The 56,335-nt window shown below is 39.1% G+C and carries 61 protein-coding genes and 10 pseudogenes (2 of these 71 cut by a window edge); 27 read left to right on the forward strand and 44 right to left on the reverse strand.

Annotated elements, in window-relative coordinates; translation table 11 throughout:
* Positions 1–1,078 carry the 5' portion of a GPR endopeptidase gene (gene gpr / locus MHH79_RS13140; protein ID WP_014480309.1) on the reverse strand. Its footprint begins 29 nt before the window's first position, so only the first 1,078 of its 1,107 coding nucleotides appear in the window; it begins with the start codon at positions 1,076–1,078; its stop codon lies off the left edge, out of view.
* 203 nt (positions 1,079–1,281) lie between these two features.
* Between gpr and rpsT the strand changes: the two genes are divergently transcribed.
* A complete protein-coding gene (gene rpsT / locus MHH79_RS13145; protein WP_003229989.1) occupies positions 1,282–1,548 on the forward strand; it encodes a 30S ribosomal protein S20 in 267 nt (88 codons plus the stop codon).
* A gap of 14 nt (positions 1,549–1,562) precedes the next feature.
* Here the strand turns inward: rpsT and holA are convergent, their stop codons facing one another.
* Entirely contained in the window at positions 1,563–2,606 is a 1,044-nt protein-coding gene (gene holA / locus MHH79_RS13150) for a DNA polymerase III subunit delta (protein WP_029317888.1), read from the reverse strand.
* Positions 2,607–2,645: 39 nt separating this feature from the next.
* Positions 2,646–2,759, reverse strand: a complete 114-nt coding sequence (locus MHH79_RS13155) for a hypothetical protein (protein WP_134975484.1) — start codon at positions 2,757–2,759, stop codon at positions 2,646–2,648.
* A 76-nt stretch (positions 2,760–2,835) separates the two neighbouring features.
* Between MHH79_RS13155 and MHH79_RS13160 the strand changes: the two genes are divergently transcribed.
* Positions 2,836–2,970, forward strand: a complete 135-nt coding sequence (locus MHH79_RS13160) for a YqzM family protein (protein ID WP_003229983.1) — start codon at positions 2,836–2,838, stop codon at positions 2,968–2,970.
* A gap of 39 nt (positions 2,971–3,009) precedes the next feature.
* On the opposite strand, the gene MHH79_RS13165 is transcribed toward MHH79_RS13160, so the two are convergent.
* From MHH79_RS13165 to comEA, 3 genes are all read right to left on the reverse strand, one after another.
* Positions 3,010–5,340, reverse strand: coding sequence for a DNA internalization-related competence protein ComEC/Rec2 (locus tag MHH79_RS13165; RefSeq protein ID WP_063335453.1), 2,331 nt, complete (start codon positions 5,338–5,340; stop codon positions 3,010–3,012).
* Positions 5,341–5,343: 3 nt separating this feature from the next.
* The gene (locus MHH79_RS13170; RefSeq protein WP_003229978.1) at positions 5,344–5,913 is read right to left on the reverse strand and encodes a ComE operon protein 2; all 570 of its coding nucleotides are present in this window, start codon (positions 5,911–5,913) and stop codon (positions 5,344–5,346) included.
* Positions 5,914–5,979: 66 nt separating this feature from the next.
* Positions 5,980–6,597, reverse strand: coding sequence for a competence protein ComEA (gene comEA, locus MHH79_RS13175; protein ID WP_340034614.1), 618 nt, complete (start codon positions 6,595–6,597; stop codon positions 5,980–5,982).
* An 83-nt stretch (positions 6,598–6,680) separates the two neighbouring features.
* Between comEA and comER the strand changes: the two genes are divergently transcribed.
* Complete coding sequence (gene comER, locus MHH79_RS13180) at positions 6,681–7,502, forward strand: late competence protein ComER (RefSeq protein ID WP_063335455.1); 822 nt, start codon at positions 6,681–6,683, stop codon at positions 7,500–7,502.
* Positions 7,503–7,567: 65 nt separating this feature from the next.
* Here comER and MHH79_RS13185 read toward each other — a convergent pair whose 3' ends face one another.
* From MHH79_RS13185 to MHH79_RS13220, 8 genes are read right to left on the reverse strand one after another with little or no spacing between them, the layout of a single operon-like run.
* On the reverse strand, positions 7,568–8,311 hold the full coding sequence (locus MHH79_RS13185; protein WP_015384134.1) for a class I SAM-dependent methyltransferase: 744 nt from the start codon (positions 8,309–8,311) through the stop codon (positions 7,568–7,570).
* Positions 8,308–8,664: a ribosome silencing factor gene (gene rsfS / locus MHH79_RS13190; RefSeq protein WP_041333759.1), complete on the reverse strand. Its 357-nt coding sequence runs from the start codon at positions 8,662–8,664 to the stop codon at positions 8,308–8,310. The genes MHH79_RS13185 and rsfS overlap by 4 nt, the downstream gene beginning before the upstream one ends.
* A gap of 17 nt (positions 8,665–8,681) precedes the next feature.
* Entirely contained in the window at positions 8,682–9,242 is a 561-nt protein-coding gene (gene yqeK, locus MHH79_RS13195; protein ID WP_015483448.1) for a bis(5'-nucleosyl)-tetraphosphatase (symmetrical) YqeK, read from the reverse strand.
* Positions 9,232–9,801: a nicotinate-nucleotide adenylyltransferase gene (locus MHH79_RS13200; RefSeq protein WP_004398676.1), complete on the reverse strand. Its 570-nt coding sequence runs from the start codon at positions 9,799–9,801 to the stop codon at positions 9,232–9,234. The genes yqeK and MHH79_RS13200 overlap by 11 nt, the downstream gene beginning before the upstream one ends.
* Before the next feature lie 11 nt (positions 9,802–9,812).
* Entirely contained in the window at positions 9,813–10,103 is a 291-nt protein-coding gene (gene yhbY / locus MHH79_RS13205; RefSeq protein ID WP_003226133.1) for a ribosome assembly RNA-binding protein YhbY, read from the reverse strand.
* Positions 10,097–10,939 (reverse strand): shikimate dehydrogenase, encoded by an 843-nt coding sequence (gene aroE / locus MHH79_RS13210; protein WP_309530224.1) that lies wholly within the window; start codon positions 10,937–10,939, stop codon positions 10,097–10,099. Before aroE ends, yhbY begins: the two co-directional genes overlap by 7 nt.
* A gap of 17 nt (positions 10,940–10,956) precedes the next feature.
* Positions 10,957–12,057, reverse strand: a complete 1,101-nt coding sequence (gene yqeH, locus MHH79_RS13215) for a ribosome biogenesis GTPase YqeH (protein WP_003229966.1) — start codon at positions 12,055–12,057, stop codon at positions 10,957–10,959.
* 3 nt (positions 12,058–12,060) lie between these two features.
* The gene (locus MHH79_RS13220) at positions 12,061–12,579 is read right to left on the reverse strand and encodes a YqeG family HAD IIIA-type phosphatase (protein ID WP_003226126.1); all 519 of its coding nucleotides are present in this window, start codon (positions 12,577–12,579) and stop codon (positions 12,061–12,063) included.
* A 361-nt stretch (positions 12,580–12,940) separates the two neighbouring features.
* On the opposite strand from MHH79_RS13220, the gene MHH79_RS13225 reads away from it, so the two are divergent.
* Positions 12,941–13,081 carry a sporulation histidine kinase inhibitor Sda gene (locus MHH79_RS13225; protein WP_003226124.1) on the forward strand — a complete coding sequence of 47 codons (141 nt, stop codon included), beginning with the start codon at positions 12,941–12,943 and terminating at the stop codon, positions 13,079–13,081.
* A 305-nt stretch (positions 13,082–13,386) separates the two neighbouring features.
* Here MHH79_RS13225 and MHH79_RS13230 read toward each other — a convergent pair whose 3' ends face one another.
* Complete coding sequence (locus MHH79_RS13230) at positions 13,387–14,118, reverse strand: SGNH/GDSL hydrolase family protein (RefSeq protein ID WP_047182903.1); 732 nt, start codon at positions 14,116–14,118, stop codon at positions 13,387–13,389.
* 251 nt (positions 14,119–14,369) lie between these two features.
* Complete coding sequence (cwlH, locus tag MHH79_RS13235; RefSeq protein WP_340034618.1) at positions 14,370–15,122, reverse strand: N-acetylmuramoyl-L-alanine amidase CwlH; 753 nt, start codon at positions 15,120–15,122, stop codon at positions 14,370–14,372.
* 186 nt (positions 15,123–15,308) lie between these two features.
* Here cwlH and MHH79_RS13240 point away from each other — a divergent pair, with 186 nt between their 5' ends.
* Complete coding sequence (locus MHH79_RS13240) at positions 15,309–15,935, forward strand: TVP38/TMEM64 family protein (RefSeq protein WP_340034620.1); 627 nt, start codon at positions 15,309–15,311, stop codon at positions 15,933–15,935.
* 18 nt (positions 15,936–15,953) lie between these two features.
* Here MHH79_RS13240 and gnd read toward each other — a convergent pair whose 3' ends face one another.
* Positions 15,954–16,847 carry a phosphogluconate dehydrogenase (NAD(+)-dependent, decarboxylating) gene (gnd, locus tag MHH79_RS13245; RefSeq protein ID WP_015384138.1) on the reverse strand — a complete coding sequence of 298 codons (894 nt, stop codon included), beginning with the start codon at positions 16,845–16,847 and terminating at the stop codon, positions 15,954–15,956.
* A gap of 251 nt (positions 16,848–17,098) precedes the next feature.
* Between gnd and MHH79_RS13250 the strand changes: the two genes are divergently transcribed.
* Complete coding sequence (locus MHH79_RS13250; protein ID WP_015384139.1) at positions 17,099–17,821, forward strand: hypothetical protein; 723 nt, start codon at positions 17,099–17,101, stop codon at positions 17,819–17,821.
* Between the two features lie 32 nt (positions 17,822–17,853).
* Here the strand turns inward: MHH79_RS13250 and nucB are convergent, their stop codons facing one another.
* Positions 17,854–18,264, reverse strand: a complete 411-nt coding sequence (nucB, locus tag MHH79_RS13255; protein WP_009967785.1) for a sporulation-specific Dnase NucB — start codon at positions 18,262–18,264, stop codon at positions 17,854–17,856.
* A gap of 195 nt (positions 18,265–18,459) precedes the next feature.
* Here nucB and sigK point away from each other — a divergent pair, with 195 nt between their 5' ends.
* Positions 18,460–19,188, forward strand: a complete 729-nt coding sequence (gene sigK, locus MHH79_RS13260) for an RNA polymerase sporulation sigma factor SigK (protein ID WP_013308023.1) — start codon at positions 18,460–18,462, stop codon at positions 19,186–19,188.
* Between the two features lie 81 nt (positions 19,189–19,269).
* Here sigK and MHH79_RS13265 read toward each other — a convergent pair.
* From MHH79_RS13265 to yrkP, 5 genes and pseudogenes are all read right to left on the reverse strand, one after another.
* Positions 19,270–19,461, reverse strand: a pseudogene (locus MHH79_RS13265) (recombinase family protein); the annotation flags it as partial.
* Complete coding sequence (locus tag MHH79_RS13270) at positions 19,419–19,583, reverse strand: hypothetical protein (RefSeq protein ID WP_015483452.1); 165 nt, start codon at positions 19,581–19,583, stop codon at positions 19,419–19,421. The gene MHH79_RS13270 and the pseudogene MHH79_RS13265, both read right to left, overlap by 43 nt.
* Before the next feature lie 455 nt (positions 19,584–20,038).
* Positions 20,039–20,134: pseudogene (locus tag MHH79_RS13275) on the reverse strand (phosphate-starvation-inducible protein PsiE); the annotation flags it as partial.
* Between the two features lie 44 nt (positions 20,135–20,178).
* On the reverse strand, positions 20,179–21,477 hold the full coding sequence (gene yrkQ, locus MHH79_RS13280) for a two-component system sensor histidine kinase YrkQ (RefSeq protein WP_063335458.1): 1,299 nt from the start codon (positions 21,475–21,477) through the stop codon (positions 20,179–20,181).
* The gene (yrkP, locus tag MHH79_RS13285) at positions 21,464–22,159 is read right to left on the reverse strand and encodes a two-component response regulator YrkP (protein ID WP_340034622.1); all 696 of its coding nucleotides are present in this window, start codon (positions 22,157–22,159) and stop codon (positions 21,464–21,466) included. The genes yrkQ and yrkP overlap by 14 nt, the downstream gene beginning before the upstream one ends.
* 267 nt (positions 22,160–22,426) lie before the next feature.
* Between yrkP and MHH79_RS13290 the strand changes: the two genes are divergently transcribed.
* From MHH79_RS13290 to MHH79_RS13300, 3 genes are all read left to right on the forward strand, one after another.
* Entirely contained in the window at positions 22,427–23,644 is a 1,218-nt protein-coding gene (locus tag MHH79_RS13290) for a DUF418 domain-containing protein (RefSeq protein ID WP_015384144.1), read from the forward strand.
* Positions 23,563–23,808 carry a hypothetical protein gene (locus tag MHH79_RS13295; RefSeq protein ID WP_340034626.1) on the forward strand — a complete coding sequence of 82 codons (246 nt, stop codon included), beginning with the start codon at positions 23,563–23,565 and terminating at the stop codon, positions 23,806–23,808. The genes MHH79_RS13290 and MHH79_RS13295 overlap by 82 nt, the downstream gene beginning before the upstream one ends.
* Positions 23,809–24,152: 344 nt before the next feature.
* Positions 24,153–24,710, forward strand: coding sequence for a GNAT family N-acetyltransferase (locus MHH79_RS13300; protein ID WP_063335460.1), 558 nt, complete (start codon positions 24,153–24,155; stop codon positions 24,708–24,710).
* Between the two features lie 514 nt (positions 24,711–25,224).
* Here MHH79_RS13300 and MHH79_RS13305 read toward each other — a convergent pair.
* The 5 genes and pseudogenes from MHH79_RS13305 to MHH79_RS13325 all read right to left on the reverse strand — a co-directional run.
* A pseudogene (locus MHH79_RS13305) lies at positions 25,225–25,934 on the reverse strand (alpha/beta hydrolase); the annotation flags it as partial.
* Positions 25,935–26,093: pseudogene (locus MHH79_RS13310) on the reverse strand (IS1595 family transposase); the annotation flags it as partial.
* 65 nt (positions 26,094–26,158) lie between these two features.
* Positions 26,159–26,278: a phosphatase RapI inhibitor PhrI gene (gene phrI, locus MHH79_RS13315; RefSeq protein WP_080467345.1), complete on the reverse strand. Its 120-nt coding sequence runs from the start codon at positions 26,276–26,278 to the stop codon at positions 26,159–26,161.
* Between the two features lie 238 nt (positions 26,279–26,516).
* Positions 26,517–27,077, reverse strand: coding sequence for a YiiX/YebB-like N1pC/P60 family cysteine hydrolase (locus MHH79_RS13320; RefSeq protein WP_063335461.1), 561 nt, complete (start codon positions 27,075–27,077; stop codon positions 26,517–26,519).
* A gap of 22 nt (positions 27,078–27,099) precedes the next feature.
* A complete protein-coding gene (locus MHH79_RS13325) occupies positions 27,100–27,435 on the reverse strand; it encodes a DUF3139 domain-containing protein (protein ID WP_340034628.1) in 336 nt (111 codons plus the stop codon).
* A gap of 395 nt (positions 27,436–27,830) precedes the next feature.
* On the opposite strand from MHH79_RS13325, the gene MHH79_RS13330 reads away from it, so the two are divergent.
* Positions 27,831–28,070, forward strand: a complete 240-nt coding sequence (locus MHH79_RS13330) for a YesK family protein (RefSeq protein WP_196210915.1) — start codon at positions 27,831–27,833, stop codon at positions 28,068–28,070.
* 623 nt (positions 28,071–28,693) lie between these two features.
* On the opposite strand, the gene MHH79_RS13335 is transcribed toward MHH79_RS13330, so the two are convergent.
* Both MHH79_RS13335 and MHH79_RS13340 read right to left on the reverse strand, forming a co-directional pair.
* Positions 28,694–29,218 carry an NAD(P)H-dependent oxidoreductase gene (locus MHH79_RS13335; protein ID WP_340034630.1) on the reverse strand — a complete coding sequence of 175 codons (525 nt, stop codon included), beginning with the start codon at positions 29,216–29,218 and terminating at the stop codon, positions 28,694–28,696.
* 246 nt (positions 29,219–29,464) lie between these two features.
* Entirely contained in the window at positions 29,465–29,941 is a 477-nt protein-coding gene (locus tag MHH79_RS13340) for an HXXEE domain-containing protein (RefSeq protein WP_015483463.1), read from the reverse strand.
* Between the two features lie 322 nt (positions 29,942–30,263).
* On the opposite strand from MHH79_RS13340, the gene MHH79_RS13345 reads away from it, so the two are divergent.
* Genes MHH79_RS13345 through MHH79_RS13355 form a run of 3 tightly spaced genes read left to right on the forward strand, consistent with a single transcriptional unit; the run spans position 30,264 to position 31,526 of the window.
* Positions 30,264–30,683, forward strand: a complete 420-nt coding sequence (locus tag MHH79_RS13345; protein ID WP_015483464.1) for a MarR family transcriptional regulator — start codon at positions 30,264–30,266, stop codon at positions 30,681–30,683.
* Between the two features lie 20 nt (positions 30,684–30,703).
* Positions 30,704–31,096: a rhodanese-like domain-containing protein gene (locus tag MHH79_RS13350; RefSeq protein ID WP_046340253.1), complete on the forward strand. Its 393-nt coding sequence runs from the start codon at positions 30,704–30,706 to the stop codon at positions 31,094–31,096.
* A 4-nt stretch (positions 31,097–31,100) separates the two neighbouring features.
* Positions 31,101–31,526, forward strand: coding sequence for an EVE domain-containing protein (locus MHH79_RS13355; RefSeq protein WP_080467336.1), 426 nt, complete (start codon positions 31,101–31,103; stop codon positions 31,524–31,526).
* A gap of 545 nt (positions 31,527–32,071) precedes the next feature.
* On the opposite strand, the gene MHH79_RS13360 is transcribed toward MHH79_RS13355, so the two are convergent.
* The gene (locus tag MHH79_RS13360; RefSeq protein ID WP_038429342.1) at positions 32,072–33,199 is read right to left on the reverse strand and encodes a Rap family tetratricopeptide repeat protein; all 1,128 of its coding nucleotides are present in this window, start codon (positions 33,197–33,199) and stop codon (positions 32,072–32,074) included.
* Between the two features lie 185 nt (positions 33,200–33,384).
* Here MHH79_RS13360 and MHH79_RS13365 point away from each other — a divergent pair, with 185 nt between their 5' ends.
* The 3 genes from MHH79_RS13365 to MHH79_RS13375 are packed head-to-tail and all read left to right on the forward strand — an operon-like array spanning position 33,385 to position 35,887.
* Positions 33,385–35,265 carry a T7SS effector LXG polymorphic toxin gene (locus tag MHH79_RS13365; RefSeq protein WP_063335463.1) on the forward strand — a complete coding sequence of 627 codons (1,881 nt, stop codon included), beginning with the start codon at positions 33,385–33,387 and terminating at the stop codon, positions 35,263–35,265.
* A gap of 18 nt (positions 35,266–35,283) precedes the next feature.
* The gene (locus MHH79_RS13370) at positions 35,284–35,574 is read left to right on the forward strand and encodes a contact-dependent growth inhibition system immunity protein (RefSeq protein WP_061047063.1); all 291 of its coding nucleotides are present in this window, start codon (positions 35,284–35,286) and stop codon (positions 35,572–35,574) included.
* Between the two features lie 10 nt (positions 35,575–35,584).
* The gene (locus MHH79_RS13375; RefSeq protein WP_063335464.1) at positions 35,585–35,887 is read left to right on the forward strand and encodes a contact-dependent growth inhibition system immunity protein; all 303 of its coding nucleotides are present in this window, start codon (positions 35,585–35,587) and stop codon (positions 35,885–35,887) included.
* 36 nt (positions 35,888–35,923) lie between these two features.
* On the opposite strand, the pseudogene MHH79_RS13380 reads toward MHH79_RS13375, so the two are convergent.
* From MHH79_RS13380 to MHH79_RS13390, 3 genes and pseudogenes are all read right to left on the reverse strand, one after another.
* A pseudogene (locus tag MHH79_RS13380) lies at positions 35,924–36,745 on the reverse strand (N-acetylmuramoyl-L-alanine amidase).
* 44 nt (positions 36,746–36,789) lie between these two features.
* Positions 36,790–37,212, reverse strand: coding sequence for a holin family protein (locus MHH79_RS13385; protein ID WP_063335466.1), 423 nt, complete (start codon positions 37,210–37,212; stop codon positions 36,790–36,792).
* A 45-nt stretch (positions 37,213–37,257) separates the two neighbouring features.
* Positions 37,258–37,512 (reverse strand): annotated as a pseudogene (locus MHH79_RS13390) (phage portal protein); the annotation flags it as partial.
* A 179-nt stretch (positions 37,513–37,691) separates the two neighbouring features.
* Between MHH79_RS13390 and MHH79_RS13395 the strand changes: the two are divergent.
* Together MHH79_RS13395 and MHH79_RS13400 are read left to right on the forward strand one after the other, a co-directional pair.
* A complete protein-coding gene (locus MHH79_RS13395; protein WP_063335467.1) occupies positions 37,692–38,534 on the forward strand; it encodes a sialate O-acetylesterase in 843 nt (280 codons plus the stop codon).
* The gene (locus tag MHH79_RS13400; protein WP_063335468.1) at positions 38,531–39,073 is read left to right on the forward strand and encodes a PadR family transcriptional regulator; all 543 of its coding nucleotides are present in this window, start codon (positions 38,531–38,533) and stop codon (positions 39,071–39,073) included. Before MHH79_RS13395 ends, MHH79_RS13400 begins: the two co-directional genes overlap by 4 nt.
* A 195-nt stretch (positions 39,074–39,268) precedes the next feature.
* On the opposite strand, the gene MHH79_RS13405 is transcribed toward MHH79_RS13400, so the two are convergent.
* Positions 39,269–39,805 (reverse strand): AAA family ATPase, encoded by a 537-nt coding sequence (locus MHH79_RS13405; protein WP_251247789.1) that lies wholly within the window; start codon positions 39,803–39,805, stop codon positions 39,269–39,271.
* Positions 39,806–40,073: 268 nt separating this feature from the next.
* Between MHH79_RS13405 and MHH79_RS13410 the strand changes: the two are divergent.
* The 5 genes and pseudogenes from MHH79_RS13410 (at position 40,074) to MHH79_RS13430 (ending at position 42,681) form a co-directional block, all read left to right on the forward strand.
* Positions 40,074–40,598: pseudogene (locus tag MHH79_RS13410) on the forward strand (ImmA/IrrE family metallo-endopeptidase).
* A pseudogene (locus tag MHH79_RS13415) lies at positions 40,597–40,988 on the forward strand (sigma-70 family RNA polymerase sigma factor); the annotation flags it as partial. The pseudogenes MHH79_RS13410 and MHH79_RS13415, both read left to right, overlap by 2 nt.
* A 135-nt stretch (positions 40,989–41,123) precedes the next feature.
* Positions 41,124–41,346, forward strand: a pseudogene (locus MHH79_RS13420) (hypothetical protein); the annotation flags it as partial.
* A gap of 505 nt (positions 41,347–41,851) precedes the next feature.
* A pseudogene (locus tag MHH79_RS13425) lies at positions 41,852–42,156 on the forward strand (tRNA-Val4).
* A gap of 90 nt (positions 42,157–42,246) precedes the next feature.
* On the forward strand, positions 42,247–42,681 hold the full coding sequence (locus MHH79_RS13430; protein WP_047182918.1) for an SMI1/KNR4 family protein: 435 nt from the start codon (positions 42,247–42,249) through the stop codon (positions 42,679–42,681).
* Positions 42,682–42,926: 245 nt separating this feature from the next.
* Here the strand turns inward: MHH79_RS13430 and MHH79_RS13435 are convergent, their stop codons facing one another.
* Positions 42,927–43,649, reverse strand: coding sequence for an NPP1 family protein (locus MHH79_RS13435; RefSeq protein ID WP_015384163.1), 723 nt, complete (start codon positions 43,647–43,649; stop codon positions 42,927–42,929).
* A gap of 579 nt (positions 43,650–44,228) precedes the next feature.
* Entirely contained in the window at positions 44,229–45,050 is an 822-nt protein-coding gene (gene bltR, locus MHH79_RS13440) for a multidrug efflux transcriptional regulator BltR (RefSeq protein ID WP_063335472.1), read from the reverse strand.
* A 116-nt stretch (positions 45,051–45,166) separates the two neighbouring features.
* Here bltR and blt point away from each other — a divergent pair, with 116 nt between their 5' ends.
* Entirely contained in the window at positions 45,167–46,369 is a 1,203-nt protein-coding gene (gene blt / locus MHH79_RS13445) for a multidrug efflux MFS transporter Blt (protein WP_340034645.1), read from the forward strand.
* A gap of 157 nt (positions 46,370–46,526) precedes the next feature.
* Positions 46,527–46,985, forward strand: a complete 459-nt coding sequence (bltD, locus tag MHH79_RS13450; RefSeq protein ID WP_015384167.1) for a spermine/spermidine acetyltransferase — start codon at positions 46,527–46,529, stop codon at positions 46,983–46,985.
* A 156-nt stretch (positions 46,986–47,141) separates the two neighbouring features.
* On the opposite strand, the gene MHH79_RS13455 is transcribed toward bltD, so the two are convergent.
* From MHH79_RS13455 to MHH79_RS13465, 3 genes are all read right to left on the reverse strand, one after another.
* Positions 47,142–48,446 (reverse strand): hemolysin family protein, encoded by a 1,305-nt coding sequence (locus MHH79_RS13455; RefSeq protein WP_046340255.1) that lies wholly within the window; start codon positions 48,444–48,446, stop codon positions 47,142–47,144.
* Positions 48,447–48,734: 288 nt separating this feature from the next.
* Positions 48,735–48,878, reverse strand: coding sequence for a YrzO family protein (locus tag MHH79_RS13460; protein ID WP_014477437.1), 144 nt, complete (start codon positions 48,876–48,878; stop codon positions 48,735–48,737).
* A gap of 17 nt (positions 48,879–48,895) precedes the next feature.
* Positions 48,896–49,861, reverse strand: a complete 966-nt coding sequence (locus MHH79_RS13465; protein ID WP_063335473.1) for a DMT family transporter — start codon at positions 49,859–49,861, stop codon at positions 48,896–48,898.
* Between the two features lie 126 nt (positions 49,862–49,987).
* Here MHH79_RS13465 and czcR point away from each other — a divergent pair, with 126 nt between their 5' ends.
* Entirely contained in the window at positions 49,988–50,854 is an 867-nt protein-coding gene (gene czcR / locus MHH79_RS13470; protein ID WP_015384170.1) for a LysR family transcriptional regulator CzcR, read from the forward strand.
* Positions 50,855–51,436: 582 nt separating this feature from the next.
* Here czcR and MHH79_RS13475 read toward each other — a convergent pair.
* From MHH79_RS13475 to MHH79_RS13490, 4 genes are all read right to left on the reverse strand, one after another.
* A complete protein-coding gene (locus tag MHH79_RS13475) occupies positions 51,437–52,504 on the reverse strand; it encodes an isocitrate/isopropylmalate dehydrogenase family protein (protein ID WP_100506535.1) in 1,068 nt (355 codons plus the stop codon).
* A 244-nt stretch (positions 52,505–52,748) separates the two neighbouring features.
* Positions 52,749–53,213 carry a (2Fe-2S)-binding protein gene (locus MHH79_RS13480; RefSeq protein WP_063335475.1) on the reverse strand — a complete coding sequence of 155 codons (465 nt, stop codon included), beginning with the start codon at positions 53,211–53,213 and terminating at the stop codon, positions 52,749–52,751.
* Positions 53,206–54,048: an FAD binding domain-containing protein gene (locus MHH79_RS13485; protein WP_063335476.1), complete on the reverse strand. Its 843-nt coding sequence runs from the start codon at positions 54,046–54,048 to the stop codon at positions 53,206–53,208. Before MHH79_RS13485 ends, MHH79_RS13480 begins: the two co-directional genes overlap by 8 nt.
* Positions 54,035–56,335, reverse strand: the 3' portion of a protein-coding gene (locus tag MHH79_RS13490) for a xanthine dehydrogenase family protein molybdopterin-binding subunit (RefSeq protein WP_340034648.1). Its footprint extends 30 nt past the window's final position; the window shows 2,301 of its 2,331 coding nt (coding positions 31–2,331); its start codon lies off the right edge, out of view; the stop codon is at positions 54,035–54,037. The genes MHH79_RS13485 and MHH79_RS13490 overlap by 14 nt, the downstream gene beginning before the upstream one ends.

Consider the following 56,335-nt stretch of genomic DNA (forward strand, 5'->3'; position numbering starts at 1 on the left):
GTGACACTTTTTCATGAAGCGCTGTGTTTAATCCATTCGCTAAAACATTTGCCATATCGTCGATAAATGAATCGACTTCCTTCGGCGTAACCATTAAGTTGTGCCCTAAAGGCGAAAGCACCTCGTGAATGAGCTGCCGTTTTTCATCTTCTTGAAGGGTTCCGACAATACCTAGGAACGATTGGCGCTGCTTTTGATCGGGAAGATCTTCTTCAGTGAGCACTTTCTTCTTCCCAAACGTCATGCCTGCCGGAACAAGCGATCTTGACGGCCTGTTATCCTTCATTTCTCTGCCAAAATGTTTTAATATGTAGTCCACCGTGTCGCTGGCAATTGTCACGGCATCAACTACTGTCGGAACACCGATAGCAATCACCGGAACACCAAGCGTGTCTTTGCTTAAATCTTTTCGTTTATTCCCCACTCCAGATCCCGGATGAATGCCTGTATCCGATATTTGAATGGTTGTGTTTACCCTTTCCACTGCCCGCGCCGCCAACGCATCAATGGCGATGACAAAATCAGGCTTCGATTGCTCAATCACACCTTTAATAATGTCACTTGTTTCGATTCCTGTTATCCCCATTACACCCGGTGCAAATGCACTGACAGGCCTGTACCCCTCCTGTACGTTTTCCGGCTGAAGCTTAAACAAGTGCCTTGTTACCAACAAATTTTCTACTGCCATCGGTCCAAGCGCGTCAGGTGTCACGTTCCAGTTCCCGAGCCCAACGATCAAACAGCTCGCATCTTTTGAGATATTAAGGTTTTCAAGAAAAGCTGAGAATTCCTCCGCAAAGACAGCAGAGACCTTCTCCTGCATTTCTGAATCATTCTCCCTGATTCCCTGTGCTTCAAGCGTTAAATAGCGCCCTTCTTTTTTTCCCGAAAGCTCCGCGCCTTCCTTTGTAACATCAACTGTGCGGATTTTAATGCCGCCGTGATCACGCTCTTTTTCAATAAAGCCTTTAATTTCTTTTGTCGGCACAGCCTGCTGATTGGCCATTGCTTCCTTCGTTTCCACTGCCAAATCGGTACGTATCAAATACTGATTCACATCCAGCTCACTCTTTTTCATACAGTGGCCTCCTTCACATTAAGTACCTATATTGTTGCCATTTGCTGAATGAATCATGCTAAAAAGAGAGCCTTCAATGAAAAATACTTTACATTTATATTGCAATCTAAAGATGTGTTTGATAGAATACAATTTGTTCTATTGTGAAGAAGATTTAACCTTAAGACACTGTGCTACAGGTTGTATCTTAGGAGGTGAAACACATGCCAAACATTAAATCAGCGATTAAACGTACAAAAACAAACAACGAACGCCGCGTTCATAACGCGACAATCAAATCTGCTATGCGTACTGCAATCAAACAAGTTGAAGCTTCTGTTGCTAACAACGAAGCTGACAAAGCGAAAACTGCTCTTACTGAAGCAGCTAAACGTATTGATAAAGCAGTGAAAACAGGTCTTGTACACAAAAATACCGCAGCTCGATACAAATCAAGACTAGCGAAAAAAGTGAACGGACTTTCTGCATAATATAAAAACGATCCTCAATAATGGGGATCGTTTTTTTCATTTCTTTTTAACAGCTGTAAAAGGAACAGTTCGAGCAGGAGCTGCTTGTCCTTTTTCCCGGTTTTCATCTCATAGTCCATGACGGCAAGCTGTTCAATAATTGAACGGAGCTCCTCCTCTGAAAAAAGCCTTGCTTGATCCATCGCCAGCTTTACCCGAAATGGGTGAACTTTTAGATTAGAAGCGATTTGTTTTTGTCCGTATCCCTGTTCCGCGAAGTACTTCGTCTGCAGAATCAGCCGGAACTGATTCGAAATAAGCGCCATAATTTTGATCGGTTCTTCATTTTGTTTAAGCAAATCATAAAAAATTTGCAGACTCTCAGTTCGTTTTCGGTTGACGATTTTATTGATCAGCTCAAAAATATTTTGTTCAAGGCTTCTAGCAACAAGCATTTTCACATCATCCAGCGTAATTTCTTCACGATCTCCAATAAACGTGCAGAGCTTTTGAATCTCCTGAAAAATCGATGACAGATGCCCGTTCACAAGCAGAACCAAATGCTCCGCCGCTTCCGTGCCGATTGTTTTCTGCTCTGTTTTTGCAAGGTTGACAGTAAAGTCCGTCGTTTCCTTTGCGTTTAATTCCTTCGCCTCCATCATAAACGCGTGCTTCTTTAACGCTTTCGTCAGCTTTTTCCGCTCATCAAGCTTTTCATACGGAGCAAGCAGGACAAAGACTGTGTAAGGCGCAGGTGATTGTATATATGATTCAAGCGCACTGACGTTGTGCTCAATTTTTTCTTTTTTCTTTTCACCTGTTAAAAAATATGGATTTTTCACAATGACAAGACGCCGCTCCCCCATAAACGGAAACGTTTCAGCATCTGCAATCGCTTGATCCAACGGGTCCTCTTCCAGATCAAAAACGGATAGATTGAAATCCTTTGTCTCCTGATCAACGACCGTCTGTCTGATCCTGCTGACGGTTTCTTGCAGCAGATATGTCTCTTTTCCGTATAAACAATAAACCGGATGGACATCTCCTTTTTTCAGGCTTTTCCACACATCAAATACCATTGTTGTACGACTTCCTCTCTTTCATCATCCCCCTCTATCCTAAATTGAGTTTACAAAATAGTAAAGAGGAAGCCTGACTGCTGCTTCCCCATTTATATTAAACGCCTGTTCGCAAGCCCCCGGGACAGCTTGTAAAAAGGCGATAATCACCAGAACAGAAAACGTTACCTAAGCTTCTAGATTTTTCAAAACGATTCGATTATACTTAAATCAGTCAGGAGGGATAAAGTTGAATGATTTTGAAAAAAACGTTCAAAGCAAACGAAATGATGCTGTAGATTCAGCTGTTGGTTTTGTTGTGTCCTTCGGATTTTTCGCCTTCTTGTTTGTCATGGCAACGGTTATTCACCTAGTTGGTTCATAACAGCGACTGCCCGGGCTGCTGATTTCTCGGCAGTCTTTTTTAGTTCGTCTCTGTTATATCTGATGTATCATATGGAGGATAGACAGAAAAGGTTCCAACTCTGTTTTTGTATCTATATTGGATCGTTCCGTTTTGATCTGTTCGCAGCACGCGGATAGAATGTCTCTGTAATAGTTGCAGAACTTCTTGATGAGGATGATGGTACCGATTGTTTTTCCCAGCTGAGATAATGGCCGTTTCCGGCTGAAGCTGTTGGATGAATTCTTCACCGGTAGAGCCTTTGCTCCCATGGTGCCCCACCTTTAAGACATCTGCTTTAATATTTGGAAACACGTTCATCACCTCCTGTTCCCCTTCTTTCTCCAGATCACCCGTCAAGATCCAGCTCATACCGCCCGTCTCCATCCACAGAACGAGAGAGGAATTATTTTTGCTTGCCGGATCAGGTGCTCCAGGTGACAGTACATGGAACTGCAAATCCTTTATTTGCAATACATCGCCTCGCTTCACCTCTTCAATTGTCACTCCCTCTTCTCTGGCTGTCTGCAGCACTTTCTCATCTTTAGGTTCAGAAACGAACCCTTTCGGAATCACGAGGCGCTTTATTTTATGATGCTTCAGCAGAGTCTCCGCCTCTCCGATATGATCTTGGTCAGCGTGCGTCAGAATTAAAGCGTCAAGCTGTTTGATTCCCTTAGCAGTTAAAAACGGAATCAGCACCTTTTCCCCCAGTGAAAACGGATGCTGTTTTTCGCGCCAAGGCTCTGACGAGTAAGACAAAGTGCCGCCGGTATCAATTAAGACACGACCCCGCTGATGTGGAGCACCTACAAACATGCTGTCACCCTGTCCAATATCTATCATATCCACTTCTCCTTCGGAACTAAGACACGGATATATAAAGAGCAGAAACAGCACCGTGCAGCAAATGCCTACGGTTACCATCAACTGCGACAAGGAGCGTTTTTCAATCGCCATAAGCAATAGGATGATCGTGACCGTGAATAAAAAAAGCAAAACAGGTGCAGGATGTGCGATCATAATCGTGAATACATCAACATCTGCAATGTTTGTGATTAGCCTATTGGTCCAGCTTATCAATAAATCAAACCAGCTGAAAAACAATCTCCCAAACGAAGCGGAAAGACTTAATAGAAGAACACCTGCTACAGCTCCCGGCAAAATACAGAAGGTATAAAATGGTACCATCAACATATTCATCGGTACGCTGATGATAGAAAACTGATGAAAATGATATAGGAGAATCGGAAGCGAGCCCAGCTGAGCGATGAGTGATACAATTGTCAGCTGCCCCAAGGAGGTTTTAACCTGCTGAAAAATAGAAGAGGATAGAATTAAAGAAAAACTGACGGCGAACGATAGCTGAAAACCGGCTTCAAAGAGATGATAAGGATTGAAGAGCAGAAGGACGATGTATGAAAGGCAAATTGCAGTTGCAGAGTGGACACGCCATTTGACAAGGCTTCCAGCTAAGTAAACACCCGACATGAGAGCGGCGCGTAGCACTGAAGGAGCAGCGCCGGTCAACATCACATAGAGCGGCAGAAATAACAGCAACAGAATTGACGCCTTTTCTCTTGTTATACCAAGGCGTATCATGATATAAAACAAACCTGCTGTCAAAATCCCCACGTGGAGCCCTGATATTGCCAAGAGATGGACAACACCAAGCTTTTGATACGCAGTAAGCACTTCATCTTCCACATAAAATCTGTCACCAACTGTAAGTGCCTGTACAATCCCTGCCGAATCAGGAGGCAGAAGGCTGTTTGTGAATGATATGATATGTTTTCTCAAGCTGAGCACCTTGTACTTGAAATTTTCAGGTTCGCTGCAGTTTTGGATAGACGTGACAGAGTAGTTCCAATGAATATGCTGCCGATAAAGATACTCGTTATAATCAAATGCACCCGGCACAGTTGCGTGATTCGGTTCTTCCAATGTACCAGTCAACTCACATGACATTCCTGGTTCTATGTATAACAGCTGTTCTTTTTCACCAGCAGACTGAATGCGATACGCAGCAGCCCATTTTTCCTTATCAGGTGTCTCAACCATCATAGACATACGGTCGCCGTCAATTTTAGGAATATTGTCAATCACTGCCTTGAATTGATAAGTTCCCTGCCGATAGGAAGAGACATTCTGAGAATCTGTGACTGCATACAGTACAAAAAACAATATAAAAGAGAAGAAACAAACAATAATAAGAAAAGCGTGCCTCGTTTTGATTAAAATGATGAGGAGAAAGAGGATGAAAAGAAAAATAGCGGGGAAATAAGCGGCGGCAGTAATTCCAGCCGTTGCCGAAGCTGCCGCCATAGGCAATAACAAACGCGAATTACGCATTCATCACACGTAGCTCGTGAAAAGTGTATTCGCCTGTTCATGTATCTTTTTCAATTCTTCCTCCGCTAAACCGGCATCGGCCAATTTCCCTATAAGACCCGCTACAAATGAAAGCTTTTCTCTGTTTTTCAGATCAACGATCATTTCATCGAGTTCAACCTGTTCAACAGTTACACCCGCCTGTTCAAATAATTCCTGCGCATACGGATGTGTTTTGTAATCCTCAGCATAATAAACCGTTTTGATACCAGCTTGAATAATAGATTTGCAGCATTGAATGCACGGATAATGCGTCACATAAATCTCCGCTCCATCAGTCGGCACCCCAAACTTAGAGCATTGAAGAATCGCATTCATTTCAGCGTGAATGGTTCTTGCGCAATGATCATCTATCATTAAGCATCCTTCATCTGCACAATGTACGCCGCCCGCGATTGACCCGTTGTAGCCTCCTGCTATCATGCGTTTGTCTCTGACTATAGTAGCGCCGACAGATAATCTCGGACATGTGCTGCGCAGCGCCAATAAATGGCTTTGAGCCATAAAGTATTGATTCCATGAAATTCGTTCCACGTTGTTCCCTCCAAATGTTGTGTTGCCTGACCTTTAGTTTACCTATCATAATGCATGACCGTCAAATCACTTTACTGTAATGGAAGACTTTATTTTCTCAAATGACTTTTCACCTATTCCTGAAACCTTAGTAATATCTTCAATTGTTTGGAAACGACCGTTCTCTTCCCGGTATGCAATAATAGCTTTAGCTTTGGATGGCCCCACCCCTGAGATGCCTTGTAACTCCTCTAAGGTTGCTGTATTGATATTCACCAGCGCTCCCTTCCCTCCATCGCTTTGGACAGACACTCCGCCACCTTGCTGCACTGCTGTTTCCTCTCCCTTTTTCGGGATGTACACCACTGTCCCGTCCTGCAGAATCTCCGCCAAATTTACTTGCGCTTCGTCTGCTTGTTCACTGGTCCCGCCCGCTTTCTCAATTGCCTGAGATACTCTGTCCCCTGTTCGCATTTCATAAACGCCAGGATGCTGAACAGCACCTTTGATGTCTATCACAATTGTTTCGTTTGACTTGTCGTTGTTTGCTTCCTGCTTTACCACTGTATTTTCTGTCTCTGTTGGTACAGCTTGCTTCACCGGCTCTTTATTTTTCCCTGTGGCCAGAACGATCATAATCGCTGTGAAAACAGCCGCAGAAGCCGCTAAAATAATTGCTTTCTTATGCTGATTCAACCAATTCATCGTGCATGTTCCCCGCTTTCGTCATATTTTATTTTCATAACACATATGGTTTAGAGGATAATAGCTCAAAGGAGGGGAAACCATTGAAGATAGGCTTTATCGGCACAGGAAATATGGGTACGATCCTTATCGAATCATTTATTGAATCAAAAGCGGCCGATCCCTCAAACATAACAATCACAAACCGCACAATTGAAAAAGCGTTGCACATAAAAAACCGCTACAACAGCATAAACGTTACCGAAAGTCTCGAAAAGCTCGTTTCTGAGAACGAGATGATTTTTATTTGTGTTAAGCCGCTTGATATATATCCTTTACTGGCAAGAGCGTTACCTTATTTAAGAAAAGATCATATTCTCATTTCAATTACAAGCCCCGTTCAAACCGAACAGCTCGAACAATATGTGCCGTGTCAAGTGGCACGAGTAATCCCAAGTATTACGAACAGAGCGCTGGCAGGTGTTTCTCTCGTCACTTTCGGCACAAGCTGCGGCGAATCTGCAAAAACGAAAATCAATGAGCTGATGCAGCATATCTCTCATCCGCTGCAAATTGAAAGTGACATCACGAGGGTTGCATCAGACATCGTAAGCTGCGGTCCCGCTTTTATGAGCTATCTGATTCAGCGGTTTATAGATGCAGCTGTTTCGGAAACATCAGTGTCTAAACAGGACGCGATTTTGATGTGTAAGGAAATGCTTGTCGGAATGGGAAAACTGTTAGAAACCGAATTGTATACCCTGCCTGCATTACAGGAAAAGGTTTGCGTTAAAGGCGGTGTAACAGGAGAAGGCATTAAAGCGCTGGAAAGCGGTGTGCAGGATATGTTTCACCGGGTATTTCAAAATACTCATATGAAGTACGAGGAGGATATTTCCGCAGTGAAAAAGCAGTTTCATGTGTAGACGAGTATGTCATACTTTCGTCTGTACTGCAAAAGCATAAAAAAGCATTTTAAAAAACCATCGTTTTAGGAAACGATGGTTTTTGATTTCTGTGCCTTGAAAAAGAGGCGTTCTGATTGTGCTGATGGCTCGGTATCCGTAAAATCAGCTGTCACGCGATGGAGCTGAAAGCCGCAGTTCTTAAGCATTTCTTCGTACTCTTCCACCGGGAACGTTCTTTGCTCGTGTGTCTCATCAAAACGATCATACGCTTCTCCGTTCCACACAAAAAACGACATATCATGAATGACAGAAAGCTCGTCACTTCCGGCAAAGCTCTGCCAAATATAGCTGATATCTTCGTCCTGGTCAGCAAATGTGCTATCCGGAAAGACTTCCGCAATTTTATAAGATGAATGAACATCAAACAGCAAAATGCCTTCAGGCTTTAATACCCGAAATACACTTTTAAAGGTTTCGATCACATCATTTTTTGTTTTTAAATAATTTAATGAGTCACAGCATATCACAACAGCGTCAAACTGACCGTCAAAGCCGGTAATCTCTCTCATATCCTGCTGAAGAAATAAAATAGGCTGGCTACTCGATACCTTTTGCTGGGCGAAAGAAAGCATCTCTTCGCTGAGATCGATGCCTGTAACCTCGAAGCCTTTTTCGGCAAGCCGGATGGAGATTTCCCCCGTGCCGCATGCCAGATCGAGAATACGGCCTTTTTCCGGGAGAGATGCTTCAATCCATTTTGTCCATTGATCGTAAGGCGCGTGTGACATTAACTCGTCATACACGCTTGCAAAGCCTTGATAAATCATTGATTCATTCCAAGATCAAGATCTGCGAGCGGAGCGTCTCCCCACAGCTTTTCAAGGTTGTAGTAGCTTCTTTCGTCCTTATGGAAGACATGGACAATCACATCGCCTAGATCAACGAGAACCCATCTTGCTTCATCAAAGCCTTCCATCTTTTTGACTTGAATGCCGTTTTCATCAGCCTGATCCTTGATTTCACGGGCAATCGCCTGTACCTGTTTATCTGAATTTCCGTGGCAGATCAGAAAATAATCAGCAACCAGAGAAATACCTTCCATATCCAGTGCTAAAATATCCTCTGCCCGTTTATCGTCGCAAGCCGCAGCTGCGATCTTTAAAATGGACTTATGGTTCATTCACAAATTCCTCCTGTTCAGCTGCCAGACACAAGCCAGTTATACGTTAAAAATGTGTCTGGAAAAACCGGTTGATTTTTTTTCATAAGAAAAACCATTGTATTTTTAATGGACTGAATCAGCGCTTGATTCAAATCTGTCTCAGCAAGCTTACGCACCTCATCGACACCGGGAAATGCCCTGTTTGGCTCAATGTAATCGGCAACGTAAATGACTTTTTCTAAAAGTGACATGCCGGGACGCCCTGAGGTATGATACCTAATGGCGTCAAGAATGTCTTCATCTTGAACCCCTGCCTCTCTTTGGACCAAATAAGCGCCGACCGGAGCGTGCCAGAGCTCCGGATTATGATCCAATAAATGCGCAGGCATTTTTTCGCGCGCAATAATTTGTTTCATTTCTTCTTTAGGGCGGAATTTGGCGTAATCATGAAAGATTGCCGCTGTTTCCGCTTTTTTAGAATCGGCTCCAAAACGCTCCGCAAGTTCGATCGCCGTGTTCATCACGCCAACCGTATGGATATATCGGTGTTCGGTCAATTGCTGCTTCACGCATGCAAGTGCCTCCTCACGATTCATATAAACCATTCTCCTCTACATACTTCTTCACTTTATCAGGGATTAAGTAGTCAGTGGGCTTCTTGCTTTTAAACCGTTCCCTTATCATAGTTGATGATACCTCAAATTCCGGAACGTCTGCAAAGAGAAGCGGATAAGGGGTTTCAACATGAAAACCGGGGCGCTTTACTCCAATAAATTGAATGAGGTTCAGCAGCTCGTCCAACTTATACCATTTCGGCAAATATTCAATCATATCAGCACCGATAATAAAGAACAGCTGATCATTTGGATAACGCTGCTTCAGTAAAGAAACGGTATCAAAGGTATATGATGGCCCTTCTCTTTCCATTTCAACAAGCTCCAGCTTAAAGGACGGATTAGATTGAATTGCAAGCTTTAGCATTTCCACGCGATGAAAGCTGTCGGTATAGTCTTCGTTCTGTTTATGCGGCGGAATTTGATTAGGCATAAACCAAATTTCATCAAGCCCCGCCTGGTACAGCACCTCATTCGCCATTAAGAGGTGACCATTATGTGGAGGGTCAAACGTGCCTCCGAAAATTCCGATTTTCTTCATTTCAACCACCTTTAAGGAAGCTCGATTTGTTTATTTTCCTTTGATTCCTTATATAACACAATCGTATTGCCGATTGTCTGCACCAATTGAGAGCGGCTTCCTTTTACAAGAGCTTCCGCTACATCGTTTTTATCCTCTTCGCAATTCTGAAGCACGCTGACTTTAATCAGCTCTCTCGCTTCAAGCGCCTCAGCAATTTGTTTAATCATGTTGTCGTTTACTCCGCCTTTACCTACTTGAAAAATCGGCGTTAAATGATGCGCTTTTGAACGCAAAAAACGTTTTTGTTTACCTGTTAACATTCTGTTCCTCCTAATTTTCCTATTACAATGGATCTCATTTTTTCAATATCAGGCTCTTGTCCAGTCCACAATTGGAAAGATAATGCTGCCTGTTCAACAAACATGCCCACACCGTCAAGTGTTTTCAAGCCTTTTTGGCTTGCTTCTTTTAAAAGGACCGTCTGTATTGGATTATACACGATATCACATACGACGGCACTGCTCGCGGCACGCTGTAATGAAAGCGGCACATCGTCCACGTTCGGATACATGCCCACAGACGTTGTATGGATGATAACATCATACTGCTCAAGACGTTCTTCTGCTTCTTTTATGCTTAATACTTCTTTATTGTGAAACGAGGGAGTAGCTTCTGTAAGCCGCTTTGCTTTTTCTAACGTCCGGTTGCAAATGTCAAATTTTTTCGGGGTATTTCGGACAATTGTTGTAAAAATGGCTCTCGCCGCTCCGCCAGCGCCGATCATTAAGAATGACAGTTCAGAGATGGGCTTGTCTAATACCTTCATTAATGACTTCACGAAGCCTTCCCCATCGGTATTGTATCCGACAAGCTTATCTCCCTCTCTTCTGACCGTGTTTACGGCACCGAGCACTTTTGCACTCTCATCAATATGATCCAGATAATCCATAATGGAAACCTTGTGCGGAACAGTCACATTGATTCCTTGTACGCCTAGAGCTCTTATTCCTTTTACCGCATTCTCCAGATCATTCTCTTCTACCTTGAAGGCATGATAATGTCCGTCAAGCCCGAGGTCTTTCAATGATGCGTTATGAATATCAGGTGACATAGAATGGCCAATCGGATTTCCGATAACCCCGTACAGCTTTTTCATACTCCTCTCCCCTTTTCTTAAATTAATGAACGCCGAACAAATACATGAACGCCTTTTGGCGCGTATGCAGTTACCTTTTTATCGGCGTCATGGACAGTAACCCAGCCTAACCCAGAGAAAACAATATCTGTCTTTTTGTCTTTTATCGTAAACGTATGGGCGACCAATTCCGGAAACTCATCCATTTCATCTTTACCCGGAGGTGTGAGCAATTCCCCTGCATGCTTTTCATAAAGCGCGTCTGCATTTTCAAGTTTTGTTCTATGAATCATCAGCTCATTCGGCATATAGCAAATAAAAGGAGATCTTTCCCCAGACACATAATCAAACCTTGCAAGTCCGCCAAAATACAGTGTTTGCTGATCATTAAGCTGGAATGTGCGAGGCTTCAGCTCCTTTTTAGGAGATAATATTTTCAGATCCTTTTTATTGACATAATGCGCCATTTGATGGTTGTTGATAATTCCCGGTGTATCATAAAGCGATGAACCGTCATCCAGCGGGATTTCAATCGCATCAAGGGTTGTGCCAGGAAATTGGGATGTTGTAATAATATCTTCTTCACCTGACACTTCTTTAATAATCCGGTTAATAAAGGTTGACTTTCCTACATTTGTACATCCGACAACATAGACGTCTTTTCCGTTGCGGTAATGCTCAATCGCGTCAATTACTTCTCTGATTCCCTGGCCGCGTCCCGCACTGACCAAAAATACGTCAACCGGTTTTAAGCCAAGCTCTTTCGCTTCACGCTTCATCCATTGGATCAGACGCTCTCTTTTCAGTGACTTAGGCAAAATATCCGCTTTATTGCCAACTAATAAAATAGGGTTTCCCCCCACCAAGCGCTGCAGCCCATTAATCCAGCTGCCGTTAAAATCAAAAATATCAACAATTTTTACGACAAGAGAGTCCGTTTCTCCAATACCGTGAAGAATGTTTAAAAAATCATCATCAGTTAAGGAGACATCTTGTATTTCATTATAGTTTTTCAGTCTGAAGCAACGCTGGCAAATCACATTTTCTTTCGTAAGCGATGCAGGCGGCGCGTACCCCAAACCTGTTTTGTCCTCGGTTTGGATCGTAACTCCGCACCCGATACAAACAACCTTTTCCATTTCTTACTCCTCCCACTGAATGTGCCCTTTTCGTTTGAGAGCACTCAGTATTCTGCGTTCGACCTGGCGGTTAAAGCGCGTAATGAATCCGTCAGAGGAAGCGACTGGCACGACCAAAATCGTATGGTAGCCGTTTCGGTTTCCCCCGAGTACATCGGTCAGCAGCTGGTCTCCGATGACAACGCAGTCCTCTTTTTTTAGCTCCATATTGCGCACCGCTCTATTAAAGGCTTTACCCATCGGTTTTCTTGCTTTATAGATGAATGGGATTCCAAGCGGTTCTGAGAAAAGTTTCACTCTTCTTTCATTATTATTAGAGACAATTGTCACTTTAATGCCGTGTTCCTTCATTTCTTCAAACCACTCGATCAATCGCGGCGTCGCGTTCGGTCTGTCCCATTCAACAAGCGTATTATCCAGGTCAGTAATAATTCCTTTTACATTTCGTTCCTTTAATTTCTCAGGTGTAATATGAAAAATATTTTTTACAAACTCGTCAGGTAAAAAAAACTTTTTTAACAAAACCCGCACCCTTCCCTTTTTCTTTCTCTCAAAATGATTGTCGAAAAAAATCGAACTTGCGCCTAAAGAAAAACTGAGCAAAAAAATTTCGACAAAAATTGGGTTTCTTCACCAGGTGTGGATAAATTTACACACACTATCCACTCTTATTACATCACTCTTTAGACAAATTATAAACACGATACTCACAAGTTATCCACTTTTTGGTGTGGATAACAGAACGATTGTTCTTATATGCATTTCATGGTAGATTAAAGATAACTTCAACCTCAGATGAACGCAACTTATCATTGTATGCGTTAAAATCATGAATGATTCCAACTTTTAAGGAGGTGCCTCTCCCATTAATTGGGTTCCTAGCATGAGAAAACTGTCTGATGAATTACTAATAGAATCTTATTTCAAAGCCACCGAAATGAATTTAAACCGTGACTTTATCGAGTTAATTGAAAACGAAATAAAAAGAAGATCGCTCGGACATATTATTTCCGTATCTTCTTAATAGGAATTTGTCTATTTTTTCCGGGCGTATTTCCTTTTTTTACTCAGATGACTGATATTATATCACTTTGGCTGCGCGCTTTACTACTATTTTCAGCAAAAAACACCCCTAAAAAGAGGTGTTTTAAAGGGCCGGTTATTATGCTAACCAGTATATGCCGCCCACAACCAGGAGAACAACAACTAAAACAACAATAAAAGCGTATCCATATGCTCTGCCTGCGCCATACATGTGAAGCGCCTCCTTAATAAGGTTTTATAACAGCCTATGTAGGAGAAATAAATCGGACTAGGCGGTTGTCCGGCTCAACGCTGCAGAATCTGCCCATCTTGTATTCCTTCATATACAATCCTTGCCCCTTTAGGTGTCATATGATTTCCAGAAGGATCTATAAGACCAGATTGGATAAGCGCTTCATCAGTTGCTTTTCCGCCGTCTGCTTCTATAAAATGCTTCCAGTTATCTACAAGAGGGACATCCAGGCGCTTCGACACATCTCTTGTAATATCGTTATATGAGTTGTGCCATTTCCTTGCTCCGCCTTTTGGTTCAAAAGCAGCTGCTTGATATCTGGAATAGTAAAACAGATGATGCTTCCCATTACCTTCTATAATTGGGATACACGTCATTAAGATTGGCTTGATCCCGTGTTTTCTGCTTTCTTCAATAAAATAAATTAGATTTTCTCTAAAACGCTGCTTCGACACTCTCGGTTTCCCCTCAGTCAGTATGGCAGCGTCATTGGTGCCGAACATAATAAACAAATACTTCGGTTTTTGATCCAGCACATCTGTCTGAAATCGGAGACGGGCATCCTCTGTCGTCTGTCCGCCGATTCCCGCATTGAGTATATCAAGGTTACCGCGCTCAGCTGTTTTTAATATATTGACCCACTGCTGTGCTTTTGGATAATCGCGATAATCCCAGTTAGAACCACGCGTATTGCTGTCACCAAATGCTACAACGTCTTCGTATCCCCTTCCCTCGCATCCTGCTGTAACGAACAGCAGAAGGAAAAGGATGATAAAATGTTTCATCTTTACACCCCCAAAAGCCTCACCTTAATGTTATACCTCTGTTTCTCTTCGTTCAATGAAGAGTTTTTCGCTATCACTGTTTTTTCCTATAGTTAACGTGTCCCTCTCAGTGAATATCATTCTGCTTTCATTGCGGCGCAGCTGATGATTTTTTAAAATTCCCTTCTTTCCAATCTGAAAAACACACAAACCAAAGAAAAGAAAATAACCTGAATCCGCACCGGAAACAGGTTATCCTTTAAATCCTGCATTTACTTTAACTTCGATTTAAGCCTGGCCTTTGTTTTTGACCCATAAATCCCGTCTGCATTTAATCCGTTCATGAGCTGAAAACGCTTGACGGCATTCGCTGTTTTCGGTCCGTAAACTCCATCTATGCCATTGTTTTTGGCTCCCTTATCAGGGTAAAAGTGAAGTGCAGCTAAAGCCTTTTGCAGCTGGAGAATGTTTGTGCCCTTTCGATAAGGCGAAGTGAGCTTTATAACCCCAGACGGCAGGGGATATGATGGTGAAGATTCTTTTGGAGGTGTATCCGAGGAAGAAATTCCGTTTATAAAAGAGTTCCAGTGGTTCAAGAGTTTCCGCGGACATTCTTTCCCAGACCATTTTTTGTGGGGAACAACACGATTTAACGGAATATTGTTTTCCTTCATCAGCTTTCTGATCAGCCACTGGGCATTTGATGTTGCTTTTTCAAAATCGCCATCAGCATTTTCGCAGATTTCAATCCCGATCGATTTGCGATTTCCTGTCCCGTTTGTACCGTCTCCCGCATGCCAGCCGTTTTCATCTATCGGGAGATGCTGATAAATGACTGAATCGTCAACTGTAAAATGCCAGCTTTCGGATGTGCTCGGGTTTTTCACAAAATTGGCGTGCATTTTCGCATCAGCGCCTTTTGCTGTATTCGCTGTATTATGCACCGTAATATAAGCAGGCGTCATCGAATAGCCAGGACGATTATCATTTGATAGCGGTATAAAATCCTTTTTTATGGTTACCATTTCTATCCCTCCCTATTATTAAGAATGCAGAAAACAGAGAGATGGACAGCCTTTTTTATGAGGTAAAAAAGAATTGTGTTCTTAACCTGGTTTTCAGTTGAACCGCTGAAATGGCAACAGTTATACTAATTTAGATGACGGAGGTTTTGGCTCCTGACATCACCTAAGTTGGGAGTGACCATAGACATGTTAAAAAAAGGAATAGGTATACTTGTGATTATTGCTATCATTGCAGTCGGTTTTTTTCAGAAAGAAGCTTGGCTTGATGCAATCAAAGCAGGAGGGATGTTTTCCGTTTTATTTAGTATGCTGCTGATTGCTGCCGATGTTTTTTTCCCAATAGTGCCGTTTGCTTTGGTTGCTGCTTTAAACGGCGCAGTGTTCGGGACTGCAAATGGAATTTGGATTACACTGACCGGCTCAATGCTTGGTACAATATTGCTGTTTTTTCTCGCCAGGTACAGTTTTAGAGATTGGGCCAGAAAAAAAGTTCAGGCCTATCCTGCCATACAAAGCTACGAGGCTTCCTTCAACAAAAACGCTTTTACCGCTGTTTTATTAGGAAGGCTGATACCTGTCATACCTTCACTTGTAATGAACGTGATCTGCGGGCTGAGCCAGGTTCGCTGGCATGTTTTTTTCTTTGCGTCTTTAATAGGGAAAATCCCCAATATTGTTGTTGTCACTATTGCAGGTGCCAATTTCACCAGCAATAAATTATTTTCTATCAGCATTTACGGTGCATATATTCTGATCATCATGGTGGTCATTTATAAAAAGTTCCCTCATCTTCTGAAGGTGCCAAAAAAGTAAGGAGGCTTGTTGGCCCCTTTACTTTTTTTCTGTCGCATGGCCTCCAAATTCATTTCGAAGCGCAGCGACCACCTTTCCTGTAAACGTATCGTCTGTTAAAGAACGGTATCTCATCATCAGTGACATGGCGATGACCGGAGTTGCCGTCTGCAGATCAAGCGCGGTTTCCACCGTCCATTTTCCTTCACCTGAGGAATGCATAATGCCCTTGATCTGATCCAGTTTCGCATCCTTAGAGAAAGCTCGCTCAGTCAGTCCCATAAGCCAAGAACGAATGACAGAACCATGATTCCACACTCTGGCAACCTTCTCATAGTCAAAATCAAATTGGCTGTTTTCAAGCACTTCAAATCCTTCACCAATCGCGGCCATCATTCCATACTCAATTCCATTATGGATCATTTTTAAAAAATGTCCGCTTCCCGCTTCACCAGCGTATAGATAACCATTTTCGACGGCGGTATCACGAAAAAGCGGTTCCACAATCTCCCATGCTTCATGATCGCCCCCCACCATAAAACAGGCTCCATGCCGTGCGCCTTCCATTCCGCCCGACGTTCCGGCATCGAGATAATGGATACCCGCTTCTTTCATTTGATTGTAGCGGCGAATTGATTCTTTATAATGAGAGTTTCCAGCTTCGATAATCATATCGCCTTTACTTAATAAAGGTGATACATCACGCAAAACAGCATCGACAATACCATGCGGTATCATAACCCATAGGATACGCGGCGGGTCTAATAAAGAAATTAACTCTTTAAGATTCGTTGTCCCCTCAGCCCCGTATGCTTTCAGTTCATCAACAGCCGCTTGATTTACATCATATCCAACCGCTTGATGATTGCGGTCAATGAATTGCTTTCCTATGTTTATGCCCATTTTCCCTAAGCCGATTAATCCGATTTTCATATCTGTTCCTCCTGATTGTCTAAAAAGCCTTCACTCTTTATGTTCCCTTTGGATTGTATTGTGATACGCTGAAAACAAATGGGGCTTACATCGTCTACGCATGTAAATTTTATTTTTCATGACCGACTGCGCCTGCCAGTTCTATTACTGAATCTCTTTATATCCATAATTATCACTTTATCCTTGATTTACCATCAGTTTAAGTTAAAATATGGGAAGGAATTCGATTTTTTCAGTAAAAAGAAGGTGACATGTTGCAGAATCAATCTCATACTCTTATTGGAGTTACGAAAACCGCTGTATCCTTTTTATACGCTGCACTTGCAATCATCGGTTTTGCAATCGGGTATTTTATCCCGCAGATTGCGAAATGGGCATTATCCCTCCCCTGGATCCCTCTTGAAGGACCGCTTCGGCTCATCACCTCTTTTCAGGGATCTACAGCTGCATTTATCACTGCTCTTCTCGGTATGTGTGCGGGGATTTGGTTCGCTCATTCTGTTATTGCAATGCTGCTGTCTGTCAAAATTACAGATCACACAGTGGAATTCATCAAAGGAAAAAAAGTGCAAACAATTCATTCCGATGACATCGCTTTTGTATTTATGGATCACAAACGGCTTGTCCTCCTGGGAACAGCCGGATATGAATTGGTACGGGAAGAAATTGATGAAAAACCAGTAAACGTTGAGAAGGCCTTTAGACAGCATCATTACGAATGGGCAACAGATGGTGATCCGTTTAAAGATCGATTTCGCCGATGGATTCCTGATGCACCAGACCTATCACAAGGCGCCCATGCCTTATTAAAAGCTCGTCACAAAGCGCTGCAGGACGAAGAAAAAGACGATATTGAAGAATTCCGTCTCGAACTGGCACAGCTGGGCATCGTTGTACGGGACGAAGGCACACGCCAATATTGGCGAAAAGCAGAACCCTATCCCCCGAAAATTCAGCACGGCGAAGGATTGTAACAACAGAGGCTCAAGAAAGAGCCTCTTCTTTACTACTGCACAATAAACAGCACTCTGGTGCCGTCAGGATAGCTGCTCATTTGATTCCCTACCCACGAGCCGGCGCCGCGATTATCAGAAGGCGTCACATATCGGACATCAGCCCCTGCGCCGCCTTCCTCACAGACCGCCATCGGCCACTCATCCCGGTCATAGCCCGGCTTGGTCGGGATTCCCTTTAAAGATTCCTCCCGCCTTTTGTCTGCTCCATCTCTGTCAATGGTACAAATATCTGGATGTCCCTCTGCAATCGCATCTCTAATATGACTGCCGGTTTCCGGATAACGAGACAGCGGAAAATATAACACTTTGTCATACGAAGATGCGCCTTGGATCTGTTGCGGAACCATTAAACAAAGAAGAACTGCTGCAGCAAGAAACAGGCCTGCCATCCATTTTTTCATTCCCATCCCCCCATACCTTTGTTCATTTCAGTGTATGGGCGCTTAATAAAGATTATTTTTAACATTTGAAGTTCGTATGCTGCTTACAAAAGCCGGACTCCCCCGCGAGAAATTTCCCGGTACAGACACAGACAGCCTCCCGGTCACATACATTTACATATAGGCTTTTGCCTACATACTTTTGTGGAGGTGACGATGGTGACAGGTGTTTTCGCAGCGCTCGGCTTTGTTGTTAAAGAGCTTGTCTTTTTAGTATCTTACGTGAAAAACAATGCCTTTCCACAACCGCTCTCAAGCAGCGAGGAAAAAAAATACTTAGAGCTCATGGCTAAAGGGGATGAACATGCCAGAAACATGCTGATTGAGCATAATCTTCGCTTGGTCGCCCATATTGTGAAAAAATTTGAAAATACAGGTGAGGATGCAGAGGACTTAATCTCCATCGGAACGATCGGGCTGATAAAAGGAATTGAAAGCTATTCCGCTGGTAAAGGGACAAAGCTGGCGACGTATGCTGCGAGGTGTATTGAAAATGAAATCCTCATGCATTTGCGCGCATTGAAAAAAACAAAAAAAGACGTCTCCCTTCACGATCCGATCGGGCAGGATAAGGAAGGGAATGAAATAAGCCTGATTGACGTTTTGAAATCAGAAAACGAAGACGTGATAGATACGATCCAGCTCAATATGGAGCTTGAAAAAGTGAAACAATACATTGACATTTTAGATGACCGTGAGAAGGAAGTGATTGTCGGGCGGTTTGGACTTGATTTGAAGAAGGAAAAAACGCAGCGAGAGATTGCCAAAGAACTCGGTATCTCACGCAGCTATGTATCGCGGATTGAAAAGCGGGCGCTGATGAAGATGTTTCATGAGTTTTATCGGGCAGAGAAGGAAAAGCGGAAGAAGGCGAAGGGGAAATAATGCAGAAGAGGCCGGATCTCATATTCCGGCTTTCTCTATTTGAAAGAGTTATGAAAATCATTTTTTTCATCGCTGATAAGCTCTCCGAGAAAGACGGTCTGATCGTAACAAATGACTTATAAGTCCTTTGCCTGCATCCTCCCTCAAGCGATTCAAAGCCGGACGTTCTAAAAGCTCCCCAGAAAATCCTTCATCGGCATACTTCAGCACATCCTTAGTCCCTGCTTTCTTTATACAGGCCTCGAACTGGCTGTCGATGCTCGATCCCTTGATCGCTTGTTCCTCGGTATATTGCTATCACCCTGGATCTCCTTCCTATAAAGTTTTATTAAATAATGATAGCAATCGTTCATGCATTTGTCAGCTTGCGGTCTCTCGATAATTATTACCTTCATAAAATGCATCACCCCTTGGGTAATGCTGCGTAATAACTGTTTGTCCTAATGAGGTGATTTTCAATGAGTATGAAAACAAATAAAAAAACCGATGGTTTGAACCATCGATCTGTTTTCTATATCACTGGGCCCTCAATATAGTAAATCTAGCTCATTGGTTATGAAAGCTTATTTTCATTACACACTCTATATTTATTTGTTATCATTTCTATACGTTTATATCAATTGTGGTAAAAAATGGTGACAAAAACCAATAAACGTCCATCCTAACTTTATCATCTTATTTATTAAGATTTTAACCTCTTCCTTGTAAAATAAAGAAGCGATTTTCATCTCCAGACAGTTAATGCTATTTCATCGGGACATGTCTGTTAAAGCAGCCAATAAATACATTCAGATATCCACTTACAACCACGATTCAATTTGATCCACTACAGATTTCTGAGCTGACATTAAAGTGCGCTTAAGGCTAACGCCAGGAAGAACAGACAGACATTGAGAAGCGCTTGTAACAGGTAGGGCACCTTTTTGAATTTGTTAGAAAATCTCATCTTGTTGTCTCCGATTTCAATATTTTATTCGTTTTGTTCGCAGCCTACATCTTTGTGTTCCAAAATCGCAGCACAATGTAGTACTTAGAATTCTTTTGTATACTGTGAAACTGTCCCTGCATGCGGGACATCATTCGCGCAATGCTTCTTTCACCGAGTCCGTTGCTTTCCGGTGTTATATCTGCAAGTTTAATCGTATTGCTAACATGGATCTCAAATATCTCTTGATCCGATACAAACGTGATGCTGATTTCTTCTTCCGGATCTGCGTATTTCAATAAGTTTGACATCACATTATCAAATACACGACCAAGCTCCTCCAAATTCACGTTAATATAGGTTTCCGGCAGCTCGCCTGAAATATGGACCCGAAAATGCTCCTGATGAAGGATAGCAATCTGATCTGATATTAGATCGTAGATCACTTCTTTCACTGCAACGGTCTCCAGATCGGCCTCATATTCCTTGTCCAGCAGGAAATACGCAAACAGATTGTCAGACAAGCTTTTTAATTGCAGTGCTTTACCATAAGCATTGGCTACATACCGATCTTTGCTGGTACCCGCTTCGCCTCCCTCTTTTTTGGCAAACTCCAGATTCATGATCAGCGACGTCAGCGGTGTGCGCATATCGTGCGACATTTCGGTAACCAGGCTGCGGCTCTCAGCTTGCAATTCCTCGATAGCTTTAAGTTTATCCAGGAAAGCTTTCCGCAGATCCTCAATGCTCTTTGCAATCATCGCTAATTCATCATGCCCTTTTATCGTCATCTCGTAGTCCAGTTCGCCCCCTTCAAGAATATGAATCTCTTGGTGAATCGTTTTAAGGTAGCGAAGACTTTGGCGAATTCCGAAGAGAACAATGATTAAAAAGATGAGGGTTGCCCCGAGCAAATCCAATGCGAAGGCCAGATCATAATATCGGGAAGAGTAGAAACCGTCGATAATGACTCGTCCTTCACCATCGCTAAACTTGACAGGATGTGAATGATTTTGAGCGTACTGAGTCAGCTTTTCCTTTCCATAATCCGATTCGGAATAAATAGAATCATATTGCAGCTCCTGATCCTTGAATATGGTGAGGTTAATGTAATTTTCTTTTTTGACCCACTCGCCAAACGCTTTTCTATCTGATGTAGACAACTCATTTTCTGAAACGTACTTGCTGAATTTTTGAATGTATCTTGCTGACTCCTCGTGATAATACTCTTCCGAACTCAGATATCCCTCGATCAGATCATCTGTGATCTTTTGCAACGTCAGAAAGATCACACCACTCACAATCGCAGCAACCATTATCAGCAAAGCCAGTTTTTTGGTTAGCGTAAATTTAAGATGCGCCAAATCGATATCCTCTTCCCCATTCAGTTTTTATATAAACCGGACGTGCCGGATCATCCTCAATTTTGGAGCGCAGCTTCCGAATATGCACCATCACCGTATTGTTGGAACAGTAAAAGTAAGGCTGTCCCCACACACTCTCATATATATTTTGGGCAGAAAATATTTTGTTGCGTTTGCTCATCATAAGTTTCAGGATACGATACTCCAGATCTGACAACTTGATTTGCTTCTCCTCTTTCCACACCTCATTAAATTCTTCGCTCACTCTTAGTTTGCCCCCGATAAGAAATGTTTCTTCCTGTTCCTTCTTTTCCTGATAGATAGTATATCTGCGTAATTGAGCAATCACTCTAGCGTGAAGTTCCTCTTCCGAGAATGGTTTAGTCATATAATCATCGCCGCCGGCGAGTAATCCCTCAGTTTTATCGAGTGTACTCGATCTGGCCGTCAGAAACAGAATCGGGACGTTAGAGGATTTCCTGATGTGCTGACATGTTTCAATTCCCGAAATGCCTGGCATCATAATATCCAAAATAACCAAATCAAGCGAGTCATTCACAAGTTGCAATGCTCGCTTTCCATCCTTGGCTCTTAGCACCTCGTAGCCTGCACGTGTAAGGGATTCCTCCAAAAGATCACCAATATCCTCATCATCCTCTACGACTAATATTTGATGGGTCATGTCTCTCTCACCTCATGATTCTTGTTGTTATTTCTCGTGTGTCCTTACTATATATCGTTCATAGTAATAAGTACGTTATAAGATACTACGTAAATCTTAACAATTTATGAAAGTTGATGCTCGCCACAAATTTGTCGCATTTTTTTAAAAAAATGATGACTCTTCATAAATTGTTAAGATTCGGTCTTTATATTTATCCATTGTAAGACTCAAGTTTTTCAGATCCGCACTACACATTGCCGTGATAAATGGGAAAGGAGTATTGATATGATTGTACAAAAAGAAGGACGCGGGCAACCGGTGAGTCTGCGGGAACGGGTTCATTTTCTGGACATCGTACGCGGATTTGCCTTGCTTGGCATTATTATTGTCAATTATTTTCTGATCGTAGATTCAGTAAAGGGATTCGAAATGGCCTCCAATGACGTACTGCATAAGCTGGTTTCCTGGTTTGCCGAAGGGAAATTCGTTACGTTATTCTCCTTCCTGTTCGGAGTCGGGTTTATGATCTTTATGGATCGAGCCGCGCAGAAGGTAGATAGTCCCAACAAGCTGTTTGCCCGCAGGTTATCTATCCTGTTGGGATTTGGCATTTTGCACATCACATTTGTTTGGGTCGGTGACATATTGGCCTTTTACGCCGTAAGTGGCTTCCTGTTACTCGCCTTCTATAAACGCACGGCCAAAACGGTGCTTAGATGGATTATCGCACTTATCGTGCTTCAATTCCTGACTCCTGTTTTCACAATGTTGTACAATGTCATCAATACTGCAGGGTCAAAAAACCCGAATTTTTCAGAGTTTACTTTGTTTAGCCACAGCAGCCTTACCTACATGGAATCCATCAGCACTCGGTGGACAGATATGGTCACGATGGCTGCTGGCTCTTTCTCTATGATCTATTCCATGTTTCTCATGTTTCTGCTGGGCGTGTACTTTGTTAAGATGGAATTTTTCAAAGACATGGAAGCGAAAAAGCCTATATGGAAGCGTATCTGGATCATTAGCACAATCGCTTTTCTAATAACACAAAGCAGTATATTACTAGACATGTTTAATCTTTCTGAGAATATGCTGTGGAAGGACATTTCCTCTGTCTTGGGTCAAAATGGCGGCTTAACCGGAAGTATGTTTTATATGAGCACTTTTGCAATGCTGTTTCTATACGTTCCTCAGCTGCGAGGCCCTATGATGATATTCACCAAAGTCGGACGGATGTCATTGACCTGTTATCTGCTTCACTCTATCATTGGAACAGTTCTGTTCCTCAGGTACGGATTCGGGCTTGCGGATCATATTCAATCCGCCGGCACGTTCATGTTCAGTCTGGCCGTGTACTTCGTGCTTATGAGCTTTAGTACATTGTGGTTGAAACGGTTTAGGTACGGTCCGATGGAATTAGTATGGCGCAAGCTGACGTACGGCAAAGTAAACGGGAGTCCCAAAGCAACTCCGCTGCATTCGGAAAAATCTATTCAGAAATAACCCCCTTGCTCAGATTGCATGTCAAATTAATGTTGTTGAATGGAGCGGGCATTAAACGGACAGATTTGATATATGGACTAGTTATTTTTATATCATTTAGGCTTCTTTGGGCTAATAAATCCACCAGAGTTTACTCAATGTGCATTGCTCATGATCGAATCTAAATTGAATCTTTTACGCATGTTGATAGTCAAAGGCGCCCCATTCGACTATTTTTGTAACTTTTCGCAGAAAAAATTCGAGAATGATGACAAATCCCGCATACGACACTTAATACGGTAGTGAACGATAGTAAATTAGGGTTACATGCAGCTTGTTTTCCAATGAAACAAAGAAAAAGAATCATACAAAAAGACAGGTGAAAGCTTTTGAAGTATTTTAACGCCAAATTTACCGCGGAAGAAAGAGCGATGGAATCACTTTTTTGTGAAAAGGCCTCGCAGAGCAGCTCGAATGTTTTACTGAACGACTGAACTCGATATTTCAGCAACTGAGGGAGTGAACAATCATGAAAACAAAAAAGGAACCAAAAGTTATTCTGGAACTAGCAAAGGAATCTGATCTGCCAGAATTCCAAAAAAAATTACAAGAAGCCTTTGCGATCGCCGTGATTGAAACGTTCGGTGATTGCGAAGATGGGCCGATTCCATCGGACAATGATGTTCAGGAGTCTTTCAATGCTCCCGGAGCAGTGGTATATCATATTCTTCAGGATGGTAAGAATGTCGGTGGTGCAGTAGTACGTATCAACAGCGAAACACATCATAATTCGCTAGATTTATTCTATGTATCTCCAGAATATCACAGCCAAGGGATTGGTCTTTCTGCTTGGAAAGCCATTGAAGCACAGTATCCGGATACTGTGCTTTGGGAAACCGTGACACCTTATTTCGAAAAGCGAAATATCAACTTCTATGTGAATAAGTGTGGATTTCATATCGTAGAGTTCTACAATGAACATCACTCTGATCCGCATATGCATCGCAATGGACGCGAAGATGACAAGCCCCTGCCGAATGATGATGACTTTTTCAGATTTGTAAAGATTATGAAAAAAAAGGACTAAACAATTGAACACGGCGAGATGCCGCAGAGAGTTGCTGGTAACTTTTTTATATTTCATTATCAGAGGAAAGTAATAATGATGTTTAAAAGGTGTTTTGATCCCTGTCTCAAAAACAGGGGTCAGTCCCCACTTGGTATGTTTTTTTCTTAAGATTGCCCCACAACCTAGTAAAATCATATCTTTTTTACAAAAACCTTTATTTATAGCACCGAGAGATTTCATTTACACTGATATGAACGATTTGTTATTAGTTCTGGGCAGAAAATGGGTTTGCATTGAGTTAGTTAAAGGATCAATCACGTAATAACTGATCAATAGAAGATTAATTAAAATCCATAAATTCTCCAATACAATCTTTGAAAAAACCTTAGTTTAATATGATGTTCTTTTTTAAGACTCTGATAAAATTGAATGTAGATAAATACTAAAAATTATAGGAAACCCTAATATTCATTATCTCAATTATTGTTTAACTAAATAGTGATTGTAACCGTAAACTCATATTTATGAAAAGTTATACCATCCGAAAATTTTCCGACTCAAGTCTGTTTAACCAGTTGTGAACCAATGAATTAAATACATCGGTTTGTTCGATTTGTAGGTTGTGACCAGCCATATCAAGCACTGAAAACGTTGCCCTTGGGTAATCTTCGATTAGTCGCCACGCATTCCTACTACATTGTCCTGACGTCCTGTGATAATTAGCGTGGGATACTCAAGTTTAGATGAAATATCGAAGGTAAACCCATATCCATTTTGACGAATGTTATTTACGAATTCATATTTTGTTTGTTTAGAAGGAAGTAAAATTTCATCTCGAAACCTCTCCCATTCAATTTTACCTTGCACAATCGCCATGGAGCAAAATCCATCCGCCTCCTCTGAAGACAAATGTGATATCAAGTCGCTGCCTCTTTTTAGAACAGTCTTCTGTGGTACTACCCTTTCATCGAATTCGGGTATAGTTTATGATGCCATCAGCAGTAATCCACGAACTGTTTCCTGACGTAAACGAACTATACCTCTGGCAATGTACCCTCCATATGAATTGCCACAAACAATAAGTTGACCAGGAATAGTCTCGTCCTAAAGACGCAAAATCGCATCTAAAATATCATCAGAGTTTTGAATAGACGGTTGCGGCTTAGAGAATCCCATACCTGGTAAGTCTATGTATATTCTCTTCCAACCGCTTCGTTTCTCAAATAACGGTTCCATTGCATTATCAAATACAAATGATGTTAATAGAAAGTCTTTAATGTGTTGTTTAGTGCTTACGTTACTGCGACTATCGACAAATAAGAACCAAGCAAGGTAATTGTCCAGATACTTTGAAGCCACATCTTTAAAGCGGTCTATCCACTATTTTAATGTTTTATTTATTTTCATTTAGATAATAAAAAGCTTAATCCCAGATATAAAGGATTAAGCTTTTTACTCTTATTTCATTATGCCCCTACCCTATCTGCAGCCACTTTGATCTCAGTATTATGATCACTTTGCAAATAAGTTATTGAAAATACACTACTTAAAATCTCTGCTGCCAATAGAATCCGGCCGATTTTCATCAAAAATCTTCCCTTTTTTAATTTTTCGTCTTGCTTCAATACTCATACGATAATATTAATTAGTCTCCAGATTATGAATCTCACTAAAACTCGAATTTTTTAGTATTGATTAGGGTAAAACTATTTTTCCCCAAAAGAGAAAGAGATAAGAATAAACTTATCTCTCTTTTCTGCCTATATAGACTATTCAAGATATTACTTAAAACTTAATGTTAAATTAGTATGTAATTATATGACCTCATTTAATCCGAGTGAAGTCCTCCATAACAACCATTAAATTAGGATTGATAACCCAGTTTGACGTAGGAGGGTATTCCCACATTTCAGCTTGATCTCCTAAAATCTTAAGTTTAACGCCACCACTAAAATAGAACGCTTGATATACAAATTTGGAACAATAAAGATCTTTCCAATCTCTTAAGGCAGAAGAAGAAACAATTCTATAGTTATACTTTGCTCCTACATTATAACTCGCCCAATATCCAGCACCTGATGCTATGCTAGAACTCTTGTAACGCATTACATTATATCCTCTGTCTTGCTTTTTAAACCAATCACTTAACTTAGAGCTTTTTACAGTGCTTCTTCCTTTATATACTTCCACTGCAGTAGCACCATCTCCCCCAACTATTGCAGCGTGTCCAACAAAGTAATTGTCCAATGACTTTTTCGAAATCAATACATCTCCAGCTTTTGCTGTTTGACCATTGCTGTATTTTACTGCTTGTGCTGAATGCAATCCGTTAGTAAACAAACATCCTAAAGCAACAAAGAAAATAGTTAAAATCCTAGCAAACAAAACTTATTCCCCCTCCGATTTGTCATTCATTTTTATTAAGAATGGGATCTTTGGCTTTACTAAGATTCTCCTTTCCTTCAAACGTTATTTTGCCGTTATTCGAAATGTAGAAATAATGTATGTTAGGCTCGTTTTTATATATGACTCTAACCAAAATCCCATAATCTCCAACCTTAGATCGAATACCTTTAACTTCTTTGATATTTTCTTTTTTCTTATCCTCTTCATTGATCAAATAATTTTCAGTTTTAGATGCAATTTTCTTGGCTTGATAATCATAGAAATAGTTTACTGAAAAGAACCCAATTACAATTAACGCAACTATTGCAATAATAATTAAAGCTATTTTCTTGTTCATTATGTGATCCATCTCCTTTTCCAAACATTAAGAGTACTTGTATAAAATGGGATGTTGAGACAATTGTACACTATATCTCTATCAATGTTAACCCTATACCTAAAAATGTTTACATTGTTATCACAAAGGATTCAGTTTTAAGACCTTTCGAAGAAAATTGCAGAATAATAACACTTTCCTACTAAAGATGGAAAGTTGCTTCTATTCGATTATTTTTTCTAAGCAACTGAACTATAAAAGGGGAAATAGTCTTTTTTTAGGCATATGATTCAGTTTCTCTCCCCTTCCCCTTGCTTCTACTCATATTGTCACTAATCCTTTATGACAGCCTTCATCTATAAATTTTCTGTTATATAAAACAACTTTCCAAAACTTTTTAATGGGGATGATGAGTAATGATGACACTCTGGCTAATGACAGCTATCTTTAGTGTTATTATTGTGGGCATTTCTTTAGTATTTAAAAAGAAGAAATCATCTCTACAGTATGGTATCCCATCAGTTTTAATGGCGTTAAGTATAATCTTATTTATTGTAAGTTTCATCGTTGGTAGATGGGAAGGAATAGGGTTAGGGGCTATCAGTGTTTCTTTGTTAGTTTCATCAGTAATCGCTTTGATCGTTATAAGCATTTGAGGGTTTTTGAAGGATTAAAGAAAAGCCTGGCTATTGATTAGCCAGGCACCTTTTAACAGCCTTTAGGTTCAAAATACATTCTAATTCCAAATGCAGCCCTGGTTACTTCAATCTTACGCATTCAACCAGCATTGTATCACACTTACATATCCTTTTACTTTAAGTAACTGGTGAGTTTTGGTGAGTAAGTCTTCTTCCATAGCCTTATTTTCCACATAAAAAATAATACCAAAGGTGGTTAAACCCTTGGTACTATTGAGATGCGGCCGAGAGGACTTGAACCTCCACGGGTTATTCGCCCACTAGTCCCTCAACATAGTAAAAACATATCATGAGTTACAAAAGCTTTTATTCAAAGCATCTGTTTATTTTATTTATACTTATTTTCATCATTTTTCAGAATTCTGGGCACAAATCGGGCACCTATTAGAGACCAAGGAACTCTACATTTCATTAAGAAATACGTACTCATTGCCCTGCTTTAATTAATTTTAAGCCCTCGCTCTATGCCCCTCTGAATTAAGTATTCGATGTAACTTTTGAAATTAAGTTTATTAAAATCTGTCACAAACCCTTATTTTCATAACACATAATTTGTTTCAGCTTCCCTCGCGAATACCGGATTAATGCTCGGCTTTAAGATAGTCAACCAATCTCTCCGCACTGTTCTTAACATCTTCTTTTGAAAGATGAAGTGTCCCATATTGTGTAAACGCAGGAAGAAAACGCATTCCTTTATAGTTAGCAGTGACTTGAAACGGTCTGATAAGCTCGCTGATCGTGATATTATATTCTCCGCCTGCTTGATAATCAGATTCCTGTGCGCCTAAGGAGATAGCTAAGAGTAGTTCTTTTCCATGCAATTTAGTTCCTCCAGTTCCATAAGCCCAGCCATGTGTTAACACATCATCTTCCCATTGTTTGAGTAACGCTGGACTGCTGTACCAATACATTGGGAACTGAAAAACGATACGCTCATGATCTAACAGGAGCTGCTGCTCTTTTTCTACATCAATGATAAAATTAGGGTATTCACCGTACAGGTCATGAACCGTAATGTCTTTCTCTTGCTTTAAACGATTCATCCAGGTTTTGTTGACAACAGACGTTTCCAAATTAGGGTGTATAACGATAACTAATGTTTTCATTAGACTGATTATCCTTTCTTTTCCAATTAGTTATTATTGCTTTTACGATAATGAATTGATTCTAATTTTAAAATAGCAACTTTATTTACACCTATTTTATCCTTTTTCATGAATTCAGGGCAACTAATTGGGCACCAAAATCAATGATGACTTAAGACATTGTTTTGTAGAAATCCGATATAACAGAATAATCCCTTATTTAGAAAATTCCCACCTTTTTCCTCAATCCTTACCAATTTAAACTCATTAAGGAGATACTGTATCACCAACTTTAAATAATAATGGAATAAGTGCTAATAAAATAATTCCTACAACCAACGTAGATATTATTAACTCCTTCCATACAATCAAATTCTTTAAAAACATTTGATAAATAACTAATGAGTTTACTGGAATGTTAAGCAATAAGCCCGTAAGAAGTCCAGGTGCATACTTTTTCATTACAACAGTTGCGATAAGATGTGGAAAAATAGCGTTGATAACCATAGAACCTAGAAAGCCAATGAAAATCCATTTTGCAATATCTGATTCTGGCATATATAAAAAACCAAATGCAGATAAATAAGCCAACATAGTTATAACACTGACAGCAAAATGAAATTCATTTGAGGTTACTGGCTTTTGAAACTTTGAAGATTGTTGTGACCATTCAGGTAACCAAATAGCTTCCTCAATATTATGCAGTGTAATAGCAAAACAAAAAAATGCTACGAAATAAACCACCTATCATTTCCTCCTCGGTGCCACAACCAATATGGTTTGGCAACATTATATTACATTTGAGGCTGATTGGATATGGTGTTAAAAGAGAGAAGAATCTGCCTTAGTAGTTGCTTCTTATTTATATGTGCAATAACGTGTTGTTGGTGGCATATCTATTAAAAAAGCCAAATGTATAAATACTACTACTTAAATAGACAATTCCTGTTAGACACACTTTTATAAAATTGAACTTAAACCTTGTGTCCCAAAAAATAATCAGTTAAACTGATTATGTGTTAAACTGATTATATGTTAAACTGATTAATAGGAGGTGCAAACTTAATTGGAGATATGGAATCAATCTTACGGTTTTTTACTCGGAAAAGTTCTTCAACGAATGGAAAGTAAATTTGCTGAAGGGCTTAACCCCTATGAGATTAATGCTAGACAATACGGAGTTCTATTGTTTATCAAAGGAAACCCTTACTCATCACAAAAAGATATTTCTGAAAATCTGCAAATAGATCGGACTACTATGGTAGGTCATATCGACCATCTCGAAACTTTAGGATTTGTTGAGAGAACAAAAAATCCTAATGACAGAAGATCCTATAGCCTTAAAATTACGGAAAAGGGTAACGATGTATTGGATTCGCGCTGGGAGTTTTTAACGAAGACGGAATTAGAAGTATTAGATCCTTTAAATCAACAAGAAAGACAATTATTCAAAGATTTTCTTATTAAGATTTGGAAGTCACTATAAAAAACAGGAGGTTTCATAATATGCATGCTCTCGATTATTTTAATGCACGTCTCGAAGCAACGATAAGCCCTATGGATTATTTAAAAGCGAAGCAAATGAGTCCCGAGAAATACTTCTTAATCGATGTCAGAAACGGTCCAACTCATGTAAGGAGTGTAACAATTAAGGATGCTAATGCTATTCCTGAACAAGAACTGCAATCTCGTTTAAATGAAATACCAAAGGATAAAGAAATTATTGTTTACTGTTGGGATGTATGGTGCAATACAGCTGCCAAAGTTGCTAAGTTTTTATTAGAAAATGGATATAAAGTCAAAGAATTAACCGGTGGTATTGCAGCATGGAAAGAAATGAACTTTCCTGTCACAAACTCAGATCAAGGCAATAATATACCTGATAATTGTGGGTGTTGACTTAGTGCAAGATAAAAGATACTGGATTGGGGTTGCTTCTCAAGATCATGTAATGAGAGCTGTCCAAGGTGGTTTTGCTCAACTTTGTCATGGCAAAGAGGCACCTTTAAAAAAGATGAATACTGGTGATTGGATTATTTATTACTCCCCCAAGATGAATTTTAAGGAAAGCACCCCACATCAAAAATTTACTGCTTTAGGCAAAGTAGTAGATAATCATATTTTTCAGTTTGAAATGGGAGATGACTTCAAACCTTTCCGGAGAAAAATAAGTTTTATTCATTCCACAGAAACACCGATACGCCCATTAATCCCAAAGCTTTCTTTCATTAAAGACGAGCAGCGTTGGGGGTATTCTTTTCGATTTGGACATTTTGAGATAAGTGAAAAAGATTTTAAGCTAATTGCAAAAAAAATGGTCGATGCTTAAGGAGATTAGAATATTCTAATCTCCTTAAAACTTTCTTATATATCTTTGACTTGTTACTCTTTGCATCCTGATTCAACAAGTTTTAAAATTAACCATTTATCACATGAAGAAAAGATTCAAACTCTAAGCTATTCCGAAACCACCATTAGAAGCACTGTCTTCAGCTACTAAGTGCTTTTTTAATGAGCTAATTAGCAAAAACACTTAAATCCCCATTGAAAGATTTTCCATGAGAACCAAAAAGCTATTGTGGTCTCACCGAAAATTTAAATTGCGGTGCCCTATTGCCTTTTTCTCTCCCCAAAAGTAAGGTTATCCCCAAGAATTTAAAGGGAGGACTAATTATATCGCATTTGATTCAATTGTTTCTGTTAATATCAAATAAAAAAACCTCCATTTCTGAAGGAGGTTGAATGTAATATTATCAAGTTTGAAAACGATCAGAGGCAATATGAAATGTGTTTTGAGTTTGATTTTCTGTTAAGTTGGATCCGAAACCACACACTAAAACAAGTGACAAACCCAGGATTAGGCATACCTTCTTTTTAAAAGTCATACAGGCATTCTCCCCTTTGAATTTGTGTTTGAGTCTCAAGCATTTTCTGATGATATACATAGGATGTTTCAAATTCTTTTGAGTTTGCGTAAGCAGCTGCGGTCTCACAGGCAATGTCTTCAATATATGAATAGTTCTTATTTTTTTCTAAGTATTCTATTGTTTGATTAACACCTTGTTGGTCCACTGCATCGACATAAAGAGCTTTTAAATATCCCTGTAATTTTGCGAAAAGCTCATCACCTTGATAAAGAGCTGCTGACAAACCTTTCTTACTTACTTGGATAGCCTCATTCATTTTTCCTTGTTTAAAAAGGATTTTTGCATAAGAAAATAAAGAATGTGGCAAGTTTGTGAGCTTTTCTTTTTCTGTAATCTCCACTGCTTGCTTTATGTATACTTCCGCCTGCTCGTAATCACCACTGTCAGCAAAATTAGTGCCTAAATTATATAGTGCAGAACTAATCAACCTTTTGTTATTCAATTCCCTAGATAACTTTAATGCCTTTTCAAGATGCGGCTGACTTTTTTCGTAATGTTTAAAATCAGTATAATTCCCTGAGATAACAAACATACATTGAACTTTTCGCACCTTATAAAGTTCATATTGATTATAAATATCCAATGCTTGTTTAACGTGATGCATAGACACATGACTTTGCTTCATACCATAATATGCTTCAGCTAACTTAAAATGAAACTCTGCCCTTTCGATCTCATCAGGGACATGTATAAGCTGCTTTTCGGCTTCTCTATAATAGTAGATAGCTTTCATGTATTGCTTCTTATCAAACTCGTACATCCCTCTGAAAAACAGAGAATAATACGACAACAGACCAGATATGCCTTTATTTGAAGTCTCAATTTTTTCAAGAAGTTCCTCAATAGTTGGTCTTATACGTGTAGTTACGGGTTCCAAATAATCTAACATGAGCTGATGACGGAATTTCATTAGGGAGAAGTAAATGAGTAAATACTCATCTTCCTCCATCCGTTGGATTTCTTGCTCCACCTCTGCCTTTAAAATCTCTGCATCCGGGACACTAAATTGACGTATCATTTTATACCATTCATTGATCTTTACGCCAACTTCTGACGATGATAAAACCGGATTCACAGGACCCCTCCTTTTATGTCTTTTTATGTAATATTCTAACATTTCCAAAAAGTGTTTGAACCGCAAAAAAACCGCAAACTTTTTATTCGCTATCTTTGATATGATCAATCAAGTTAATTTTAGGTTCATTTCCTCTTTCTTCCATGGTAATATTTTGTTATACGATTAAATGAAAGGGTATGATTATGAAAGTCTTCGAAGCTAAAACACTTATGTCTGAAGCTACAGACCGCGCCAAAGAATATAAAGAACTAAGGACGCAAATGGTCAACTTGAGAAAAACTTTGCAAAGCGTCGCTGAACTTGACGACAGCGAATTCTCAGGTAAAGGCGCTAATAACATTAAAGCATTTTATCACGATCATGTTGGTGTCACTGATCAATGGATCGACTACATTGACATGAAGATCGCGTTTTTTTATAGCATTGCCGGAGCTGTCGAGGACAAAGATCTCTCTGATGCTTATATTGAAGAATCCTTTTTAGAACACGAACTGGCTAACGCCCATAAAAAATCAAAGTCCATCATGTCTGAACAGAAAAAAGCCATGAAAGATATCCTAAACGACATTGACGCCATCCTTCCGCTCGACTTGTTTTCAACAGAAACCTTCAAGGATGAGCTTGCGGATGCCAATGATAAACGCAAAAAAACAATTGAAAAACTAGGTGATCTTGACGAAGATTTACTGACAGAATATGCTATGTCAGAACCAAATGAACAATTCATCAAGTCAGATTTCCAAAAGCTCCAAGAAGCAACGGGCAAAGGCAAAAACGCTACGCCCATCTACTACAACGCTAAGGCGTACCGTGAGAGTGACATACATAAGAAAAAAGGCGATATTGAGAAGCGTACGGAAGCTTATTTGAAGATCAAGAAAGAAGAAGCGAAGGAACGCGAGATAAAAGACTTAAAGAAAAAACTTGCGAATGGTGTCTCAGATCCGGATGTGTATTTAGAAATTGCGAAAAAGATTGGGTATGAGAACCTTGAACCTGCACAGTTACAATATGTGGTGCAGCTAGAACAAGCAAAACAGCTGAAGTCCGTCGGTGAAAGTGTAATCAATGCAGGTAAAACGGCATTGGATATCATCGATGGGGTTAATGATGGGCTTAACGATGCGATTGATGATACGATATATGGCATCAAGGACTTGGTTGTAGGCGCATGGGAATTTTCACAGCTCCCTATGGAACTAAAACTTGCAAAAACAATTACAACAGTCTTAAGTGTCCCCTCCTACCCTAAAATAATTTGGACAAACATTGTCGATTCATGGAATGATAAAATGATAAATGGCGATGCATACACAAGAGCACATTATATCAGTTATGCGGTCGGTAATATCGTTGGTCCAAAAGGTGCAGGTGCTGCAGTGCAAACCACTACCAAGCTTTCTAAAGTAGGTAAAGTGGTTGAAGGTGGAACAGCAGCTGCTCATGTCAATAAAGGGATAAACAAAGGCAAAGCTTACATCAATTCTATTATTAGAAATAAGAATGATCTTGCACTTGTCGGGATTGCCCAAGACATCGATAATACGTATAACGCAAAAAACACTCCTCTACTAAAAAGTATTATTGAAGATAAAAAAGAGAGTGTACTTAGAAAATCTGAGACGTCTAACAACATGGGTATAGGTAATGTCAAACAAGGTGATAGTACCCCTCTCGCACCTGGTGGAGGATTAGCTGCTCATGAGGCAAAAGGCGGGCATCTTATAGAAAGACATGTTGGGAAGACTGATGGCGAATTATTTCAACGTTTAATAAAAGATACAAAAATCTCTGGGTCTTCTTCATTTAAAGATAGAGCTACTGCAGAAAAAGTCTCCAGTTCAGTTCTAAGTGATCCAAAAAACATTAGTAAAATAAAAAAATGGCTCTCTAATCCTACAAGTAGACCTACTCTTCCTTTAAGATACAAAGGTGATGGAGAAGTTCTCGGCAGAAGGGTAGAAAAAGGTTCAAATGTTGCTATGGATGCTACCAACGCCACAATAGTATTGAAAAAGAGTAAAAATGGGGAGTTTATTTTAACTGGCTATCCTACAAAATAAAAGGAGTTCTGAATAACAATGAACGAGAATTATGATACTCTGGAAGAATTAAGTGATTTTTTAGAAGGAACATTTCACCAGGACATGGGTTCACCAGAACAAGCTTTGAAAGAATTTATAGCTGAATCAAGTAAAGAATGCTTAGTTTTCACAATAAAATTTTGTGAAGAGTTTTTAAATGAAAACATATCTGATCAAGAGAAAGAAAGTTTTATAAAATCAAATACGGAGATTTATTTTCCGGCAATCGATTTAACTCCTTTACAATGGTTGAAAAAAGTAATTACAGAAATAAAAGAGGCTATTTAGTATATAAGCAATGATTGAAATTAAAGTTTCTGATACTGTATTTAGATTTCTCGGTGCACATTTCCACCAAGATATAGAGTCTCCGGAAAAATCCCTTGATGAATATTTAAATGAAGCATCACAAAAATTAAAAGAAAAAGATTTAATAGCACTAACTGAGTTTGTAAATAAAGATTATTCAGAAGAAGACAAGTATGAATTTATAGAAGAAGCAGCTGATGGTATATACTTTCCTGAAGATGATATAACTCCATTAGAATGGCTTAAGCAAGTCATTGAACAAATTAAAGAACACCTTAAACAATATAGTTAGAAAAGGAGCCCCTCGTTTTAAGAAGGGCTCCTTTTATTATTTCAAGAACTCTTCAAGTTTCGCTTTAGTCTTAGGTCCTAAATGCCATCTTGAGTCAGCCCGTACATAGACTGGAATCGCTCGTCTAACTGCATCTGCAGTTTTCGGTCCATACACACCGTCAATTCCATTATTCTTAGCTCCTTTATCCGGATAGAAATAAAGTGCCGCCAGCGCTTTTTGAATCTGTGTGACAGACGAGCCTTTCATCATCGGGCTCTTCACTTTAAAAATACCGGAAGGCAGCGTATATGACGTTTTCTTGCTACTTGAGCTTGTTGTTTTCTTTTTAGCTGTACTTGTTTTGCTTGTACTTATTTTCCCACCTAGCGACTTTAATTCTTTTTCAATGGCAGCCTTAACTTGATTCCATCTTCCCTCTGACAAAATACGGTGCGGGCAATACTTACCGTTCCAGTCTTGGTGCTTACGGACACGATCAACGCCCCATCCCCGTTCTTTAAGTAGCTGCGCCACAAACTTAATAGCGAGGTTTTCCGCTGCCTTATATCGTGACCCTCCTGACTTGCTATAACAAATTTCGACACCAATCGACTTACGATTCCCTGTACCGTTTGTTCCATCTCCTGTGTGCCATGTATTTCGATTAGTTGGAATTCCTTGAATGACTTGTTTATCGTCTACTGCAAAGTGAAAGCTCGTTGAGCTAGAGTTATTCTTCATATATGAAATTTCATTGGCTGCTGAAGCATCATTTGCAGTGTTGTGAATAGTGATGTATTCAGCTTTCATAGGGTTAGGACATTTCAATCCATACTTTGATTTAGAGACTAGATTCTTTACAACTTTAATGGCCATATATTCTCTCTCCTTCTGTCTGTGTAATAAAAAAAGCCACTGGCTTAGCCAGCAGTTCTGTCTGCATTATCCTTACTCTGTTCTTTTTCGTTCTCAATTGTTTGTAATCGATCTGTTATTGTTGAAGGGATTTTAACACCGATCTGTGCTAAGTTTTCAGTTATGGACAAGCCTTCATTAGCGATATAAAAAAGAACGGTACCAAAGGTTAGGACACCGTTTAAATTGAGGACTGTATCAATAACGTTTGCTAAAATGACCGCAAAGAAATTGAGTAGCTTGCGGACATAGCCAAACCATGCGCTCCGGCTCCGCAGTTTTTTGAATTTCCATGTCTTAATTACTCCTGTTAAAACGTCAATTATGCTAAGTACTAGAAGTAAGTCAAGGTACTTCTCCCCTCCAAATAAATATACTCTCGCTAAATCTAATGTTTCAAAATTGATAAACAAACTTGTCTCCTCCATTTCTAACCACCTCCTCCGAGGCAAATAAAAAAGGACGGCCGGATCTTATGAGACGGCCGTCCCTCTAACTGAAAAGTTTCCATTTGTTAAAGCTGTAAGCTCCCTAACGATTTCTTTAAAACCGGTAATATCAAAAGACCAGGCTTCAGCTTTCCCTTTTGTGCTAATGGCAAATGTTCCGTCATCCACTTTCTGTCCTCTAAGGGCTCTTTTTGTTCCCGATAATGATTTACCCCAGAACTTCAATTCACTTGCCCGATTGTGGAAGATCGTTATTGAACGAAAGCCCCCGATAGTTGGATAAGAAAAAGCAAAAGAACTTGCTATTTCTCAAATACATCCACCAAATTTTCAATGTTAGTTTGTTGTTCATACATACTAATAAAAAAATAAAACCTTGTTAAAAACTTTACAAGACAAACTGAATTGACTATAGTCTAATTAGACTAAAATATTAATGTAAAGAAGTGAAAAATGAGATGATAAAGTCTTTTTTAATGTTGGGGCAGTCGAATATGGCGGGCCGTGGATTTTTGAATGAAGTAGACCCGATCTATAATGAAAAAATAAAAATGCTGTGCAATGGACAGTGGCAGATGATGACAGAGCCGATTAATTACGACCGTCCGGTTTCCGGCGTTGGCCTGGCGGCATCTTTTGCAGATGCATGGTCGAAAGCTCATCCCGATGAAGAAATTGGCTTGATCCCTTGTGCGGAAGGTGGCAGTTCATTGAATGACTGGCATCCGGAAGGCATCCTTTTTCAGCATGCTTTGTCCGAAGCCCGCTTCGCCCTCCGGTCCAGTCAAATTTGTGGAATCCTTTGGCACCAAGGTGAGAGTGACAGTTATCGTTCGCTACATGAAACTTATTACGAGAAATTAACTCTTATCATCGAGACGCTAAGAAACGAGTTGGAACTTGATGAGGTACCGTTAATTATTGGAGGGCTTGGTGACTTTCTTGGAAAGACCGGTTTTGGACAGCACGCAACTGAATTTCGACAGGTTAATGAACAATTGCTGCGTTTTGCTAATGAACAACAGAATTGTTATTTTGTTACTGCAGCAGGTTTGACTGCGAATCCTGATGGCATTCATTTAGACGCAGCTTCACAACGCAAATTCGGTTACCGCTATTTCGAGGCTTTTTCGAAAAAGCACCATATCCTGAAACCCATTTCGGGAGAGGAGCAATCGCTGAAAGTGAATGGTGACTATTCTAAAACAGAACAGATTTACCTTCATAGTATGGATTTGGCTTCGGGTAAAATTACGTACGCGGAATTTGAGGCGCGGATGGCGAAGATGATGAAACCATGATTCCCTTACTTATCCTTGGCTTGCTAATCCAAAACCCCGGAGCTCACGGCTATGAACTTCTGGCCTTAATGGAAAAACGTCATTACAAATACATTGTTAACTTCACGAAAGGTTCATTTTATTACAATCTGCAGCAGCTTGAAGAAAAGTGTTTTATTGAACAGATTCAGCAGAAACCCTCAACCAGCGGGCGTGAAATCCGTAACTACAAAGTCACAGATTCGGGAAGGGCAGAATTCGAAAAATTAATGATCAAATACGGCGCCAAATCGGAATATGTGAACCTGCAATTTTATGGGGCGTTACTCTTTGCAGATGAATTCGACAAAAATAAATTACTGGATCTGATCCAATCACAAATCGATCAGACTAAAACTCGAATCCAGCTCCTTGATGAATACCTGTCCATCACTCAAGAAATTCACGGCACAATCGATTACTTTCGCCGTATGAACGAAAATTCCCGTTCGCATCACTTGGTTAATTTAGAGTGGTTTGAAAAATTGAAAACAGAAATAGAATCAACTATTGCAGAATAAAAAAATGCAAAGTTAAATATAAAAACATTAGTTACCTAAATATAAAACCTGTGTCGTAGATATCTAGTAACATCTTTGATACAGGTTTTATACTCCTTCTTTAATTAAACCAGTAATAGGGTTGTCAACACTTGCCCCCAACAAGAGCAAGTGAATCAGCTGCGTGTTCTTCTTTTTCAATCACTAGCCGTTAGTTTAATTAGAATTCAAATAATCCAAGACGCGGTGAACTCTTTCGCTGACTGAGCAATCGCCTTCAATTTTTAACACTGGACAAGATAAATCTGCCATCCAATGTTCGTGTAATGCTTTACTTCTAACTTCCATTCCAGCAGTGTCATATAAAGAAGCCCACTCTAAAAATGCTTTTGATTGTTCATATTTACTGCCACCGGCTAACACTTCATTTCCATAACGCTGAAATTCCCTATGCCTTAATCTCTCAAGCCGTATTTCTTGTGGAATCCATAAGAAGACGACAAGGTCAAAATAACTTTTTAGATTATCGCCCCAGCCACACACTGCACCAGAAAGAATCCATTTCTCATTTATTGTTAAGTCTTTTTCAAGCAACTTTCTTCTTTCAGGAATTTCTCTTTTTTTAGTGAATTTATCTAACCAATAGTAATTATCAGTATCAAGATGCGTATGAGGCAAACGTTTTGATAATGCAGCACCCAATGTTGACGTTCCGGCACCAGAGGCTCCCAATATGTGAATATTTTTTTTCATACTTCCCCCTCCTTATTAAGCAACCAAACTCCCTGTTTGTCGCATAAGGTACTTACTATTATTTTGACATAAATCCCTAAAGACCTTTACTTTTCTAGAGAAATCCAGATGCGTGTTAAAATCATCATACTTACGAAAACAGCCATTATCAAACGGATTCATATTCCATCTCCTTAGACGCTTTTTCCTATAAAAAAAGTCTTGATTTCCCTATAATATTTAAACGAATCCAATTTTTAGATTGTCGTCTTTAAGGAGGTTTTTTATCTTGAGGTATACAAACAGTCATTTAGAGGATTGGATTGAAAACTTATACAGAAAGATTGATATTACAGAACCTGAACAAATTAATTTTGAACGGATTGCTGAGTCATTAGATATCAGGCTTTCGTTTAAACCTGTTACAAGCTTCGCACTTAAGCCCAGCGGCATTTATAATATACGCTTGGACAGCCGAAAAAGCCGAATTGAACAATGGTATGATTTTGCTCATGAATTTTGCCATATATAGAGACATGAAGGCGATAAAAAAACAATGCCTGCAACTTGGACTGATTATTTAGAGTGGCAGTCCAATTATTTTACATATCACTTTTGCATTCCAACTTTCATGTTGCGTAATATTAATCTTTCGTACATACAATCATATGCAATTGAAAATGTAGCTTGGTTATTTAAGGTATCCCCTTCATTCGCTAAGAAACGTTTGAGCATTTATTACAGGACACTGACTCAACATTTATTTAATCAAACAGTTACGGGAAATCTGTGCCCCCCCTTTTGTAATGAATAATGAAATCCTCGTGCATTTGCGCGCATTGAAAAAAACAAAAAAAGACGTCTCCCTTCACGATCCGATCGGTGCAGGATAAGGAAGGGAATAAAATAAGCCTGATTGACGTTTTGAAATCAGAAAACGAAGACGTGATAGATACAATCCAGCTCAATATGGAGCTTGAAAAAGTGAAACAATACATTGACATTTTAGATGACCGTGAGAAGGAAGTGATTGTCGGGCGGTTTGGACTTGATTTGAAGAAGGAAAACGCAGCGAGAGATTGCCAAAGAACTTGGTATCTCACGCAGCTATGTATCGCGGATTGAAAAGCGGGCGCTGATGAAGATGTTTCATGAGTTTTATCGAGCGGAGAAAGAGAAGCGGAAGAAGGCGAAGGGGAAATAATGCAGAAGAAGCCGGATCAGACATTCCGGCTTTTCTCTATTTTACTAAAGTTTCTTTTAAAGAAATTAAGAAAGAGTATATGAAAGGAAAATGTTTTTTTATCATCGCTGATAAGCTCTCCGAGAAAGGCGGTTACACCATTTTAAAGATAGAAACATTATCATTCTTTGGGGTTACGGAGAACAGCCAGCATTAAAAACCAGTCTTGAGCATGCATTAAACGTAATTGATGATGTAACTGCCGTTGGTTCAGATACTTCTATGTTTACTGAATCTGGCTACGTTATTGAATTTATTCCATGATGGCGATGTTACAATTGGAAAGTCCCCTTTCATTGAAACATTAGCAAATAGGTAAAATGACACAGATCGAATGATTCATTCCCACCATTTGATCCACATCACAGTTAGTTTTCATCATTCTTCCATGGTAATATTTAGATTAAATGAGAGGGTATGATGATGAAAGTCTTTGAAGCTAAAACACTTATATCTGAAGCTACAGACCGCGTCAAAGAATATAAAGAACTAAAGACGCAAATGGTCAACTTGAGAAAAGCTTTACAAAGCGCCGGGCGGAAAAATTATTCAGGGTACGGAAAAAAAAACTGATAAAAACGGAGTTTATATGGCAAAGGTTGAGGTTGATAAAAATAGCTGATTCTAGTTTCTTCCCTAGAGAGTGGAACCGTACAGATGTATTAAAAGCTATTGATGAAGCTTACCAAATTAAAAAGCAAATCGGCCAACTAAATTCAGGGGCATCTCTTGGTCGGGTATTAAAATAGAAATGTATTTAAATAAGGAGCAATAGCAACTGCTTATCCGTTATATAAATAATAATATTTAAGGTGAAATAACATATGAAGTATTCATATAAATTTGAAGAAGATCCATTTGGTGATTTAGGAATAGTATTGCCAGAAGAAATCAGTATTTTCTCTGACTTTATTGAAAACATCACTACAGAAGAACAAGCCAACGAGTATATAGATTACATTGAGAAGGTTTCAGAAGGGATATATGAAGATTTTGAGATTGAGTTAAATGCTACAAGTGTTCTAATCAAAAAAGATGTGGCAATTGTTGAAACCTCTTTTAGGAAGAAGAACCCTATGAAAACTCAATTGAGACTAATCAATTTAGAGAATTGCTATTAATATGGTGAGAAAAAATTCCAGATATATTTAAAGATTAGAAAAATCAACACCCTCTTGTTACATAAAGAAGGATGTTACAGATCAAGGCGGTGATTCATATGGTTGAATGGGATTTCGGAGAGCATCCTGTTAGTAACAAGGAAATTATTGAAGTAGAAAACCTGTTACAAGTAAAGTTCCCAAAAGATTATTTAGAATATGTCAAAATCTATTCTGGTGCTACCCCCTCTCCTGAAACTTTTGATCTTGAAGATAGGGAAGGAATTGCATTTGGATACTTACATAGCTTCCATAAAGAAAGTGAGTCATATATAGTTAACGTTTCTAATCGTTATCGAGACGGCAGAATGCCAGATAAAGTAAAACCGATTGCCGATGATGTGTTTGGCAATGAAATCTGCTTCGATTTTAGAAAAGGACTCAATAGTCCTTCTATTGTATTTTGGGATCATGACATCGCTTATGAAGATAAGGAAAGTTCCATTAGCTATGTTTGTGATTCATTCACAGAGTTAATGAACAAACTTGAATAGAATGAACTTTGTCTCTAGCTGATTTTAAGTAAATAACAAAAAACTAAGGCAGAATTTGCAGAAAGCAAAATTTAAGAAATCATATTATATATGTGGAAAGTCCTTCTCATAACAAGAAGGGCTTCTCTTTTATTAGGGATTTAAGTTTTGCTTTTGTTTTCGGTCCATAAATGTCGTCTTGAAGTAAGGAGAAAAAAGAGCCCTTCTTTTAGTAAGGACTCTTCTCAATTTAGAATTATGAATTTTTATTTAAACCAAGCTTTCTTTAAATTGTTGGTGAAATTACTATCATTAAAAGGAACGTTTGCTTTACCGAAATCTGCTGTATTTAATGCATTCCTTGCGGCAGGAGTTAAATCATCCCAACCGATCAACGGTTGAGTTCCACCTACAACACGATCGCTCATCATCAATTCGTGGTTAAGTGGCCACGTGCTGTCATAGGCAATCAAAGGATGAGTGCCATCTTTCATGTTGGTTCCGCTTGGTGCTACATTTGTGAATTTTCCATGTCCGGAATATGCAATTGATAAAACCTTTGGATTTTGATTCGCTGGATTATCAATCCATACAACGATTCCTTCCCAGTCATGTCTGTGACCTAAGCTTGGAGAGGCTTCATCTTTAGGAAAATACCAAGAATACATGATTGCCCAAACCCCATTGTACCATGCAGAACGTGAATATACTTGTCCAGTATTTTTGCTGCAATGTCCTTCAGGCGCTCCAGTCGGCTCTAAACCGCCACTTGTATTACCTTGCGCATCTACTGCAGGAAAAGGCACACAGCCGCTATAAACCTTTAGATATGGTTGAAAACGTTTCGCCGCTTTTTGAGTAACAGTGGTAGGCACCACCTCTCTAAAACCCACAACTTTATCATGATCGATTACAGCTGCATTTGCTGTTGAAACCGTGCTAACAGAAGTGATTACAAATAAAAAGAGAGCCAAGAAAAATTTGTTCATTATTCCAACTCCTTTTAAGAATATTGACAACAATTAAATACCACAGAGTTGGAATAAATATCAATATCTTTTTTAGAAGATAACTGAATTTTCATACTAGATTACTATTTTATTTTCCTTATGTCTTTAAATTCAGTAATTAATGCACTCTTTAAAAATAAATAAAATGTCCTCCCCTTTGGCTGTAAGGCTTAATAGGACATTGCTCTTCAAGTATAATTTCAGGATTTAAAAATAAAACATAACAGATGAATAAAATTGGCACCATCATTAACCTTTTACCAACTTGTTATTTAACCCCCACCAACAAGCAAGCCCCGCGTTTCACAATCCATTTTGGTATTTTCTTTGAACTTCTTTCATTTTATAATTCATTTTCATGATTAAGCCCCTTTGAAGTCCATTTTATTCTCCTTGCCCTTTTCACTAGTAATAATTACACCAGCGAATAAAGATTGACATTGCTTTTTACTCAATGGTGCAGTTTTGAAGTTCGCTTGTGGGCTGCTTATTAAACCAGTTTATATTCTTTTTGGGCACACAATAGAAGCAATTTTTCCATATGAAAATCTCGTAATCTTACACCTCCTTAACTTGAAGGAGGATTTTGGCATATGTATTTTCATACCCGTCAACTACCATCTCATCCAGCATATATTCCTCATATGCATTTTGCCCTATTTGCATTCCATTCTTTTCAATGAACTCAATGATTCTCCGGTATGCCTCTTCAGTATTTCCGCCTATTTCATATCCAACTGCATACAGGCCCTTTGGTCGTACATGATAATTTATGTTCTCTACCCCATCTTTTACTTTTATATAAAAGTAACTGTAATTGTAGAAGTCTTTTTCTAAGATTTGTTCCCGTGCAAAGATTCCGCCTATCGGATATCCTTCATCTAATTCATATTGCTGAACTTCATGAATGAGTTCTGAAATGGCAGCCACATATTTTCGTTCCGGTAAGTTTAATGTTTTTCGGCTTAACATAAATTTTTCTTCATGTAAATACTCAAATGAAATTGAGGAAAAATCAGTCTCAAGTGCTTGTTCAGTAAGCGCCACTTTTGTATGTAAGATCGTTTGCAACTGCTTAAGCTCATTTATTTTTTTATCAATCTCAATAGACTTTTCTTTTAGAACATGCAGGATCTTGTCTGGTGTTTTTCCTTTTATTAGACACTTTATTTCTTTTAATGGAACTCCAAGCTCTTTAAATAGACTGATGACTTGAAAAATCTCAAATTGATGATAGGAATAATATCTATACCCATTTTCTTTTTTTATTTCCGGCGAGAAAAGACCAATCTCATCATAATGAAATAGGGTTTGTTTTTTTACACGGCAGAGCTTCGAAAACTCCCCTGTTGTGAAATACTTCTTAACATCTTCGCTCATAAAAACCTCCTTGACTATACGGTAACCATATACCTTATGATTTGATTGTACTTGAAAAAAGCTTCAAGCGAAAAGGATAGGTAAAAAGGGTTCAATTGAGTTAAAGGGGAATTCAGATGAAAAAATCAATAAATGAGCAAAAAACGATATTCATTATACTATTAAGCAACATCTTCGTAGTATTTCTTGGTATCGGTTTAATCATTCCAGTTATGCCTTCTTTTATGAAAATCATGCATTTATCCGGCAGCACAATGGGTTATCTTGTTGCAGCTTTTTCCATTTCTCAGTTAATTGCGTCACCTTTTGCAGGTAGGTGGGTTGACCGATTCGGCAGAAAAAAAATGATTATTCTCGGGTTGCTTATATTCAGTTTATCTGAGTTGATTTTCGGATTAGGGACCCATGTTTCAATATTTTATTTCTCGAGGATATTGGGTGGTATAAGTGCGGCTTTTATCATGCCCGCGGTAACAGCATATGTAGCTGATATTACAACCCTAAAGGAAAGGTCAAAGGCTATGGGGTATGTTTCTGCTGCAATTAGCACAGGCTTTATTATTGGGCCTGGTGCGGGAGGATTTATTGCCGGCTTTGGTATCCGCATGCCGTTTTTCTTCGCCTCCGCCATCGCGTTAATAGCAGCTGTCACTTCCGTTTTTATACTAAAAGAGTCATTGTCGATAGAAGAACGCCATCAACTCTCATCTCATACAAAGGAATCAAATTTCATTAAAGACTTGAAGAGATCCATTCATCCTGTCTATTTCATTGCATTTATTATCGTCTTTGTAATGGCTTTTGGTTTATCAGCTTATGAAACGGTATTCAGCTTGTTTTCTGATCATAAATTTGGCTTCACACCAAAAGATATCGCAACCATTATTACGATAAGTTCCATTGTTGCGGTAGTTATTCAAGTTTTACTATTCGGGAAATTGGTCAACAAACTTGGAGAGAAAAGAATGATTCAGCTGTGCTTAATAACCGGAGCGATCTTGGCTTTCGTGTCTACTGTTATGTCAGGATTTTTAACTGTTTTGCTTGTAACTTGTTTTATTTTTCTGGCGTTCGATTTGCTACACCCGGCCTTAACCGCTCATTTATCCAATATGGCCGGTAACCAGCAGGGTTTCGCAGCAGGCATGAACTCCACATACACCAGCCTGGGAAATATATTTGGACCTGCTTTAGGCGGTATACTATTTGATCTTAACATTCATTATCCTTTCCTTTTTGCAGGTTTCGTTATGATTGTCGGCCTTGGTCTTACAATGGTTTGGAAAGAAAAAAAGAATGATGCTGCAGCTTTGAATTAATTCATTTTCTATAAAGTCAAGTCATTTGGATGCAGGGAATGCCCCTGGTTAGGCACAATAAGAAAAGGTACTTAATTTGATAGGCTACATGTTGCTTGACATGAATATAGTTTTAGCAATATCAGGATACCGGGTTAAGAAAAAAGGAGAAGGTAGTATGAGTATAAACATAAAAGCAGTAACTGATGATAATCGTGCTGCAATTCTTGATCTGCATGTCAGCCAGAATCAATTATCATATATTGAATCTACAAAAGTATGTTTAGAGGATGCAAAAGAATGTCACTATTATAAACCTGTCGGGCTTTACTATGAAGGAGATCTAGTCGGTTTTGCAATGTATGGATTGTTTCCAGAGTATGATGAAGATAATAAAAATGGACGAATCTGGCTTGACCGATTTTTTATTGACGAACGCTATCAGGGAAAAGGATTAGGGAAGAAAATGCTTAAAGCCCTCATTCAGCACCTTGCTGAGCTATATAAATGCAAGAGAATTTATTTGAGTATATTTGAAAATAATATTCATGCTCTACGCCTTTATCAAAGGTTTGGTTTTCGATTTAATGGTGAACTCGACTTTAATGGCGAGAAGGTAATGGTAAAAGAGCTATAGATATCCAAGCCTCCTTGTTTGCTGAGAAACGTTTGAACCTCGATAATGATTACCTGCTTAAACTGCAAGATCATTGTTTAAAAAAGCCTGGATGAAATTTTCATCTCAGGCTTTAAGCATCTTATTAGTCAAAATCTCATGTGTTTTATCCAGATGTTATTCTTTTTTCCGGACAATTTCTAAATAATTAATATGCCGGCCAACTGTTTTGTGCACTTTAAAAATATACCCATCGGCTTCTATAACGGACCCAACTGCAGCGTCTATTTGTTGAGTCATAAACCAGCCGCCTATTGTATCCACTTCGTCACTTGCTAACGTCGTTCCCAATAAATCATTTACATCCTCAATGAGCACTTTCGAATCTAAGATATAGTGATTATCATTTACTTTTCTAATATCAGGCACTTCATCTTCATCAAATTCATCTCTGATTTCCCCAACAATTTCTTCAAGAATATCTTCAGCAGTGACTAAACCTGAAGTGCCGCCATATTCATCCACAAGAATAGCGATGTGTGTTCGCTCTTTTTGCATTTTTACCAATAAATCATGAATTGGAACGGATTCAATAACATGGATAACAGGGTTGATATGATTTTCTAACTTGAAATTCTCTTTTATCTTCTGGTCTGTGTCAATATAAGCTGACAAGAACTCTTTAGCATTGATAAAACCAATGATTGAATCTTTATCTCCATTTAGGACGGGGTACCTTGTATAGCTCTCTGTCTTAATGGTCTTAACAATAGTTTCATAAGAATCCTCACTAGAAATCGCTACGATCTCTCTTCTCGGAATCATAATTTCTTTGGCGATTCTTTCATCAAATTCAAAAATATTATTTACATATTTCAACTCATTTTTATTGATTTCACCGCTCTTATAGCTTTCAGACAGTAAGATGCGCAGTTCTTCTTCAGAATGAGCAAGTTCATGTTCTGATGCAGGTTTCAAACCGAAGAGTCCTACTATAAACCGGGCTGAACCATTTAAAAACCATATAAAAGGGAACAGGATGCGGTAAAACCAAATAATTGGCTTTGCAGTCAAAAGAGTGATGGTTTCCGCTTTTTGGATAGCGAGTGTTTTAGGAGCAAGTTCTCCAACTACAACATGCAAAAAAGTCGCCATCACAAAAGCAATCACTAAGATCAATACATGTGAGACTGTTTCACTTACATGAAAATGAACAAATAAGGGGTGCAAAATCACTTCAAAAGTCGATTCTCCAACCCAGCCAATTCCCAACGCTGTAACCGTGATCCCTAATTGACAAGCTGACAAATATTCGTCCAAATGAGTAATGACCTTTTTGGCTGATACGGCACCTTTTTTTCCCTCTAATATGAGTTGGTCAATTTTTGATGACCTGATCTTTACTATCGCAAATTCAGTCGCAACAAAAAATGCTGTCAAGACAATTAAAAGAGTAAAGATGATAAGGTTAATGGTTGTCAATGATTTGCCTTACCTAGTAAGGCGTACACCTCCGATGTAAATATTTTCCTTTATTTTTATAACGTCTGTTTTTTCTGAATAAACAAAAAACAGTATATGTAACATTATAAGTTCAAAAGAACCTAAAATCAACTCTGAATGATGTAAATAATCATCTTTTCCGTATGGAGAGTGGTTCCCATAGTATTCTACTAGCGATTGGTGACGTTTTAAGACTTAAAATAAAAAGCAAAATAAAAACACACCTGAATTTTCTGGTGTGTTTCAATAATATCCAACCGTCTTGATTTATTTAATGTCTTTATTAAGGTTTTCTTTTAAAATTTGAATCAATTCCGCCTGTTGCTTTATATTTTTGCGGCCATTTCTATTAATTGCAGCAAGTTCACAGACAATTCCAGCTGAAATAAAAAACAATAAACCTTCAAACATTTTAAATCCCCCACCGTCTAAGTGATAGTCAAATGTGTTTTTTCTTTTTGTAATACCTGCTTATAATCTTCCTTACGCTGATATATGTTATTTAAAATGAGTCCAATAATCACAAACAGTGTTCCTACTATATCAAATGCAGTTATGTTATATCCTTTGATCACCATGATTAACAATGTAGTAATGGGGACAAAGTTAATAAATAAAATCCCATTAATGGATGATAGGATTTTAATGCCATAGTTCCAACCAAGGAGGGCTATGATACCTGGTAAAGTAATCATAAATAAAAAATCATACTTAATTGCTGCAATCACTTTAATACTCGGTACCGACACGTAACCTTGCGCGGTAAGTATAGCTGTCATGATTCCTGTTATAGCTGTGCCGAATAAACATGTCAATGTTGAATAACGAAGTGTGGACCACTCTTGGAATAACTGTCCCCCCATTGTGTAGACAACCCATCCTAAAACACCAATTAATATAAAGAGTAGCGAGAATAGATGATCCCCTAATGAAAAAAAGAAACTTATATTACCTTTGGTTATGACCATCGAAGCCCCCAAAAAGGCAATCAATATACTGATCATTGTGTATTTTTTAGGTTTCACATGTTTATATCCCCATAGAATAACAATTGAAAGCATCGGCATGAGTGCCTCGGCAATGGATGCTGTCATAATTCCAGACTTCCCCATCAACCTTTGACCTAAAAAAATAAGAACATTGTATACAGTAAACGCCATCACCCCAAATAAAATGATCCATTTTGCTTTACCCTCTAAATGAAATGATTTTTTTCCTTCTCTCACCAATAATAAAATCACTAACATAATCGTTACCACACCGTAGCGAATAAATGAAAAATAAAACGGATCAATAAATTCTAATGCATGATCTGCAACTGGAAACATCGCGCCCCAAGACATACTTGCTACTAAACATGTAAGGGCACCAATGAATAATTGACCTTTTTTCATTGAATTCCCCTCCTTTTCTTTAAAATTACAATGAGAATTATAAAAAGAAGTAAGCATCAAGTAAAATGAACAAAAGTGATGAAAAACATCATTAATAATGATACTTTAATGAAGGGGGGGATCTTCATGGAACTGCGAGACTTACAAATTTTCAAATGCGTAGCCCATCACAAGAGTATTACCGGTGCTGCAAAAGAGTTAAATTATGTACAATCTAATGTAACTGCGCGAATTAAGCAATTAGAGAATGAGCTCAAAACACCTCTTTTCAATCGCCATAAAAAAGGGGTTTCACTAAGCCCAGAGGGCCGAAAAATGATTGAATACGTTAACAAAATTTTGAAAGATGTTGAAGAACTGGAGCAAGTCTTTCTAGATACTGATATACCGTCTGGAATATTAAAAATCGGTACAGTGGAAACAGTGAGGATACTGCCGACCATCATAGCTTCCTATTATAAAAAGTATCCTAATGTGGATTTATCATTGCAGGCTGGTCTAACAGAGGAACTTATTAAAAAGGTCATGAATCACGAATTAGACGGAGCTTTTATTTCAGGTCCTTTGAAACATTCTATTCTGGAACAGTATGATGTTTATACTGAAAAACTTACTCTTGTAACCAGTAACAAAACGTTTAATATAGAGGATTTTTCAACGACTCCGATTCTTGTTTTTAATCAGGGGTGCGGGTATCGGTCTAGGCTTGAACAATGGCTCAAAGATGAAGGTGTGCTCCCAAACAGAATGATGGAATTTAACATCCTGGAGACAATCTTAAATAGTGTTGCACTTGGACTCGGTATAACAGTGGTACCGGAATCTGCTGTTATGCATCTTGCTGCACAAGGTAAGGTTTATTGTCACCCATTACCTGAGAAAGACAGCTGTATCTCAACAATCTTTATACGCCATAAAGATGCATACCTGACAAATTCAATGCGCAGCCTCCTTAAGACCATTGTTGAACATAAAAATATGAGTATGTCTTAAAGTGCTTTTTCTCTTTCTATGTTCTACCTTCTTAAATAAAAGAGAAGGCGCATCTCCACTTCGCTACCCTTATTCACAATAAAATAGAGCAGTAAACATGTGAGTTACTGCAGTAACAATTCCTTTTTTAAAGAAAATTCCTGTTTTTCTCGTTTTAAGATACATTATGCAAAATGCTAGTTGATCTTCTCACTGTCAAAATAAAAAATTTAATGATGATGGTGGTCATTCTGTAGGATTGCGGCTATGAGTGTGCCCCATATAAATCTGCTCCTCAATGTAGTCCATTGATGCGTATGTATTATTTCAAATTTGTTATTGAGCATTCAAACCTGATACAACATATATATGAATATATATTTTTCTAAAATTCGGATTACGTCTTTAATCTTCCCCATATAGGTTAACAAGAATCATCGTTAGCATTAAAAAAAGAGGAGCAAACTCATGGTTTTACTCCTCTAACTCGGTAGTGCTATGTACTAACTGTTTGTCCTAATGATTAAAAAACACTTTTTGTCTCAAATCATTGGTGTGTTGATCGTAACTACAAATCCCTTGCTAAACTCTCATTTTTTCACCTTAAAGGCTGATCCGCTCTGCAATTGATTCTGCAAACTCTAGTGTTGAAGATTGACCTCCAAGATCTCCTGTTTTGATTCCAGCCTTAACAGTTCCAAAGAGAGAGTCTTCCATTAATTCTGCAACTTCTTTCAGCTTTTTATCGCGATGTTGAGTATTGAGCCATTTAAACAACATAGCGGTAGAAAGCATCATTCCAATAGGGTTTGCGATATTTTCCCCTGCAATATCAGGTGCCGAACCGTGAGCAGCCTGTGCCATTGCCTGCTTTGCGTTTGAATTAATTGATGGTGCAAGCCCTAAGCTGCCAACTAATTCACCTGTTAAATCTGATAGAATGTCTCCAAACATATTTTCCGTTACGATAACATCAAAATCTTTTGCACGACGAACTAAATGCGCTGTCATTGCATCAATATGATAATCATCCACTTCAACTTCCGGGTATTGCTCTGCTACTTCACGGCACGTATTTAAAAAGAGACCCGATCCAAGTCTTATGACATTCGCTTTGTGGACAATTGTAACTTTCTTACGGCGATCCATCGCACCTTGAAATGCTGCATGCGCGATACGTGCAATCGCTTTTTTAGTAAAAACCCCTGTTGATACAGCCACCTCCGGAGTAATTTGCCATTCCCCTACACCAATATACATATTTCTGTCAGCATAGAACCCTTCAGTATTTTCACGATAAATAACCAAATCAGCTTCTCCTGCTATGCTTTTAATTCCAGGTATAGTCTTTGCTGGCCTTATATTGGCATAAAGGTCAAAATAGTGACGAAGTTCTCCACTCGGATTGCGTTTTTCTTTGTGTTCCTCTGGATATGCAGCAGAATCATGCGGGCCTAAAATCCAGCCATGACACTTCTCTAATTCTTCTTTCACAAAATCAGGCATCGGATCATTATATTTTTTTATTGCATCCCATCCCATTGGTAAATCAATTAAATCCAAGGACACATCTGCTTTTTGAGCTGCAGCCTCCAATACCAAGGTTGTTGCTTTCACAATTTCCGGGCCGATTCCATCTCCATGTAAAACTCCAATGTGATATGTTGTCATATAACCATCTCCCTGACGCCAATTTAACTTGCAAATCACAGCTCTTTAACAGAATCCTCTAACTAGAGATAAACAAAACATTCCTCTCTCTAGAAAACTTAACAAACTGCAGTCTAAAGATTGGACTTAAGGATTTGTAGATGTTTATGATTCATAGTTCAAAACAATTGAGGTTAGATGGTAGAGATCTACAAGCACAAATCAAATGTATTATAGTTCTCCGTACAATCGCAAGATAAACGGGCTAATGAGCCCCTTTCCCTGTATGTAAAACCGATTTAACCGCTTCTTCAATCTCCCTATAACCCGTACATCTGCAAATATTGGACTCCAGCCAATTTTTGATCGTTTCATCACTAGCATTCGGCTCAGTATTCACTAAAGCATGGCAATTCATGAGAAAACCTGGTGTACAATAACCACATTGAAACGCAAATTTTTCAATAAAAGCCTTTTGAATTGGCGTATTGATAAGTCCTTCAATTGTCGTAATATTCTTTCCTTCCCCTTCTACTGCAAGCATTAAACAAGATTTCATTGGTACCCCATCCATTAATACCGTACAGGCGCCGCAATCACCATTTAAGCAGCCTGGCTTTGAACCAGTTAATCCAAGACGAAGACGAAGGGCATATAACAAAGTATCGGCTGGTCTGACGGTAATCTGTCTTTCCTTACCATTTATTTTTAATGTAATAGGATTAGACATTTGGGCCTCCTTCTAATTCATGTAAGGCATCTAAGATTGTATGTTGCAAAACAAATATTCGATATTCACTTGAGCCTTCTGCATCATCAAGAATAGGTTTGGGTACATACTGTAAAGACCTGCGTACCCTATCTTCTAATGAGTAGCTTTTATCGTTAAACATAGCCTCCATTTCAACAGAACGAAAAGGAAATGGACATACGCCACTAAAGGCCATTCTAACCTCTTCATCTTTTTTTAGTGCGCAAACTGTCACCAATGGATATCCGACATTCCACTGTTGTCTTCTTTTTATACTGACAAATGGCAAGTCTATATACGTTCGATCGATAAGGATATGAAATAAAAAATCCCCTTTTTGTAATTGTATTTCCCTGTTAAACACTTTATTTATAGGATGGTAACGAAGCCCTGCTCTCCCTGCAACCCCTACCAAACTATCGGAAATTAACAACGGCAAGACTGCCTCACGGTAATATATGTCTCCGCAAATATTTCCACCCAAGCTGATTTTATTTCGAGCCGTCCGGTCGGCAATTTCACTTACTGTTTTACTTAATAACGGAAATGGATTTTCTTCCTCCACTTTCGTTAATGACACACCTGCTCCGATCACGAGATCATTTTCATAAAAACGGATAGTATGAAATTCCGGAAGTGCATTAATATCTATAACTGCATCCGTATATATGAGATTCAACCTTCCTAACGTTATAATTTCTGTGCCGCCAGAATAATACAAAGGTGTTTTCTTTTCGGCCGCAAGAGAGTGAAATAGATTGGTTGTTTCTTGAATTGTCTTCGGTTTAAAGTATTCAAAATCAAACGGTATCATCTTTCCACCCCTCTTGCGTCCTCCATAATCGTTCAGGAATAAGAGGAAGATGATTCAATTGGACACCTAAAGCAGCAGAAAGGCAATTTCCTAATGCTGCTGGCATCCCCAACAGTCCATGTTCCCCGCCGCCACGTGCCCCATAAGGTGCAATAATATGCGGAGTTTCAATAAATTCAATGATATATTCAGGATGCTCTCCATAGTGAAGGGGTCTGTACGTTCTAAGTTGAGGATTTAATACTCTTCCATATGGATCAAATACAAAGGTTTCTCTTCCTCCAAATGCGATTCCCATACTCATCGCCCCCATCACTTGACCCCTTGCAGCTTTTTCATTCAATACAGTTCCTATATCCACAACAGAGTAGGCTTTTGTAATTCGATACGTATAATCCAATTTATCTAACTCAACTTCAATTCCCTGAGCACCTACAGCCCACTCGGGACCAGGCTTTCCATTTCCTGTTTCTCGGTCTAAATTCGTCATCCGGGTTAATGTGTAGTTGCCGCTCGCAATAATTTGGCCGCCAATGGTATTTCCATTAGGAAATGTATATCCGTAAGCAATGTCTTTTATTTCAATATTTACATTAGGATTATCTAAAAAATAAACCTTTCCATCAGCCACTTCTAATTCCTCGACAGGAACTCTTAAAACACATGATGCCACTTCCTTAAGCTTTCGAATGGCTTCATCCGCCGCATTTAGTACGGCTCTTCCTCCCATTAAAGTTCCTCTGCTTCCTACAGTTTTCCAATGCTCAGGTGTTGTTTGTGTATCTACAAGCATTTTTACGTGAATTTTACTTATATCCATTTTCATTCGTTCCGCTAAGATTTGGGCTAACACTGTTTTTGTCCCTGTTCCTATTTCCACTACCCCTGACATCAAATTAATGCTTCCATCAGGATTAAAGGTTAAAATAACCCCAGATGTTGCATTTGTATCAAATGTCGAAGTTTTCCAAATGCAGCTTATTCCCTTTGCCCGTATCTTCCGATCATCGATTTCAATTCTCTGTCCCTCGTTCCAATTCATTAATTCCTTCAATCTTTCAATGCATTTTGGTACATTTCCGACCGTGCTTGAATTGAGAAGAACTTGAGTAGGTGTAGTATCACCAGGACGAATGGCATTTTTATAGCGAAGTTCTAATGGATCCATGTTTAGCTTTTCTGCCAATACATCCATCGTTCGCTCAAAGGCAAATAAAACTTCAGCATGACTATAGCCTCTAAATGCACTGGGATATGGATGATTCGTATACATACAATATGAATCACACCATATATGGTCGATTGCGTATGGACCCGTACAATCAACCGCTCCAGCTCGGCTGACGTCAACTCCTTTATCGGAGTAAGCTCCGCCATCAAATAAAAATTCAATGTCTGCCGCCTTTAAGATTCCATCTTTTGTTGCTCCTAATTTGACAATAGCATCCAATCCGATATGAACAGGAGATGTGATCATATCCTCTTCTCTCGAATTAAATAATTTTACGGGCTGGCCTCCAACTGCTTTTGATGCCAAATATGCAATAACCTCTAACTGAACTGCTGCTTTTCCCCCGTATGCCCCTCCTACTAAAGGTGTTTTGACGATTACCTTTCCAGGTTCAATTCCAAAATACCACTCCATTAATTTTTTTATGGCAAAAGGAGCTTGAGAGGATGTGGTAATGATAATCTCCCCATCCGCTCGAATTTCAGCAATCGAGCATCTTGTTTCCATAGCAGCGTGATCAGAAGGATTAAAGGAAATGTGAAACTCTGCTACCACATCACTTTCCCTAAACCCTTCTTCAATGTTTCCTTTTCTAATTTTATTTAGGTTTGCGATATTTGTCTTTGGAACTGGGTATACACCTTCCTTCTTCTCATAACTGTCCAAATGTTCATGGACGAGGGGAGCATTCTTCTGGAAGGCTCCGCGGGGGGAATTGACGACGGGAAGAGGTTCATAGGACACTTTGATGGCACACACTGCCTTTTTAGCTATGATTGGATTTTCCGCAACAACAACAGCAACTGGCTCACCATGGTATCTAACTTTTTTATAAGCAATCGGCGACCTGTCTTTAATTTCTTCACCTACAAGCGGAAAAGGTTCATCGCCCAATATCGCTCTCACTCCAGGAATCTTCCAAGCTTCCGAAAAGTCAATAGAAGCAATATTGGCATGAGCATATGGACTAATCAACATTTTTGCGTGTAATGTACCAGTTTCTTCAAAATCATTTGTATATTTCGCCTTTCCTGTCACTTTTTCAAGGGCCTCTTT

Source organism: Bacillus sp. FSL K6-0993 (assembly GCF_037977205.1).
GTDB classification, from domain to species: domain Bacteria; phylum Bacillota; class Bacilli; order Bacillales; family Bacillaceae; genus Bacillus; species Bacillus subtilis.

Excerpts from the sequence above, each read along its gene's own strand:
- rpsT (WP_003229989.1), top strand. The coding sequence starts at position 1,282 with ATGCCAAACATTAAATCAGCGATTAAACGTACAAAAACAAACAACGAA.
- holA (WP_029317888.1), bottom strand. The coding sequence starts at position 2,606 with ATGGTATTTGATGTGTGGAAAAGCCTGAAAAAAGGAGATGTCCATCCG.
- MHH79_RS13165 (WP_063335453.1), bottom strand. The coding sequence starts at position 5,340 with ATGCGTAATTCGCGTTTGTTATTGCCTATGGCGGCAGCTTCGGCAACG.
- comEA (WP_340034614.1), bottom strand. The coding sequence starts at position 6,597 with ATGAATTGGTTGAATCAGCATAAGAAAGCAATTATTTTAGCGGCTTCT.
- MHH79_RS13185 (WP_015384134.1), bottom strand. The coding sequence starts at position 8,311 with ATGATTTATCAAGGCTTTGCAAGCGTGTATGACGAGTTAATGTCACAC.
- rsfS (WP_041333759.1), bottom strand. The coding sequence starts at position 8,664 with ATGAACCATAAGTCCATTTTAAAGATCGCAGCTGCGGCTTGCGACGAT.
- yqeK (WP_015483448.1), bottom strand. The coding sequence starts at position 9,242 with ATGAATCGTGAGGAGGCACTTGCATGCGTGAAGCAGCAATTGACCGAA.
- MHH79_RS13200 (WP_004398676.1), bottom strand. The coding sequence starts at position 9,801 with ATGAAGAAAATCGGAATTTTCGGAGGCACGTTTGACCCTCCACATAAT.
- yhbY (WP_003226133.1), bottom strand. The coding sequence starts at position 10,103 with ATGTTAACAGGTAAACAAAAACGTTTTTTGCGTTCAAAAGCGCATCAT.
- aroE (WP_309530224.1), bottom strand. The coding sequence starts at position 10,939 with ATGAAAAAGCTGTACGGGGTTATCGGAAATCCGATTGGCCATTCTATG.
- yqeH (WP_003229966.1), bottom strand. The coding sequence starts at position 12,057 with ATGGAAAAGGTTGTTTGTATCGGGTGCGGAGTTACGATCCAAACCGAG.
- MHH79_RS13225 (WP_003226124.1), top strand. The coding sequence starts at position 12,941 with ATGAGAAAACTGTCTGATGAATTACTAATAGAATCTTATTTCAAAGCC.
- MHH79_RS13230 (WP_047182903.1), bottom strand. The coding sequence starts at position 14,118 with ATGAAACATTTTATCATCCTTTTCCTTCTGCTGTTCGTTACAGCAGGA.
- cwlH (WP_340034618.1), bottom strand. The coding sequence starts at position 15,122 with ATGGTAACCATAAAAAAGGATTTTATACCGCTATCAAATGATAATCGT.
- MHH79_RS13240 (WP_340034620.1), top strand. The coding sequence starts at position 15,309 with ATGTTAAAAAAAGGAATAGGTATACTTGTGATTATTGCTATCATTGCA.
- gnd (WP_015384138.1), bottom strand. The coding sequence starts at position 16,847 with ATGAAAATCGGATTAATCGGCTTAGGGAAAATGGGCATAAACATAGGA.
- MHH79_RS13250 (WP_015384139.1), top strand. The coding sequence starts at position 17,099 with ATGTTGCAGAATCAATCTCATACTCTTATTGGAGTTACGAAAACCGCT.
- nucB (WP_009967785.1), bottom strand. The coding sequence starts at position 18,264 with ATGAAAAAATGGATGGCAGGCCTGTTTCTTGCTGCAGCAGTTCTTCTT.
- sigK (WP_013308023.1), top strand. The coding sequence starts at position 18,460 with ATGGTGACAGGTGTTTTCGCAGCGCTCGGCTTTGTTGTTAAAGAGCTT.
- MHH79_RS13270 (WP_015483452.1), bottom strand. The coding sequence starts at position 19,583 with ATGAAGGTAATAATTATCGAGAGACCGCAAGCTGACAAATGCATGAAC.
- yrkP (WP_340034622.1), bottom strand. The coding sequence starts at position 22,159 with ATGACCCATCAAATATTAGTCGTAGAGGATGATGAGGATATTGGTGAT.
- MHH79_RS13290 (WP_015384144.1), top strand. The coding sequence starts at position 22,427 with ATGATTGTACAAAAAGAAGGACGCGGGCAACCGGTGAGTCTGCGGGAA.
- MHH79_RS13295 (WP_340034626.1), top strand. The coding sequence starts at position 23,563 with ATGGCGCAAGCTGACGTACGGCAAAGTAAACGGGAGTCCCAAAGCAAC.
- MHH79_RS13300 (WP_063335460.1), top strand. The coding sequence starts at position 24,153 with ATGAAAACAAAAAAGGAACCAAAAGTTATTCTGGAACTAGCAAAGGAA.
- phrI (WP_080467345.1), bottom strand. The coding sequence starts at position 26,278 with ATGAAAATCGGCCGGATTCTATTGGCAGCAGAGATTTTAAGTAGTGTA.
- MHH79_RS13325 (WP_340034628.1), bottom strand. The coding sequence starts at position 27,435 with ATGAACAAGAAAATAGCTTTAATTATTATTGCAATAGTTGCGTTAATT.
- MHH79_RS13330 (WP_196210915.1), top strand. The coding sequence starts at position 27,831 with ATGATGACACTCTGGCTAATGACAGCTATCTTTAGTGTTATTATTGTG.
- MHH79_RS13335 (WP_340034630.1), bottom strand. The coding sequence starts at position 29,218 with ATGAAAACATTAGTTATCGTTATACACCCTAATTTGGAAACGTCTGTT.
- MHH79_RS13350 (WP_046340253.1), top strand. The coding sequence starts at position 30,704 with ATGCATGCTCTCGATTATTTTAATGCACGTCTCGAAGCAACGATAAGC.
- MHH79_RS13365 (WP_063335463.1), top strand. The coding sequence starts at position 33,385 with ATGAAAGTCTTCGAAGCTAAAACACTTATGTCTGAAGCTACAGACCGC.
- MHH79_RS13370 (WP_061047063.1), top strand. The coding sequence starts at position 35,284 with ATGAACGAGAATTATGATACTCTGGAAGAATTAAGTGATTTTTTAGAA.
- MHH79_RS13375 (WP_063335464.1), top strand. The coding sequence starts at position 35,585 with ATGATTGAAATTAAAGTTTCTGATACTGTATTTAGATTTCTCGGTGCA.
- MHH79_RS13385 (WP_063335466.1), bottom strand. The coding sequence starts at position 37,212 with ATGGAGGAGACAAGTTTGTTTATCAATTTTGAAACATTAGATTTAGCG.
- MHH79_RS13395 (WP_063335467.1), top strand. The coding sequence starts at position 37,692 with ATGATAAAGTCTTTTTTAATGTTGGGGCAGTCGAATATGGCGGGCCGT.
- MHH79_RS13400 (WP_063335468.1), top strand. The coding sequence starts at position 38,531 with ATGATTCCCTTACTTATCCTTGGCTTGCTAATCCAAAACCCCGGAGCT.
- MHH79_RS13405 (WP_251247789.1), bottom strand. The coding sequence starts at position 39,805 with ATGAAAAAAAATATTCACATATTGGGAGCCTCTGGTGCCGGAACGTCA.
- MHH79_RS13430 (WP_047182918.1), top strand. The coding sequence starts at position 42,247 with ATGGTTGAATGGGATTTCGGAGAGCATCCTGTTAGTAACAAGGAAATT.
- MHH79_RS13435 (WP_015384163.1), bottom strand. The coding sequence starts at position 43,649 with ATGAACAAATTTTTCTTGGCTCTCTTTTTATTTGTAATCACTTCTGTT.
- bltR (WP_063335472.1), bottom strand. The coding sequence starts at position 45,050 with ATGAGCGAAGATGTTAAGAAGTATTTCACAACAGGGGAGTTTTCGAAG.
- blt (WP_340034645.1), top strand. The coding sequence starts at position 45,167 with ATGAAAAAATCAATAAATGAGCAAAAAACGATATTCATTATACTATTA.
- bltD (WP_015384167.1), top strand. The coding sequence starts at position 46,527 with ATGAGTATAAACATAAAAGCAGTAACTGATGATAATCGTGCTGCAATT.
- MHH79_RS13460 (WP_014477437.1), bottom strand. The coding sequence starts at position 48,878 with ATGTTTGAAGGTTTATTGTTTTTTATTTCAGCTGGAATTGTCTGTGAA.
- MHH79_RS13465 (WP_063335473.1), bottom strand. The coding sequence starts at position 49,861 with ATGAAAAAAGGTCAATTATTCATTGGTGCCCTTACATGTTTAGTAGCA.
- czcR (WP_015384170.1), top strand. The coding sequence starts at position 49,988 with ATGGAACTGCGAGACTTACAAATTTTCAAATGCGTAGCCCATCACAAG.
- MHH79_RS13475 (WP_100506535.1), bottom strand. The coding sequence starts at position 52,504 with ATGACAACATATCACATTGGAGTTTTACATGGAGATGGAATCGGCCCG.
- MHH79_RS13480 (WP_063335475.1), bottom strand. The coding sequence starts at position 53,213 with ATGTCTAATCCTATTACATTAAAAATAAATGGTAAGGAAAGACAGATT.
- MHH79_RS13485 (WP_063335476.1), bottom strand. The coding sequence starts at position 54,048 with ATGATACCGTTTGATTTTGAATACTTTAAACCGAAGACAATTCAAGAA.